This is a genomic window from Halomonas bluephagenesis (assembly GCF_054790765.1).
The window spans coordinates 1,556,015-1,613,685 of sequence record NZ_CP133631.1; the positions used below are offsets into that span (position 1 = coordinate 1,556,015).

Annotated in this window: 50 protein-coding genes and 2 riboswitches (1 of these 52 cut by a window edge); of the genes, 25 read left to right on the top strand and 25 right to left on the bottom strand. The window is 54.1% G+C overall.

What is annotated here, in order from left to right; translation table 11 throughout:
* Positions 1-48: 48 nt before the first annotated feature.
* Positions 49-729: a phosphatidylcholine synthase gene (pcsA, locus tag REH51_RS06850; RefSeq protein ID WP_409559425.1), complete on the top strand. Its 681-nt coding sequence runs from the start codon at positions 49-51 to the stop codon at positions 727-729.
* Between the two features lie 21 nt (positions 730-750).
* On the opposite strand, the gene REH51_RS06855 is transcribed toward pcsA, so the two are convergent.
* Entirely contained in the window at positions 751-2,196 is a 1,446-nt protein-coding gene (locus REH51_RS06855; RefSeq protein ID WP_498937310.1) for an aminotransferase-like domain-containing protein, read from the bottom strand.
* A 203-nt stretch (positions 2,197-2,399) separates the two neighbouring features.
* Between REH51_RS06855 and REH51_RS06860 the strand changes: the two genes are divergently transcribed.
* Together REH51_RS06860 and REH51_RS06865 are read left to right on the top strand one after the other, a co-directional pair.
* A complete protein-coding gene (locus REH51_RS06860) occupies positions 2,400-2,600 on the top strand; it encodes a DUF1127 domain-containing protein (protein ID WP_009722897.1) in 201 nt (66 codons plus the stop codon).
* Complete coding sequence (locus tag REH51_RS06865; RefSeq protein WP_009722898.1) at positions 2,587-3,459, top strand: PhzF family phenazine biosynthesis protein; 873 nt, start codon at positions 2,587-2,589, stop codon at positions 3,457-3,459. The genes REH51_RS06860 and REH51_RS06865 overlap by 14 nt, the downstream gene beginning before the upstream one ends.
* Here the strand turns inward: REH51_RS06865 and REH51_RS06870 are convergent.
* A complete protein-coding gene (locus REH51_RS06870; RefSeq protein WP_498937311.1) occupies positions 3,447-4,415 on the bottom strand; it encodes a hypothetical protein in 969 nt (322 codons plus the stop codon). The genes REH51_RS06865 and REH51_RS06870 overlap by 13 nt on opposite strands.
* A gap of 127 nt (positions 4,416-4,542) precedes the next feature.
* On the opposite strand from REH51_RS06870, the gene REH51_RS06875 reads away from it, so the two are divergent.
* Positions 4,543-5,001, top strand: coding sequence for an Lrp/AsnC family transcriptional regulator (locus tag REH51_RS06875; RefSeq protein ID WP_009722900.1), 459 nt, complete (start codon positions 4,543-4,545; stop codon positions 4,999-5,001).
* Positions 5,002-5,008: 7 nt separating this feature from the next.
* On the opposite strand, the gene REH51_RS06880 is transcribed toward REH51_RS06875, so the two are convergent.
* The 3 genes from REH51_RS06880 to aptA form a co-directional block, all read right to left on the bottom strand.
* Positions 5,009-5,629 carry a TetR/AcrR family transcriptional regulator gene (locus REH51_RS06880; protein ID WP_009722901.1) on the bottom strand — a complete coding sequence of 207 codons (621 nt, stop codon included), beginning with the start codon at positions 5,627-5,629 and terminating at the stop codon, positions 5,009-5,011.
* Between the two features lie 93 nt (positions 5,630-5,722).
* Positions 5,723-7,219 (bottom strand): CoA-acylating methylmalonate-semialdehyde dehydrogenase, encoded by a 1,497-nt coding sequence (locus REH51_RS06885; protein WP_009722902.1) that lies wholly within the window; start codon positions 7,217-7,219, stop codon positions 5,723-5,725.
* Positions 7,220-7,250: 31 nt separating this feature from the next.
* On the bottom strand, positions 7,251-8,618 hold the full coding sequence (gene aptA, locus REH51_RS06890; protein ID WP_009722903.1) for an omega-aminotransferase AptA: 1,368 nt from the start codon (positions 8,616-8,618) through the stop codon (positions 7,251-7,253).
* Positions 8,619-8,815: 197 nt separating this feature from the next.
* Between aptA and REH51_RS06895 the strand changes: the two genes are divergently transcribed.
* The gene (locus REH51_RS06895) at positions 8,816-10,081 is read left to right on the top strand and encodes a Zn-dependent hydrolase (protein ID WP_498937313.1); all 1,266 of its coding nucleotides are present in this window, start codon (positions 8,816-8,818) and stop codon (positions 10,079-10,081) included.
* 47 nt (positions 10,082-10,128) lie between these two features.
* Here REH51_RS06895 and hmuQ read toward each other — a convergent pair whose 3' ends face one another.
* Positions 10,129-10,431, bottom strand: a complete 303-nt coding sequence (gene hmuQ / locus REH51_RS06900) for a heme-degrading protein HmuQ (protein WP_009722905.1) — start codon at positions 10,429-10,431, stop codon at positions 10,129-10,131.
* Between the two features lie 186 nt (positions 10,432-10,617).
* On the opposite strand from hmuQ, the gene REH51_RS06905 reads away from it, so the two are divergent.
* Complete coding sequence (locus tag REH51_RS06905; protein WP_009722906.1) at positions 10,618-12,198, top strand: cryptochrome/deoxyribodipyrimidine photo-lyase family protein; 1,581 nt, start codon at positions 10,618-10,620, stop codon at positions 12,196-12,198.
* Positions 12,199-12,207: 9 nt separating this feature from the next.
* On the opposite strand, the gene gabT is transcribed toward REH51_RS06905, so the two are convergent.
* Entirely contained in the window at positions 12,208-13,479 is a 1,272-nt protein-coding gene (gene gabT, locus REH51_RS06910) for a 4-aminobutyrate--2-oxoglutarate transaminase (RefSeq protein WP_498937725.1), read from the bottom strand.
* Between the two features lie 11 nt (positions 13,480-13,490).
* Positions 13,491-14,942 carry an NAD-dependent succinate-semialdehyde dehydrogenase gene (locus tag REH51_RS06915; RefSeq protein ID WP_009722908.1) on the bottom strand — a complete coding sequence of 484 codons (1,452 nt, stop codon included), beginning with the start codon at positions 14,940-14,942 and terminating at the stop codon, positions 13,491-13,493.
* A 140-nt stretch (positions 14,943-15,082) separates the two neighbouring features.
* Here REH51_RS06915 and REH51_RS06920 point away from each other — a divergent pair, with 140 nt between their 5' ends.
* Positions 15,083-16,501, top strand: a complete 1,419-nt coding sequence (locus REH51_RS06920) for an aminotransferase-like domain-containing protein (RefSeq protein ID WP_009722909.1) — start codon at positions 15,083-15,085, stop codon at positions 16,499-16,501.
* A 127-nt stretch (positions 16,502-16,628) separates the two neighbouring features.
* Positions 16,629-17,294 (top strand): transglycosylase SLT domain-containing protein, encoded by a 666-nt coding sequence (locus tag REH51_RS06925; RefSeq protein ID WP_498937315.1) that lies wholly within the window; start codon positions 16,629-16,631, stop codon positions 17,292-17,294.
* Positions 17,295-17,412: 118 nt separating this feature from the next.
* Here REH51_RS06925 and REH51_RS06930 read toward each other — a convergent pair whose 3' ends face one another.
* From REH51_RS06930 to REH51_RS06950, 5 genes are all read right to left on the bottom strand, one after another.
* The gene (locus tag REH51_RS06930; RefSeq protein ID WP_009722911.1) at positions 17,413-17,964 is read right to left on the bottom strand and encodes a cupin domain-containing protein; all 552 of its coding nucleotides are present in this window, start codon (positions 17,962-17,964) and stop codon (positions 17,413-17,415) included.
* Between the two features lie 164 nt (positions 17,965-18,128).
* Complete coding sequence (gene nhaC / locus REH51_RS06935; protein ID WP_009722912.1) at positions 18,129-19,583, bottom strand: Na+/H+ antiporter NhaC; 1,455 nt, start codon at positions 19,581-19,583, stop codon at positions 18,129-18,131.
* A gap of 248 nt (positions 19,584-19,831) precedes the next feature.
* Positions 19,832-21,331 (bottom strand): aldehyde dehydrogenase, encoded by a 1,500-nt coding sequence (locus REH51_RS06940; RefSeq protein WP_498937317.1) that lies wholly within the window; start codon positions 21,329-21,331, stop codon positions 19,832-19,834.
* On the bottom strand, positions 21,331-22,707 hold the full coding sequence (locus REH51_RS06945; protein ID WP_498937319.1) for an aspartate aminotransferase family protein: 1,377 nt from the start codon (positions 22,705-22,707) through the stop codon (positions 21,331-21,333). The genes REH51_RS06940 and REH51_RS06945 overlap by 1 nt, the downstream gene beginning before the upstream one ends.
* Positions 22,708-22,742: 35 nt before the next feature.
* Positions 22,743-23,549 (bottom strand): gamma-glutamyl-gamma-aminobutyrate hydrolase family protein, encoded by an 807-nt coding sequence (locus REH51_RS06950; protein WP_009722916.1) that lies wholly within the window; start codon positions 23,547-23,549, stop codon positions 22,743-22,745.
* A gap of 266 nt (positions 23,550-23,815) precedes the next feature.
* Between REH51_RS06950 and REH51_RS06955 the strand changes: the two genes are divergently transcribed.
* Complete coding sequence (locus REH51_RS06955; RefSeq protein ID WP_498937321.1) at positions 23,816-25,204, top strand: glutamine synthetase family protein; 1,389 nt, start codon at positions 23,816-23,818, stop codon at positions 25,202-25,204.
* Positions 25,205-25,401: 197 nt separating this feature from the next.
* Here the strand turns inward: REH51_RS06955 and REH51_RS06960 are convergent, their stop codons facing one another.
* On the bottom strand, positions 25,402-26,694 hold the full coding sequence (locus REH51_RS06960; protein ID WP_498937323.1) for an NAD(P)/FAD-dependent oxidoreductase: 1,293 nt from the start codon (positions 26,692-26,694) through the stop codon (positions 25,402-25,404).
* 356 nt (positions 26,695-27,050) lie between these two features.
* On the opposite strand from REH51_RS06960, the gene REH51_RS06965 reads away from it, so the two are divergent.
* The 3 genes from REH51_RS06965 (at position 27,051) to REH51_RS06975 (ending at position 30,028) form a co-directional block, all read left to right on the top strand.
* Entirely contained in the window at positions 27,051-28,241 is a 1,191-nt protein-coding gene (locus REH51_RS06965) for a M24 family metallopeptidase (RefSeq protein ID WP_498937326.1), read from the top strand.
* 136 nt (positions 28,242-28,377) lie between these two features.
* The gene (locus tag REH51_RS06970; RefSeq protein ID WP_009722920.1) at positions 28,378-28,755 is read left to right on the top strand and encodes a hypothetical protein; all 378 of its coding nucleotides are present in this window, start codon (positions 28,378-28,380) and stop codon (positions 28,753-28,755) included.
* 154 nt (positions 28,756-28,909) lie between these two features.
* Positions 28,910-30,028, top strand: a complete 1,119-nt coding sequence (locus tag REH51_RS06975; RefSeq protein ID WP_009722921.1) for an alkene reductase — start codon at positions 28,910-28,912, stop codon at positions 30,026-30,028.
* 42 nt (positions 30,029-30,070) lie between these two features.
* On the opposite strand, the gene aguA is transcribed toward REH51_RS06975, so the two are convergent.
* From aguA to REH51_RS06990, 3 genes are all read right to left on the bottom strand, one after another.
* Positions 30,071-31,201: an agmatine deiminase gene (gene aguA, locus REH51_RS06980; protein ID WP_498937328.1), complete on the bottom strand. Its 1,131-nt coding sequence runs from the start codon at positions 31,199-31,201 to the stop codon at positions 30,071-30,073.
* Complete coding sequence (locus REH51_RS06985; protein ID WP_009722923.1) at positions 31,198-32,544, bottom strand: Na+/H+ antiporter NhaC family protein; 1,347 nt, start codon at positions 32,542-32,544, stop codon at positions 31,198-31,200. The genes aguA and REH51_RS06985 overlap by 4 nt, the downstream gene beginning before the upstream one ends.
* Before the next feature lie 70 nt (positions 32,545-32,614).
* Complete coding sequence (locus REH51_RS06990; RefSeq protein WP_498937330.1) at positions 32,615-34,018, bottom strand: aminotransferase; 1,404 nt, start codon at positions 34,016-34,018, stop codon at positions 32,615-32,617.
* A gap of 163 nt (positions 34,019-34,181) precedes the next feature.
* On the opposite strand from REH51_RS06990, the gene REH51_RS06995 reads away from it, so the two are divergent.
* Complete coding sequence (locus REH51_RS06995; protein ID WP_009722925.1) at positions 34,182-35,429, top strand: M20 family metallo-hydrolase; 1,248 nt, start codon at positions 34,182-34,184, stop codon at positions 35,427-35,429.
* Positions 35,426-36,955: an aldehyde dehydrogenase gene (locus REH51_RS07000; RefSeq protein ID WP_498937332.1), complete on the top strand. Its 1,530-nt coding sequence runs from the start codon at positions 35,426-35,428 to the stop codon at positions 36,953-36,955. Before REH51_RS06995 ends, REH51_RS07000 begins: the two co-directional genes overlap by 4 nt.
* A 12-nt stretch (positions 36,956-36,967) precedes the next feature.
* Here REH51_RS07000 and REH51_RS07005 read toward each other — a convergent pair whose 3' ends face one another.
* Positions 36,968-37,813 carry a helix-turn-helix transcriptional regulator gene (locus REH51_RS07005; RefSeq protein WP_009722927.1) on the bottom strand — a complete coding sequence of 282 codons (846 nt, stop codon included), beginning with the start codon at positions 37,811-37,813 and terminating at the stop codon, positions 36,968-36,970.
* 171 nt (positions 37,814-37,984) lie between these two features.
* Here REH51_RS07005 and REH51_RS07010 point away from each other — a divergent pair, with 171 nt between their 5' ends.
* The gene (locus tag REH51_RS07010; RefSeq protein WP_498937334.1) at positions 37,985-38,455 is read left to right on the top strand and encodes a TspO/MBR family protein; all 471 of its coding nucleotides are present in this window, start codon (positions 37,985-37,987) and stop codon (positions 38,453-38,455) included.
* A gap of 25 nt (positions 38,456-38,480) precedes the next feature.
* A complete protein-coding gene (locus REH51_RS07015) occupies positions 38,481-39,074 on the top strand; it encodes a cell division protein ZipA C-terminal FtsZ-binding domain-containing protein (RefSeq protein ID WP_498937336.1) in 594 nt (197 codons plus the stop codon).
* A gap of 10 nt (positions 39,075-39,084) precedes the next feature.
* Here REH51_RS07015 and REH51_RS07020 read toward each other — a convergent pair whose 3' ends face one another.
* Together REH51_RS07020 and REH51_RS07025 are read right to left on the bottom strand one after the other, a co-directional pair.
* Entirely contained in the window at positions 39,085-40,674 is a 1,590-nt protein-coding gene (locus REH51_RS07020; RefSeq protein WP_009722930.1) for an ABC-F family ATPase, read from the bottom strand.
* An 83-nt stretch (positions 40,675-40,757) separates the two neighbouring features.
* Positions 40,758-41,624 carry a sirohydrochlorin chelatase gene (locus REH51_RS07025; RefSeq protein ID WP_009722931.1) on the bottom strand — a complete coding sequence of 289 codons (867 nt, stop codon included), beginning with the start codon at positions 41,622-41,624 and terminating at the stop codon, positions 40,758-40,760.
* 94 nt (positions 41,625-41,718) lie between these two features.
* On the opposite strand from REH51_RS07025, the gene REH51_RS07030 reads away from it, so the two are divergent.
* A complete protein-coding gene (locus tag REH51_RS07030) occupies positions 41,719-42,300 on the top strand; it encodes a gamma-glutamylcyclotransferase (protein ID WP_009722932.1) in 582 nt (193 codons plus the stop codon).
* 27 nt (positions 42,301-42,327) lie between these two features.
* Here REH51_RS07030 and REH51_RS07035 read toward each other — a convergent pair whose 3' ends face one another.
* On the bottom strand, positions 42,328-42,855 hold the full coding sequence (locus REH51_RS07035) for an HPP family protein (protein WP_009722933.1): 528 nt from the start codon (positions 42,853-42,855) through the stop codon (positions 42,328-42,330).
* 169 nt (positions 42,856-43,024) lie between these two features.
* Here REH51_RS07035 and REH51_RS07040 point away from each other — a divergent pair, with 169 nt between their 5' ends.
* Entirely contained in the window at positions 43,025-43,939 is a 915-nt protein-coding gene (locus REH51_RS07040) for a DMT family transporter (RefSeq protein WP_498937338.1), read from the top strand.
* On the opposite strand, the gene REH51_RS07045 is transcribed toward REH51_RS07040, so the two are convergent.
* Positions 43,914-44,207 (bottom strand): hypothetical protein, encoded by a 294-nt coding sequence (locus tag REH51_RS07045; protein WP_498937340.1) that lies wholly within the window; start codon positions 44,205-44,207, stop codon positions 43,914-43,916. The two genes, REH51_RS07040 and REH51_RS07045, sit on opposite strands and share 26 nt — an antisense overlap.
* Before the next feature lie 152 nt (positions 44,208-44,359).
* A riboswitch (glycine riboswitch) is annotated at positions 44,360-44,450 on the top strand.
* Between the two features lie 23 nt (positions 44,451-44,473).
* Positions 44,474-44,581, top strand: a riboswitch (glycine riboswitch).
* Between the two features lie 57 nt (positions 44,582-44,638).
* On the opposite strand from REH51_RS07045, the gene REH51_RS07050 reads away from it, so the two are divergent.
* Positions 44,639-45,880, top strand: coding sequence for a D-amino acid dehydrogenase (locus REH51_RS07050; RefSeq protein ID WP_498937342.1), 1,242 nt, complete (start codon positions 44,639-44,641; stop codon positions 45,878-45,880).
* A gap of 19 nt (positions 45,881-45,899) precedes the next feature.
* On the opposite strand, the gene REH51_RS07055 is transcribed toward REH51_RS07050, so the two are convergent.
* Positions 45,900-48,962 (bottom strand): efflux RND transporter permease subunit, encoded by a 3,063-nt coding sequence (locus REH51_RS07055; protein ID WP_498937344.1) that lies wholly within the window; start codon positions 48,960-48,962, stop codon positions 45,900-45,902.
* The gene (locus REH51_RS07060; protein WP_498937346.1) at positions 48,949-50,109 is read right to left on the bottom strand and encodes an efflux RND transporter periplasmic adaptor subunit; all 1,161 of its coding nucleotides are present in this window, start codon (positions 50,107-50,109) and stop codon (positions 48,949-48,951) included. Before REH51_RS07060 ends, REH51_RS07055 begins: the two co-directional genes overlap by 14 nt.
* A 101-nt stretch (positions 50,110-50,210) precedes the next feature.
* Between REH51_RS07060 and REH51_RS07065 the strand changes: the two genes are divergently transcribed.
* Positions 50,211-50,861 carry a TetR/AcrR family transcriptional regulator gene (locus tag REH51_RS07065; RefSeq protein WP_009722939.1) on the top strand — a complete coding sequence of 217 codons (651 nt, stop codon included), beginning with the start codon at positions 50,211-50,213 and terminating at the stop codon, positions 50,859-50,861.
* A gap of 65 nt (positions 50,862-50,926) precedes the next feature.
* Here REH51_RS07065 and REH51_RS07070 read toward each other — a convergent pair whose 3' ends face one another.
* Entirely contained in the window at positions 50,927-53,059 is a 2,133-nt protein-coding gene (locus REH51_RS07070; protein WP_498937348.1) for a PhoX family protein, read from the bottom strand.
* A 254-nt stretch (positions 53,060-53,313) separates the two neighbouring features.
* Here REH51_RS07070 and hemP point away from each other — a divergent pair, with 254 nt between their 5' ends.
* The 5 genes from hemP to REH51_RS07095 all read left to right on the top strand — a co-directional run.
* On the top strand, positions 53,314-53,481 hold the full coding sequence (gene hemP / locus REH51_RS07075) for a hemin uptake protein HemP (protein ID WP_009722942.1): 168 nt from the start codon (positions 53,314-53,316) through the stop codon (positions 53,479-53,481).
* A gap of 111 nt (positions 53,482-53,592) precedes the next feature.
* The gene (locus REH51_RS07080; protein ID WP_009722943.1) at positions 53,593-55,566 is read left to right on the top strand and encodes a TonB-dependent receptor domain-containing protein; all 1,974 of its coding nucleotides are present in this window, start codon (positions 53,593-53,595) and stop codon (positions 55,564-55,566) included.
* Between the two features lie 31 nt (positions 55,567-55,597).
* Positions 55,598-56,686: a ChuX/HutX family heme-like substrate-binding protein gene (locus REH51_RS07085; RefSeq protein WP_498937350.1), complete on the top strand. Its 1,089-nt coding sequence runs from the start codon at positions 55,598-55,600 to the stop codon at positions 56,684-56,686.
* On the top strand, positions 56,683-57,552 hold the full coding sequence (locus REH51_RS07090) for a heme/hemin ABC transporter substrate-binding protein (RefSeq protein ID WP_234668004.1): 870 nt from the start codon (positions 56,683-56,685) through the stop codon (positions 57,550-57,552). Before REH51_RS07085 ends, REH51_RS07090 begins: the two co-directional genes overlap by 4 nt.
* Positions 57,549-57,671, top strand: partial view of a FecCD family ABC transporter permease gene (locus tag REH51_RS07095; RefSeq protein WP_498937351.1) — the start only. 918 nt of this gene lie beyond the right edge of the window; only the first 123 of its 1,041 coding nucleotides appear in the window; it begins with the start codon at positions 57,549-57,551; the stop codon falls past the right edge of the window. The genes REH51_RS07090 and REH51_RS07095 overlap by 4 nt, the downstream gene beginning before the upstream one ends.

The window sequence follows — 57,671 nt, forward strand, 5'->3', positions numbered from 1 at the left end:
GTCAACGTGGTTCAATCGCTCTCTTCGCACACAGAATCCCGCGCTTCGATATACAAGGCATGGAGCGTGCACGTCTTTACGGCCAGTGGCGTACTGCTCGGCACGATGGCGCTGCTCTCACTGATCGACAACAACCCAGTTGCCTGCCTCCTTTGGCTAGGTGCTGCGATGATGGTCGATGGTTTCGATGGCACCCTGGCGCGCAAGTATGAAGTAAAAACTATCCTGCCCCACTTTGATGGCTCGACGCTTGATATGGTCATCGATTATCTAACCTGGGCGTTTATTCCCGCTCTGTTTATCTACTTCTTTATTGAGTTGCCGCCCAATTTCGAACTTCTGTCAGTATTTATTATTCTGCTGTCATCGATGTTCTGTTTCTGCAATGTCGATATGAAAAGCCAGGATAATTATTTCGTTGGCTTCCCTGCCGCTTGGAACATCGCTGCCGCCTATTTCTATATCCTCAACCTCCCGCCTTTTGTCACCTTTGCCGCTATCGTTTTTCTAGCTTTTCTCACCGTGTCTAAGATGAAATTCCTTCACCCGTTTCGTGTACGTCAGTTCATGCCACTCAACATCGCCGTCACGCTGGTATGGTGTGCATGTGCAACGTCACTGATACTTTCCAGTCCCGAGCACGCAGCCTGGGCACTATGGGGGTGGAGCATTGCATCCGTTTACTTCGTCGGCATGTGCGTTTGGCGCACCGCTCAGGAAGCGTTTTAACTCGGCTTTAGCAAACAATGCTCACTTTAGCGCTACTTCATCAGACCGCTGGGCTTCTTCCATCATCTCGGTGGCAAGCTCTCCCACGGTACGCACGGCATCTTCAATGGCCGGTGTTAGCGTAAATGCGTAGTTAAGTCGCAAACACTGACGAAACTTGCCCGAGGCTGAAAATAGCGAGCCAGGAGCCACATGGATGGCGCACTTGGCTAAGCGTTCATTAAGACGTACGCAGTCCACGGCGGCAGGTAATTCCACCCATAGCAAAAAACTGCCTTGTGGATAACTGATGCCCGCACCTTCTGGAAAATAGCGCTGCACCCAGTTGATCATGATGTCCCGTTGGCGCTGATACTGGCGAGTAACATAGCGCAGGTGACGCTCGTAGTGGCCTTTGGCAACAACCTCCGCCACCGCCAACTGCGGCAATGTGGCCGAGGCACCGGTAGAGACATACTTCATATGCAGCGCCTTGTCTCGGTAACACCCCGGCGCCAGCCAGCCCACCCGCAGCCCAGGCCCCACCGTTTTGGAAAAACCGCTGCACAACAACACCCGCCCATCGTCATCGAAGGATTTGATCGTGCGCGGCCTCGGCAGAGTAAAGGCCAAGTCACCGTAGATATCGTCTTCAATAATGGCCACGTCGAAGCGTTGGGCGAGTTGAAACAGCGCCTTTTTGCGCGCCTCGCTCATGGTGTAGCCCAGCGGATTGTTATACGTCGGAGTGACCTGTATAGCACGGATCGACCACTGCTCCAGCGCCATTTCCAACGCTTCCAAACTAATGCCCGTTTGCGGATCAGTGGGAATTTCCAACGCTTTTAGGCCGTTGGCTTTTAGGATCTGCATGGTGCCGTAAAAGCTGGGCGAGTCTACGGCCACCACGTCGCCAGGTTGAGTGAGGGTGCGCAGCGCTATCGATAACGCTTCCTGACAGCCGGTGGTGATCATGATGTCGTCCGGGTGCAGCAAACAACCGGACGCAATGGCCAACCGCGCTACCTGCTGACGTAACTCGGGGCTACCGTTTAGCTTGTCATAGTTAAAACCATTCAGATCATTCTTTCGATGCACCCCCGCCAGTATTTTCGACAGCGGCTTAAGCGTTTCGTAGGCTAAGTTCGGCACACCACGCCCGAGCAGAAGCCGACTATCGTCACGCTGTGTAGCGACCAGCTCTAATACCTGATCCCATTGGGATACATCTAGTGGGCATTGCGCAGGACGAGAGACAGAAGGCAGCACCGAAGGCACCCGGCTTGGAAGTACGAAGTAGCCCGATTTCGGCCGTGATTCGATCAGCGCTACATCCATTAGTTGCCGGTAGGCTTCCTGAGCGGTCGAAATACTAACATCAAGCTCCTGACATACCGCTCGAATAGAAGGCAGGCGATCACCCACACGGTAAATACCGTGCTCAATTCGCTCCCGTAAAATGCAAGCAACCTCCTCATAGCGAGTCATACTACTGCCTCCTGTTTTTTTAAACACAGTCTCCAATACAGTTTTAAATATTATCTTTCAAGCAATACAGATCCCTGCATTAACAAGCATACAGAGGTATAACATACACCATCTGTATCTTAAAAATAGAAAATCCTATATCTGTATTGCTTAGGCACGGCTGCGTAATCTGGTTGAGCACATCGCCATCAAGGAGAACCGCTATGCCACACTTCAGTCTCGCCCAAATTCGCTGTCAGTTACGTCAACTCCAACAGCGCCGTCGCAGCCGCCGCCAGTTACTAACCCTCGATGACCGACTGCTGGAAGATGTTGGAATCACTCGCACCCAGGCGCAAAAAGAAGGATGTAAACCATTTTGGCAGCACTCATCATTCAAAAGGGGGCCATATGAAAGCCGCTGAGTACTATTTGCTAGATGTGTTTACCGATAAACCTTTTTCAGGCAACCAGCTGGCGGTATTTTTAAATGCCGATGGGCTGCAAACCAGTACCATGCAGGTAATTGCCAATGAACTTAACTTGGCTGAAACGGTATTTTTAGGCGCGGCGACGAAGACGAATCACTACCCTATGCGGATTTTCACACCGACGGCTGAGCTGCCGTTTGCCGGCCACCCCACGGTAGGTACCGCGCATCTACTAGCGGAGTTAAACCTCGTCAACCGCGAGCAAGGCATTGTGCTACAGCCACCTGTCGGCGAGTTAACAGTTAATTATGAAAAAGGGGGAGCAACGTTTAAGACCGCCCAGCCCGTCATGGTCTCAGGCAGCACTATTGATCGACTCACTGCCGTTGAGCTTCTGGGGCTGGACATCCACCAAGTCATTGGCGATCCCATCATTGCCTCTTTCGGTCTGCCCTTTCATCTTATTGAGCTAGCCGACCTAGCGGCTCTAGAGCACATACAAATCGCCGGTGCAGTATGGGCAGATGCCGTTACACGCAGCGGCACTGAGCAGATATACCTTTATGTGATGGAACAACGAGCCAGCGAAGAGACGATTGTACGGAGCCGTATGTTCTCCATGCACGCCAGTATTTGCGAAGACCCCGCCACTGGCAGCGCTGCAGCAGCCTTAACCGGTTATTTAGCGTCACTCAAGCCAGAGCCCCTACACTGCAAAATTCACCAAGGTGTTGAAATGGGGCGACCCAGCGTTATCTACACCGCCGCCAATGGTGAAATTAAGTCTGGCTATGTCAACGTGGGCGGTAAGGCAGTCATCGTGGGTAAGGGTGAATTTAATCACCTGGGTTGATGATGAGATGATTTATTCTTCACCGTGGCTTTGGGCCAACGGGCAATCATCGCGGTGACAATAATGGCAAAGAAGAGCCGTGCCCATAAGATGCCCGTTATATCCGCCCCGAGCATTAAGGTCAGCAGTGTATCTTCTATAACGCTATGACAGAGGCCGAGAAAACAAAGTGCTAACGTGCTGTCGCGCTTGCTTAGCACTCCATTTTGCACGTCACGAATCAGCAGCCCTGCGCCATAGCTTAGCCCCAACGTAAACCCAATCACCGTCACATTCGCTGCCGAGCGTCCAATGCCTAATAGCCTGAGTAACGGTAGCAAGCCAAGGTGAATCCAGCGCTCTAGACCAAGCCTTTTTAAAATTTTCAGAAGCACAATCAACGCTAAGATAATCACAAAAATAAGCGCTAACGTTTCAAGCTGTGCCACCGCCCAACCGCTTAGCGTTGGTGCTGATAAAAAACTTGGCTGCCATACCAATTCAAAAGGTGCTTGTAACAAACCAAAATACGAATAGAAGCAGTGTAAAAGCCAAGCAAGCAGTAAAGCCCCACCCACACGCAGAACCAGCGTGCCCCACCAAGGTACGCCAGCACGCTTGGCAACCGCTCCCTCAACGGGAAGCGAATGCCCTACCAGCATCAATGCTCCTAGTACCGTTACCTGCTCAACACTCAAAGGCGTTTCACCGACGACTTGGAAAAACACCGCAATAGCGGTGTACAAATTGGTGAAAAGCGCCGCTGCCCACACAACACCCATTTGTTCGGGTAAACCGAGTATGTTCATTAAAGGGGCTAACACCGCCCCCAACCATTCGATCATACCGAGCAGCTCTAACCCTTTGACGATGAGCAAAGCAGGTATCAGGATTTTGAGTAACGTCACATACACGCGCAGCGCGTCTTGCAATACGCAACTTACCCCAGCTAACCATTGGTAGGTTTTCGTCGGCATTAGAGCCCTCCATTGCCATCGTTTGAACAAACGCTATGATAATGGGAGCACCGCAGAACCTTCTTTCCAATACAGCCCTAACAATCACTATTCGTTCTTTATAAGCACAGAAAGAGCATTTTATTTCATGGACGCCATTGATCGACGAATTCTTGACCAGCTTCAGCGTGACTCCAGCCTGACCAATCAAGCATTAGCAGATGAGATAGGGCTTTCACCCTCTGCCTGTTTAAAGCGAGTTAATCGATTGCGCGATGCTGGAATCATTGCGCGCGAGGTGGCTGTGCTCAACCCTGACGCCCTAGGCCAGTGCCTTCACATGGTGGTGGAAGTCACCATGGAGCGGGATAACAAGTTGCTCTACCAGCGGTTCTTGACGTCAGCGGTCAACGCCCCTGAAGTGAAGCAGTGCTATCAAGTAACTGGCGAGTGTGATTTTGTGTTGATCGTGACAGTCGCTGATTTAGATGAGTACGACCGCTTTTGCGACAGCGTGCTCTATGCCGACGACAACCTACGCAAGTTCCGCACATTACTGTCGAGAAAACGCCATAAGTTTGATACGTCCGTACAGCTCAGCCGTTGAGTACTACTCACGCCGTCAATCCAATCCCCCGCAAAATCACCGAGGTTACCGACTGTACGGCTTTTTCGAATTGCAGATCGTCTAAGGGTTTATCGTCGTTAAGCAGATAGATTTGGTAGTCGAAGTCAGCGTAGTGCTGGGTCGATGCCCAAATCATATAAAGCAGATAAGAGGGTTCAACGGGGTTAATTTGGCCGGACTCGACCCATTCGCGAATTTTCGACTCTTTCAATTTGGCCCATTCGTATAAGTTATCGCGCAGGCGCTCTTTTAGAATGGGTGCGCCCTGCATCACTTCCGCCGCCCAGATTTTCGAGCCGTGAGCACGGTAGCGGGAATGGGTCATTTTGGCGCGAATGTAGGTAGAAAGCACCACTCGCGGGTCGTCGTAAAGCTCAAAGCACAGCGCGTCCTGTTTCCAGATTTCCAGCAGCGCTAGCAGCACTTCCTGGTAAAGCGCCTTTTTAGTGGAAAAATAGTAGTGCACGTTGGATTTTGGCAGATCAGCCAGCTGGGCAATTTCCCCCATCGACGCTCCGGCATAGCCTTTTTCAGCAAACAATTGCTCAGCCGCCAGAAGAATCTTTTTTACGTTGGTTTGCCGAATTTCGTCCTGTGTTCTCGCCACGCTGCTCGTCCCTTTACGACTAAGATACGCACACAAAAAATGCACCACCGCTAAGCAGTGGTGCAGAGAAGATGGCGTAGTTAGCCTACGGCGTCAACGTTGGTTAGTGGGAAACGAAAACTCGGCACGAGTGGCTTCGCTCACCGAAGGCCAGCGCTGGGAAACCGCTTTTCGGCGGGTATAGAAGCGCACAGAGTCAGGGCCATAGGCGTGAAGGTCGCCAAACAATGAGCGCTTCCAGCCGCCAAAGCTGTGGTAGGCCACCGGCACGGGAAGCGGCACGTTAACACCCACCATGCCCACTTCGATGCCATCGGTAAAGCGTCGAGCAGCCTCGCCATCGCGAGTAAACAGGCAGGTGCCATTGCCGTATTCATGGTCGTTAATCAATTGCATAGCGTCATCTAGGCTGCCGACCCGTACCACGCACAGCACTGGCCCGAAAATCTCTTCCTGGTAAATGCACATCTCAGCAGTGACGTTATCGAACAGGCAACCGCCGACGAAATAGCCGTCTTCATGACCCGCGATTTTCAGCTCACGGCCATCGGCCACTAGCGACGCGCCTGCCTTTACGCCGTCTTCGATATAGCCCAATACCTTGTCACGGTGCTCTGCCGTCACCAGCGGGCCCATATCCAAGCCTTTATCGGTTCCCGGCCCCACCTTGAGCTCAGCAATTTTAGGCAGCAGCGTTTCAACTAGACGATCTGCCGTCTCGTCACCCACGCACACCGCCACCGAAATCGCCATGCAGCGCTCACCACAACTTCCGTAAGCCGCCCCCATCAGTGTATTGGCGGCGTTTTCCAAATCGGCGTCTGGAAGCACCACGGCATGGTTCTTCGCCCCCCCCAGAGCCTGAACGCGTTTGCCAGCGGCCGAACCACGGGAGTAGATAGCTTCCGCTACCGGCGTTGAGCCAACAAATGAAATAGCTTTAACGGCCTTAGCATCCAGCAGCGTTTCCACCGCTTCGCGACTACCGTGCACCACATTCATCACGCCTTTTGGCAACCCTGCTTCTTGCAACAGCTCGGCTACCGCCATCGCCGCCGAAGGATCTTTTTCCGAAGGCTTGAGAATAAAGGTGTTGCCGCAAGCAATCGCCATCGGATACATCCACAGCGGCACCATGGCAGGAAAGTTAAACGGCGTAATGCCCGCCACTACGCCCAAGGGCTGGAAATTCGACCATGCATCAATGCCCGGCCCGACGTTGTGGGAATACTCACCTTTTAGTAGCTCAGGCACACCGCAGGCATACTCGACATTTTCGATTCCGCGCTTCAGTTCACCCATCGCATCTTCAGGGGTTTTACCGTGCTCTTCACTGACCAGTTGCACCAAGCGGTCGGCGTGTTCCTCAAGCAATTGCTTGAAGCGGTACATCACTTGGGCGCGCTTAGCTGGTGGCGTATCTCGCCAAGCGGGAAACGCAGCTTGGGCGGCGGCAATAGCCCGCTCTACGTCGGCGGCGCTGGCGTCCGCCACTTGGCGAATCACTTTACCCGTTGAGGGATTGGTCACGTCCAGCGTGCGCTGGCTGTCGATTAATTCACCGTTAATTAGATGGGAAACAACACTCATATTTAAACTCTCTGAAATTTAGGTCAGTCGGTTATGCCAACGAATCCAGGGTGGTGGCAACGGCATCAAACAGCCGCTCTAACTCAGCGTCTGTGGAGCCAAACGGAGGGCCGAACTGCAGCGTGTCGCCGCCATAGCGCACGTAAAACCCAGCTTCCCACAAGGCTAAATGGGCATCCCTAGGGCGAATGGTGGGGTCGCCATCTCGGGGCGCCAATTGAAGTGCACCCGCTAAGCCATAGTTACGAATATCAACAATGTGATTGCGGCCTTTTAGAGCGTGCAGCTTTTGCTCAAAAGCGGGCGCGATAGCACTTACCTGAGCGGGGAAGTTGTCACGCTCCATCATTTCGAGTGCCGCTAAGCCAGCCGCACAAGCGACAGGGTGGGCGCTGTAGGTGTAACCGTGAGGAAACTCAATAGCGTGTTGGGCGCCGCCAGCGTGCATAAAAGTGTCGAAAATTTCACTGGAAGCAATCACCGCGCCCATAGGAATAGCGCCGTTGGTGATCTGCTTGGCAACGTTCATGATATCCGGCGTAACACCAAACGCTTCTGCGCCGGTGGTTGCGCCACTGCGACCAAAAGCAGTGATTACCTCATCGAATATCAGCAAAATATCGTGGGCGGTACAGATTTCGCGCAGCCGATCCAGATAGCCTTTGGGCGGCACAATCACCCCAGCAGAGCCAGACATCGGCTCAACGATCACCGCCGCAATGGTGGATGCATCGTGCAGGGCGATTTGATCAAGCAGCGCATCAGCAAGTTCAGCGCCGGTTTCGGCTTGACCACGGGTGAAGGTGTGACCTGCCTGCAGCGTGTGCGGCAGATGCGTTACGTCCATCAATTGGCCGTAGTGTTTACGATTGCCACCGATACCACCCAGGCTGGTGCCACCAATGTTCACCCCGTGATAGCCCTTGGCACGGCCAATCATGCGTGTCTTCTCGGGCTTACCTTTTAGCCGCCAGTAGGCCTTGGCCATTTTGACAGAGGTATCAGCGGCTTCTGAACCAGAGTTAGTGAAAAACACATGATCCAAGCCAGCAGGTGTAAGGCTCGCCACTTTTTCCGCCAGTTTGAACGCCAGCGGATGGCCAATTTGAAAGCCTGGCGCAAAGTCGAGGGTACCCAACTGCGCCGCCACCGCTTTTTGAATTTCTTCACGATTGTGGCCCGCGCCGCAGGTCCATAAGCCAGAGAGTGAATCAAACAGCTTACGGCCCTGGTCATCGATGTAATAGCGCCCTTCCGCGCCAGTAATCATGCGCGGGTTGGCACGGAAATCACGGTTAGCGCTAAACGGCATCCAAAAGTGCTGATTAAGCACGCTGGGAGAAGCGTTTTCTTCGTCAATAAACGCCTGAGGGGTCGTGTTGTTTTGTAGGCCAAACATGGTGTCCAGCTCCATCGCTATGAGACATAGCCTCAGCATGCGCCACTGAACATGTTTATAAAATTACGCTTTTCTTGTGTTCACGTTAGAGAATTTATACGTAACAAGCAGACGTTTATCTCTACGCTGGCAGATAACAAATTAATAAAAACGGTCAGCCGCCAGCTTTATATGTGCTAACTCATAAAGGAATGCTCATGAACTCGCTTGTAGAACCGAATACTGTGCTAGCCACTTTACGCACCGACAGTGACCGTCTTTGGCAATCGTTGATGGAAATGGCAACGCTGGGCGCGACGGCTAAGGGCGGCGTTAATCGTCAGGCGCTGACGGACCTTGACCGACAGGGACGTGATCTATTTATCCAGTGGTGTCGTGCTGAAGGCTGCACCATTCGAATTGATAATATCGGTAATATTTTTGCCCGCCGGGAAGGAAGCAATCCAACAGCCAAAACCGTCAGGGCGGGCAGCCACTTGGATAGCCAGCCCACTGGAGGCAAATACGACGGCTGTTTTGGGGTGCTTTCCGGTCTAGAAGTGATCCGAACGCTTAATGAACACAACATCACTACAAAATCGCCCATTGAAGTCGTTGCGTGGACTAACGAAGAGGGTTGTCGCTTCCCTCCCTGCATGATGGGTTCTGGGGTGTTTACTGGCGTGCTTGAATTTGACGCCATGATGGCGCGCACCGACGCCGATGGCGTCACAGTGAGTGATGCACTGGATGCCATTCACTATCGTGGTAGCGATGAGGTCTCGCCAAGTGAGATTAAAGCTTACTTTGAACCGCACATCGAACAGGGGCCGATTTTAGAAGATACCGACACCACCATCGGCGTGGTTATCGGTGGGCTTGGTCAAAAGTGGTTTGATTTAACCCTAACCGGACTTGAAGCCCATGCTGGGCCCACGCCAATGAACCTGCGTCGCGACGCCATGATGGGCGCGGCGGAAGTCACCCAAGCCCTTAACCGAATTGCCTTTGATCATCAGCCCCACGGGCGCGGTACTGTCGGCTGTATGACGCTTCATCCTGGTTCGCGTAACGTCATTCCTGGGCAGGTGAAAATGACGTTGGATATGCGCCACTGGGAGCCAGAAGCTCTCGTCGCGATGGGTCAATCCTTAGCGACGGCCGTCGAAGAAATTTGCCAACGTCATGGGCTGGAATATGAATTAACGCCCACCGCAGATTTTGCCCCTGAGCACTTTAATAAAGCCTGTGTTGATGCAGTGCGCGAAGGGGCGGAGCAACTCAACCTATCGCACATGGATATCATTAGCGGTGCTGGTCACGATGCCATGTTCGTCGGTCGTGTCGCCCCCGCTGCAATGATCTTTGTTCCCTGCAAGGACGGCATTAGCCACAACGAGATTGAAAGCGCCACTCCAGAGCATGTGCACGCTGGCTGTAACGTGCTGCTGCACGCAATGCTCAATGCCGCTGAGTTTTCCTAAATGGCTTTGCGCTACCGCACGGGGTTAAACGTGCGGTAGCCCTCTCTTTATAGCACGACGTCGTACCCTTCAAATTTAGGCGGACCAAGGTAGATACCTTCCGGTGCTTTGGCGTTAGCATGAGCCTTGCGGAACGCTTCTGACTTGGTCCAGGCGCGGAAGGCTTCTTCCGATTCCCATACACTGTGGGAGATAAACACGGTGTGATCTTCCTGACTTTCACCCTGCAGCATTTGGAATTGTTTAAAGCCCGGCACTTCATCCAGGTGAGAATCGCGGTTGCGCCATACCTCTAAAAAATCCTCTTCGCGGCCCGGGGCAATCCGAAAACGGTTCATGGCGATATACATGCACTCTCTCCTATTGAGTTTGTCTAACACGCTAGCGTAGCGGCCTGCCGCTTACGACGTCTATCCCTTGATGGTAACGTCATGGTTTTATGACGAATAAGCGGTATGAAAAATAAGTTCTATGGCAAATAAGCTCTATGGGAAATAGGCGTTATGCCGAGCAAACCCCAACCACCAGGATACGGCATGGCTAAGGCACCCATCCAGGTCGTTTGGTTCAAACGCGATATGCGCATTCATGATCATGCGCCGCTTTCCAGTGCATCGGCGGCTGGCCCTGTGCTGCCTGTTTTTGCGATTGAACCTGGCCAGTGGCAAACACCTGATAGCGCCCTGCGCCACTGGCAGTTTGCCGCTGACGCTCTAATCGACCTTTCCAACGCACTGGAGGCCATTGGCCTACCGCTATGTATTTGGCAAGGTGATATTGTCGATTTGCTGAACGCCCTAAAAGCTCACTACGGCCACATTGCCCTTCACTCTCATCAGGAAACGGGCAACGCCTGGAGCTTTGAGCGGGATAAACAGGTGCATGCTTGGTGCCAAACCAACGGTGTAGCTTGGCGGGAAGCCCGCCAGCACGGTGTAGTACGAGGACTTAGCAGCCGCTCTGGGCACCAAACCCGTTGGGAGAGCCACTGGGAAACGCTGATGTCTGCCCCGACCTGCCACGCGCCGCAAAGCGCCCAAGCAGCCCCAGGCTGGGAAGCCTTTCACCACCTTAACGTTGAGCAGCTTCCTACCTTAACGCTGGGATTTGATACCACACTTTGCCCCCAGCGCCAGCGGGGCGGGCGCAACGAAGGCCGCGCACTGTGGCGTAGTTTTGTGCAAGCACGCGGGCGGCGTTATCGCGGCTCGCTGTCTAAGCCGCTGTTAGCGTGGGAGTTTGGCTCACGGATTTCACCGCATTTGGCCTGGGGCACGCTTTCCATGCGCGAAGTTGTCCAGTCGTTACGCCGTCAGCGGCAGAAGCATGCCGACGATACCGCCTGGGCCCGCTCACTACGCGCCTTCACCTCGCGACTTTACTGGCACTGCCACTTTATTCAGAAGTTGGAAAGTGAGCCAAGTATCGAGCATCAAACGCTGCACCCGGCGCTGCGCGGCCTGCGGGAGCGCGATCCCAACCACCCTAACCTCATCGCTTGGAAGCGTGGCCAAACCGGGGTGCCGCTGGTCGATGCCTGCATGCGCAGTCTTATCGCTACCGGCTGGCTTAACTTTCGCATGCGCGCCATGTTGCTCTCCCACGCCACCTTCGGCCTAGGGCTGCACTGGCATGAACCCGCGCTGCACTTGGCACGTCTGTTTACCGACTTCGAACCGGGCATTCACTACCCCCAGGTGCAGATGCAAGCAGGCGCCACAGGCACTAACGCGCTGCGGGTATATAACCCGATCAAGCAAGCGGAAGATAACGACCCCACAGGCGAGTTCGTCGCCCGCTGGGTGCCAGAACTAGCGCCCCTGCCCTTGGAATGGCGCGCTAAGCCCTGGGCACTACCCGAAAGCCTACGCCAGCGGTTCGGCTTTCAACCGGGCGTCGACTACCCCATCCCCAACGATTTTGAAGCCGAAGCGCGGTACTGGAAAAAGATGCTATACGAACTAAGACGCACGCCAGAGGCCAGGGAATCCAGCCAAGCCATTGTGGATAAGCTCGCCAGTCAGCGACGACCTCCCGCTAAGCGCGCTAAAAAAGCAAAACCCGCCAATCACCAACAGCTTTCACTGTTTGGCGATGACGGGTTGGGTGATACCTAGAAGGACGGTTTAGCTAAGCGCTTCCAGAGACTCCTCGATAATACTCAGCCCCTCTTCCAATACTGCAGAAGAGACGGTTAACGGCACCAGAATGCGGATGCTGTTGCCGTAGAAACCACAGGAGAGCAGGATCAGGCCTTTCTCGCGGGCTTTGGCACACAGCGCACCGGTGAGTGCTGTATCGGGCTTGCCTTCGCTGTTGAGCAGTTCAAAGGCAGCCATGGCGCCTAACTGGCGGCCGTGGGCAACGGCGGGGAAGCGCGCTTCCCACACCGCAAAACGCTCGGCCAGCATTTTGCCCATCTGTTCGCTGCGCGCCAAGATATCTTCTTCTTCGATCACCTCGATACCCGCCAGCGCCGCTGCGCAGGAGAGCGGGTTGCCGCTGTAGGTGCCACCCAGGGAGTTGGGGCCAGAGGCGTCCATCACTTTGGCACTACCCACAACCGCCGATAGCGGCATGCCGTTCGCCAGGCTCTTGGCGGTGGTGAGGATGTCCGCTTCAATACCGCTATGTTCGAGTGCAAACAGCTTGCCGGTACGGGCAAAGCCAGACTGCACTTCGTCGGCGATCAGCAGAATACCGTGCTCGTCACACAGCGCACGTAGCGCTTTCAGGTAATCCGGTGAGGCGATGTAGAAACCGCCTTCGCCCTGTACCGGCTCAATCACGATGGCCGCCGTGCGATGCGGGGCAATATCGGTTTTGAACAGCGTGCGAATAGCGTCTAGCGATGCTTCTTCGCTAATGCCGTGCAGCGGGTTGGGGAACGGCGCGCGGAACACATCACCCGGCATGGGGCCGAAGTCGTTCTTATAGGGCAGTACCTTGCCAGTCATGGCCAGCGTCATCATGGTACGGCCGTGGAAAGCACCATCGAACGTAATAATGCCTGTACGGCCAGTGGCGGCGCGGGCGATTTTCACGGCGTTTTCCAGCGCTTCAGCACCGGTATTAACCAGCATTGCTTTACGCTCGGGGCCACGCACCGGCGTCAGTTCACAAAGTTTTTGGCACAGCTGCACGTAAGGGGCGTAGGAGATCACCGCCGCGCTGGTGTGCATGACTTTTTTAAGCTGCGCTTCTACGGCCGCGACAATTTTTGGATGGCGATGGCCCAGGTTCAGAACACCAATCCCCCCCGCAAAATCGATCCAGCGGTTGCCATCGGCATCCCACAACTCGGCGTTTTCAGCGCGCTCGGCAAACTGGGTTGTCGGCGTGGCGGCACCGTTGGCCACGTAGCGGTTTTTCAGTTCGTTCAATTCTTGGTTATTCATCATCGTTTTCCTTATAGACCGCCAACGCAGACGTACTTCAGTTCAGTAAATTCATCTAAGCCGTGATGGGAACCTTCACGCCCCAATCCAGACTCTTTCACGCCGCCAAACGGCGCCAGTTCGGTAGAAATCAGCCCTTCATTAACGCCAACCATGCCGTATTCCAACTGCTCCATGGTGTGCCAGATACGGCGGTAACCCGTGGCGTAGAAGTAGGCCGCCAAGCCAAACGGTGTATCGTTGGCCATGGCAATCGCTTCTTCATCACGATGGAAACGAAACACTGGCGCGACGGGCCCGAAGGTTTCTTCATCGGCCACCGCCATCTGGGTGGTTACGTCAGCAAGCACCGTGGGTGTGAAGAAGCGCTCGCCTGCGGCGTGGGGCTTGCCACCGCAGAGCAGTCGCGCACCATGATTCACCGCGTCGTCAACGTGACGCTGCACTTTTTCCACCGCCGCTTGATTAATCAGCGGGCCTATAGTGCTGCCTTCTGTTAAACCATCGCCGACCTTCAGCGCGCTAACACGCTCGGTCAGTTTGCTGACGAACGCGTCGTAAACACCGTCCTGTACCAGGAAGCGGTTGGTACACACGCAGGTTTGCCCGGCGTTACGGAATTTTGAGGCAATCGCCCCTTCTACGGCGGCGTCCACATCAGCGTCATCAAAGACGATAAACGGCGCGTTGCCGCCCAGCTCCATAGCGGTTTTCTTCACTGTGCTAGCGCACTGAGCGAGCAGGTGTTTACCCACCGGGGTCGAGCCAGTAAACGAGACTTTACGCACCCGAGAGTCGGTGGTGAGCACTTCCCCCACCGCTGCCGGTTTTGAGGCGGTAATCACGTTAATGGTGCCGGCTGGCAGGCCTGCTTCAAGCGCCAAGTAAGCTGTTGCCAACGCGGTTAACGGCGTAGCTTCGGCGGGCTTAATCACCACGGTGCAGCCCGCGGCCAAGGCCGGGGCGCACTTGCGGGTAATCATCGCCAGCGGGAAGTTCCACGGCGTAATCGCTGCCACCACACCGACCGGCTCGCGCAGCACCAGTAGACGCTTATCCGCGCCGTGACTGGGTAGGGTCTCCCCGGCCATACGCTTGGCTTCTTCAGCGAAAAACTCAATAAATGAGGCGCCGTAAGTCACTTCGCCCTTGGCTTCCGCTAGCGGCTTGCCCTGCTCCAGGGTCATCAAGCGGGCTAAGTCATCGGCGTGTTCATTGATCAGATCAAACCAGCGGCGCAGCAATGCCGAGCGCTGTTTCACTGGCGTTGCTCGCCAGGCTGGCCCAGCGGCATATGCCGCGGCCACTGCGTCGCGGGCATCATCAGCGCCTAAATCGGCAACCCGGGCAATCGTTTCGCCGGTAGCGGGGTTATCAACGGCAAAGGTCTGTTGACCCTTGCGCCACTCGCCACCCACCAGGGTGGGTACTGCATCGTGTAACCACTTTTCGATAAAGCTCATCATCTTCTCCTGGTTTACAACATGACATGCACGCTAGCAGTAATGTGTTGGCAGGCGAATGCACCCCTTTTTCGTTCAACCAGACCACTTTTCTGTTTTACTAGCTAAACGGGGAGCATCGTGACGGTAAGAGGATACGAATGGATTGCCAGGACGTGTTACAACAGCTTGTAAAACGCTATGCGCAGCAACCTGAGCGTTTGAGTAAGCAAGTGCGGTTAGAGCAAGCCTTGAGGCAGGCGGTCACCCAGGCGTGGCCGAACCAAACTCGCCTGCCATCACACCGCCAGTTGGCATTAACGTTGGGCGTTGCTCGACACACACTGTCCCGTGCCATTGCGTCGCTTATTGAAGAAGGCCTACTGACGACGTTTCATGGCAAGGGCACTTGGAGTTGTAAGAAAGAGGCGTCTGTCGCGATCACATCAACCAGCGTTCAACTTTCAAAACGCGCTCAACAAGTGTTGCGTTGGCCAGGGGCGAGTACTGTGCAAAGCGGCGCCTTTGTGCCTGGCATACCGGATATCGCCCAGTTTCCAATGCGCAAGTGGCGTCAGCTCTATGCCAGTGTCACCGTGCCGCAAAATGCTTTGTTGCTGTCTTATTCCACCGGCGGGTATGGGCCGCTTAAGCGCGCAATCCGTGAATTTCTGGCGCGCTGGCGCAACATTAATTGTGATATTGAGCAGATCATCATCACCGATGGTACCCATAACGGCATTGAGCTATGTGCCATGGCGCTCGCCGATGTGGGTGACACAGTGGCGATGGAGTCGCCCTGCTATTGGGGGGCACGCAATGTGTTTACCGCAGCGGGCTTAACGATTGAGATGGTGCCTTGGTTTCCTGACAAGGGGCACACCTTACCGAAGGTGACTGGTAACATTTCCCTCGCTTATTTGACCGGCTCTCATCACTACCCGCTCAGCGTGCCCACCCGCGCTGCTCATAAGCAGCAGTTTTGCGATGCGTTGTCGCCCACCTACATCGTTGAAGACGATTACGAATTCACCCGCGACGATCACACTAACCTGCTGTTTGACCCACACTCGGAACGCCATTTACTGGTAGGCTCATTCTCTAAGATGATGTTTCCCGGCCTGCGGCTTGGCTATTTGGTGGTGCCACGTCATTTGGCAGGCCCAATGAACCGCCTGCGCAGCGAGTTATTTCGCGAAGGCCGTATGCTTGATCAAGCGGTATTGGCGCAGTTTATTTTTGATGGCGACTTAGACGCCTGGTGTCGCCGCATCCAGCGCGACTATTTAGGGCGGCAACAGGTGCTGCACGACCAGCTTAGCTCACTGCCCAAGGTACAGAGTGTGTCACCCCCAACTAGCGCGATCAGCTTGTGCGTTGAGTTTGTATCCGGGGTTAATGATGTGGCACTTGCCCAAGCGTTGCTCAAAGAACACCTGATTGTTCGTCCGCTCAGCCCCGTGTGCGCTGAAACGGACCCTCGGACGGGATTAGTAATGGGCGTGGGCATGCTGTCGGGAGAGACTTTAGTGCGTGAAGTTCAGCGCCTGCGCCGCTGCTTGGAGTTACTACTGCGCTAGGCGGGATAGGCAAGAGTGCTGAGCGTCACGCTCAGGCATAGTTATAAAAGCGCACTCGCAAGAGCGTATTCTCAAGAACTCATTTATAAGAACTCATTTATAAGAACTTATTCACAAGGATTTTGCCATGTGTCGTCCTGTTGATAATTCGGTGCCCCTAGCGACGCTTCGCTTATTGATAGCGCTGTGTGCCGTACTGGTTGTTTCTGGCTGCGCTACCTTTGCTCCCACCCCGCCGGAAGATCAGAGCAATATCTGTGAAATCTTTCGTGAACAGCCGAGCTGGTATGACTATGCCCGTGAATCAGAGGAGAAATGGGGTACCCCTATCGCCACGCAGATGTCGTTTATCCAGCAGGAGTCCTCGTTTCGCAGCCATGTGCGTCCCGACCGCAAATACTACTTGGGCTTTATTCCCGGCCCTCGCCCATCGTCCGCAAGAGGCTATGCCCAAGCCCAAGACCCTGTATGGGGAGAGTACCGTGACCAAGCAGGCAGCTTGATGGCACGGCGTACTCACATGAAGCACGCCACTGATTTTATCGGCTGGTATAACCACCGCTCACAGCAACAGGCAGGGATCTCGTTGAGCAATCCCGAACATCTTTACTATGCCTACCATGAAGGCGCAGGTGGCTATCAGCGAGGCTCCTACCGTAGCAAATCTCACGTACTACGTGCAGCCAGCCAAGTGGCAGCCCGCTCTAACCGTTATCAAGCCCAGCTCAACGCTTGCGAAGCAGAATTTCAGTGCCGCAAGTTTTATCAAGTCTGGCCGTTTTGTCGTAGTTAAGGCCCCCTTCCATGGCGCTAATAAGTGGCGTGGCCTTAGTTAGTGTTGTGTTTTTAACATCGATGCTTTCTGGCGTGTTTGGCATGGTCAAACAATAACGGTAGCCATGCCAATGGTGTCAGAACGCCTTACCGGGCGTAGCGCAGCTGATTATTTTACAGGGGGCATCCCCAATATTTCGGAAACGATGCGGAACGCTTGTCTTAAAATAATAAGACTCCCCCGGCCCTAAGCGTCTAGCAGTGCTCCCAACAATGATTTCGATCTCGCCTTCTACGACAAAGCCAGCCTCTTCACCGTAGTGAGTAATCATGGCTTGCCCAGTGTCAGCACCCGGTAAATATCGCTCAACCATAAACGCCAGCGCACGGTTAGGCCGATTTGCCCCGACAAGCTTGAAGGAAATATCGCCGGATGCGATATCAACCAAGTCATCCGCCGAATAGAAAATCTGCTCCTGACTATCAAGATCCATCGTAAAAAAATCACCGACGCTCATAGAGAATGCGTTTAGGATTTTCTTCAGGGAACTGACTGATGGGCTAACTTTTCCTTGCTCTATTAGCGAAAGACTTGAGTGGGTGACCCCACACAACTTTGCCAGTTCACGCTGCGAAATCCCTCGCTGCTTGCGCAAGGAGCGCAAGCTCGCACCCACGTCATCCGACATGCTTTTTTCACTCCCTATCAATAAGTGAATTAAATTACGTTGACGGTCTATTGACGGGCACATAATAGCGCAAAAAAAACCCCACGGCTGTGGGGTAAACTCTCAATTAACGTGGCGTTTTGAAAAAATAATCGTTTTAATCAGCCTCAGCTATCATGTTCCATTCAGGCGCTACGGGCACCTGCTAGCCCTGTGTCGCCATCCACTGTTTGCGGCTCGTCTTCATAGGCGATACGGAAGCCAGTAAAGCCATAAAGAAGGGCAAACATTGGGCTCAGCAGCGCCAGAAAGGCATAAGGTGCATAGCTAAAGGCGCTGACCCCAAGGGTGGCAAACATAAAAGCACCACACGTATTCCAAGGTACTAGCGGTGATGTCATGGTGCCAGCATCCTCTACTGTACGAGACAGGTTTTTCAGTTTGAGCGAACGACGTTTGTACTCGCTGGCATACATGCGGGCAGGCAGAATAATACTGAGATACTGGTCACAACCTACTACGTTAGCGGCCATCGATGTTGCCACTGTAGTAGCAATCAGGCTGCCAGTGGTCTTGGCCAGTTTGAGCAGACTTTCCACGATGGTGCGAAAGAACCCCGCCGACTCAAGAATCCCGCCAAAGCTCATCGCGATAATGATCAACGAAACCGTCCACATCATGGCGCTAACCCCGCCATTGGTCAGCAGATCGTCCACCGTGACGTTTCCGGTGTCTACCGCGTACCCTTCCACAAAAATAGTAAAGCTATCGCCTAGTGGGACACCCTGAACCAAAGTCGCACAGACAATCCCCATCAGCGAACCAACAGAAAGCGCAGGGATGGCGGGTACCTTCTTGATCATCATCACGATGACGGCCGCTGGCACCAGTAGCAGCCAGGGGCTGATGATAAACAGCTCATTGAGGCTCTGCTGCAACTCGGCTACTTGTGCAGCGCCATCGCCGGAAGGCGCCATGTTCAGGCCGATAATGGTGTAAAGCACCAGAGCAACCGCTAGCGCAGGAACCGTGGTGTAGAGCATATAGCGAATGTGTTCAAACAGATCAACACCAACCACACCGGGTGCCATATTGGTGGTTTCGGAAAGCGGAGAAATTTTGTCGCCAAAATACACGCCGGAGATCACGGCTCCCGCGACCATTGCGGGGTTAAGGCCTAGTCCTTCACCGACGCCCATTAAAGCGATACCAATAGTACCCGCCGCTGTCCAGGCATTGCCGCCAGCCAACGACACCAAACAGCAGATTAAGCACGCCGCGACCAAAAAGTAATCCGGTGCCAGAATACTCAGGCCGTAATAGATCATCGTGGGCACAATCCCACCGGCAATCCAGTAGCCAATAATGGTGCCGATAATGATCAGAATGACAATCGCCTGAGTCGTCAGGCCAATAGAGCGCATGATACCCGCTTCAAGTTGTTTCCAGCGGCTACCCGTCGCAATGGCCACCGCCGTCGCCACAATCGCACTTAAAAACAGCGGCAAGTGCGGATCCGTTTCGAAGTAACCAATAAAAACCCCTAATGACGCCACCATGAATAAAATCGGTATCATGGTCGCTTTCAAACTTGGCCGCGGTGTTTCCTGATCTTCCTTTGCATTGGTGTTGGTCGACATAATGTCCTCACTCAGCATTTGCTTGTTGTTGGTGTTGATAGTGATGTAACCGTGTTAGAAACCGTTGTGCTGATCGTCGCTGAGACCATCGCGGAGATTGTTATTACGTTTCTGATACGGTGTTCAGGCACAGAGGAGCCCTTACCAGATGCCACCGTTTATACGGCGGCGCCTAGTACTGTGGATAACTCAAATTAATACGCGGTGATGTTATTAATTGCGGCTCGCTCGTCACGAACCGCTATGTTTTAGGGGCTAAGCGACATCCACACCGTTTTCACTTCACAGTATTTCTCCTGCGCGTGAAGCGATTTATCGCGCCCGTTGCCGGATTGCTTGACGCCACCAAAAGGTACCGTCTGATCAACACCGGCCCAGTTGTTCACAAACACCTGACCGGATTGCAGCCGCCGCGAGACCCGCATGATGCGGTCGATATCCTGGCTCCATATCCCAGCAGCAAGGCCATAGTCACTGTCATTGGCCAGTGCAAGCGCCTGTTCTTCCGTATCGAAGCCAAACACACTCAGCACCGGTCCAAAGATCTCCTCACGGCCAATGGACATCTCGGGAGTCACATCATCGAAGACCGTAGGCGGCAGGAAATACCCTTTGGAATTGCTGGCTTCGCCGCCCAGCTTCAGGGTGGCACCTTCGCTTTCACCTTGGCGAATATACGCCAGTACTCGCTGATACTGAGCTTCATCCACCATGGCGCCCATGAAACTATCCGGATCAAGCGGGTCTCCAGGCTGCATATGCTCGGCAGCTTTCACCACCCGGGCCACAAAATCCTTGCGAATACTGTTTTCCACCAGCAGGCGCGAACCGGCAATACAGACTTCGCCTTGGTTGTGGAAAATAGCTTCCGCCGCGCTTTGGGCGACAGCATCAAGGTGCTGGCAGTCGGCGAAAACGATGTTGGGGCTTTTGCCACCGCACTCTAGGAACACGCGTTTCAGGTTGGATTGTCCCGCGTACTGCATCAGCTGTTTACCCACGCCGGTGGAGCCGGTAAACGCCAAACCATCGACCTGCATGGAAAGCGCTAAGGCTTTGCCCACCGTATGGCCGTATCCTGGCAGCACCTGAAAGACACCATCGGGAATACCCGCTTCCTGGGCAAGGTGTGCCAAGCGCAGCGCTGACAAAGGTGATTTTTCAGACGGTTTGAGAATGACGCTGTTGCCCGCCGCCAGTGCCGGGGCAATCTTCCACGACGTCATCATCAGTGGAAAATTCCACGGCACAATGGCAGCGATAACGCCCATTGGTTCGCGCAATACCAGTCCCAACGCACGATCGCCAGTGGGTGCCACTTCACCGTAAAGCTTGTCGATACATTCTGCCTGATAGCGCAGGCAAGCCACTGTGCCTGCCAAATCACCTAGCGAGCTAGAAATCGGCTTGCCCATATCCAACGTATCTAACAGCGCCAATTCATTGCGGTGTGTCTCAACTAACTCGGCTAGACGCAGCAGCACCCGCTTGCGCTTACTAGGGTGACAGCGCGACCAAACACCACTTTCAAAGGTTGCACGGGCTGCTTGCGTCGCGCGCTCAGCATCTGGCGTATCACAGCTGGCCACCTCGGCAATCACATCTCCGGTGGCAGGGTTAATGCTGGTTAGCGTGCTGCCATCTGCGGCAGCAACAAACTCGCCATTAATGAAAGCGCGCGTTTCAAAGCTCAGTGATGCGGCTTTTGATTGCCAGTCGGCTAGGTTTTTCGGTGTATCTGCCGCCATTATGCACTCTCCATGGGGTGTGTTATCGCCAGCTTTTCAGCGGTTTTATCCAGCGCCAAACGTGCCTTGCTGACCAATTCATCAATTTCATCGCGGGTGATAATTAGCGGCGGAGACATCACCATGGTGTCGCCAACCGAGCGCATCACCAAGCCACTTTCAAAGCACAAATCACGACATAAATTGCCAGCGGAAAGAGACTTATCGAAGCGTTCACCGGTGTTCTTGTCGGCGACGAGTTCTAGTGCCCCAATTAAGCCCAACGAACGGGCTTCACCCACCAGCGGATGCTCAGCAAGTTCCTGCCAACGCTTAGCCAGATAGGGCCCCAGTTCATCGCGGACTTTCTCGACCACCTGTTCACTTTCCAGCAATTCGAGGTTTTTAAGCGCACCAGCCGCACAGACCGGGTGACCGGAATAAGTAAAGCCGTGGAAGAACTCACCGCCGTCTTCGATCAGCGTATCGGCCACGCGATCTCCCACCAGCACCGCGCCAATGGGCAGATAGCCCGACGACAGGCCCTTGGCAATCGGCATCAGGTCAGGTTTTAACCCATAGTGATTACTGCCAAACCACTCGCCTAAACGCCCAAAGCCGCAAATGACTTCATCGGCAATCAGCAGAATGTCGTACTTAGCCAGCACTTCTTTCACCGCGGGCCAATAGCTGTCCGGCGGAATGATCGCCCCGCCTGCGCCCTGCACCGGTTCAGCAATAAAGGCAGCCACCTTATCTTCACCCAACGCCAGAATTTTCTCTTCTAACGCTTGGGCACACTGCTTGCCAAAGGCTTCCTGGCTCATGTCGCGGCCTTCACCAAACCAGTAAGGCTGGCCAATATGGGTAATCCCCGGCACACACGGGCCACCTTGATCATGCATCGGCGCCATACCGCCAAGGCTCATGCCCGCAACAGTAGAGCCGTGATAACCATTTTCACGCGAGATAATCCATTGCTTTTCCGGCTTGCCTTTGATCGCCCAATAGCGTCGCACCATGCGCAGCACGGTATCGTTGGCTTCGGAACCCGAGCCGGTGAAGAACACATGATTGACATGCTCGGGCGCCAGCTCACTCAGCTTGGCGGCCAGCTTCACTGCCGGCGGGTGGGTGGTTTTAAAGAAGTTGTTGTAATACGGCAGCTGCTGCATCTGCTCGGTGGCGGCATCAACCAACTCCTGTCGCCCGTAACCGAGATTGACGCACCAAAGACCCGCCATACCATCAAGAATACGATTGCCCTGGCTGTCGTAAATGTATACCCCATCAGCGTGGGTAATGATGCGGCTACCCTCTTCGCCGAGCGATTTAAAATCAGTGAATGGATGAAGGTGATGCTGGCGGTCTAACGCTTGGTAATCCTGGGTCTGCATAGGTCGTCTCCTGATCAATTCGTTGCAACAAGCGTTCAGCAGGCAGAAAGCTGGGCGGCGCGTTGGGTACGATGCTGACGGCAGGCCGTTGCAAACCCCTGAAACAGTGCGTCATAAAAAGGATGCTCTTTAGGGCGCCACTCCGGATGCCACTGAACAGCCAGTGCGAACGCAGCAGCGTCGCGCACGGAAATTGCTTCAACTAAGCCATCAGGCGCCCAAGCTTCTGCATCCAGACCCGGTGCAAGCTGATCAATCCCCTGCTGGTGCAGTGAATTTACCTCAGCATGCTCGCTGCTATAGAGCGCCGCCAGGGCACCATCCGGGCGGATCTTTACCGTATGAGAGGGTGCATAATGGCCCGCCATATCGTCAGCGGGCGGCTCACGGTGATCAAGCATACCTGGCAGCGTTTGTACTGCCTGGTGAAGCGTGCCCCCAAAGGCGACGTTCATCTCCTGAAAGCCGCGGCAAATGCCAAATAAGGGCAACGCCTGACGTAACGCTTCATGCACCCAGCAAAGCGCCGCTTCATCTCGCCGTGCGTCATCGCGGGTATTCTCTGGTGCGCGTTCGGCACCATAACGGTCAGGAGCGACGTTGGTGTAACTGCCGGTTAGCATCAAGCCATCCAGGCTGCCCAACAGAGCGACGGCCTGCTCGGCACGTTGCTCAGGCGTCAACATATCGGCGGCTAATACAGGAAGAATCACCGGCGTGATGCCGTAGTGGTAAAGCGCCTGCAGGAATTTATCGGTCACTATCTGAGCGGGGTGGCCTTCCACTTCTCGGCAGCAGGCGATGACACCCACCAGTGGGCGAGGAGAATGAGTTGCTTGCATAGTCAAACCACTTTGTCGGTTGTTATGTTTTACTCAACAGTCACTCCAACATAGCTTGGCTTGTTTTATTTTCCAAGAGCAAAATAGGCTTTTTACAAAAAAATATACTAACTAATTGATAAATAAATACTTAATAAATAAAACCATCATCACACAAAAATAATATCACCATTTTTGTTATTAAATATTTGACACGAACGGCCACCGACGCAAGGATACTGTTAGCAGAAACACAACTAAAACGGCATAAAAATAAGGTACAACGTATGTCCTCTGCCAATAACACAGACGTTCAAAACGTAGCCTCGGACTTTCTTGACAGTCACCCTGATATCACCAGCATTGACCTGCTGATCAGCGATCTTAACGGCGTCATCCGTGGTAAACGCATTCCTAGCGACAACCTTGGCAAAGTGTTTGAAAAAGGCATCTATTTGCCCGCTTCGGTATTTGCGTTGGACATCAATGGCAACACTGTTGAAGAGACCGGGCTTGGGCTTTCCAGCGGCGACGGCGACCGGGTGTGTCGCGCCATTCCCGGCACGCTCAATCCGGTCACCTGGATGAATAACAGCCAGTATGGCCAGCTATTGATGACCATGGAGGAGATGGATGGCTCGCCATTTTTTGCCGACCCTCGCCAGATTCTGCGGCGCATTCTTGAGCAGTTCTCCGACCGTGGCTTAACCCCCGTTGTCGCCCTTGAACTAGAGTTTTATCTGGTTGATCGTTTACGCGACGAAGAAAACTTGATTCAGCCACCGCAATCGCCTTGCAGCGGTGAGCGCGCCACTCAAAGCCAGCTGTATTCGGTGCTGGAGCTAGACGAGTACGCTGAGTTTATCAATGACTTGCAGAGTGCCGCCCAGGCGCAAGGCTTGCCGCTGGATACGGTATTGAAAGAGTGCGCACCCGGCCAGTTTGAAGCCAATCTGATTCACACAGATGATGCGTTAAGCGCCTGCGACCACTCGGTACTGCTCAAGCGACTGATCAAGGGGGTTGCATTAAAGCACGGCTTTGAAGCTACCTTTATGGCCAAGCCTTACGGCCTAGAAGCCGGTAGCGGCACCCATGTTCACGTCAGCTTGGTAGATAGCAACGGACATAATATCTTTGCCGAAAACGGCGACGACCCGCTGGAGAGCGCCGCACTGCAACACGCCGTAGGAGGACTGCTGGAACTAATGCCAGACTCCATGGCACTGCTAGCCCCCAACCTCAATTCGTTCCGCCGTTTTCAGGAAGGACTCTATGTGCCCATGGCACCTACCTGGGGATACGACAACCGCTCTGTGGCAATACGCGTCCCCGCCGGGCCGAAAGAAGCGCGGCGCATAGAGCACCGAGTGGCGGGGGCCGATGTTACCCCCTACCTGTTACTGGCCACCGTGCTGGCCTCTATTCACCATGGCCTAACTCAACAGATTGCACCCGCTGAGCCAATCGTCGGCAACGCCTATGATCAAATCGCACCTCAGTTGACTAACAGCTGGACCCAAGCGCTGCACCTATTGAACAACAATCGCGTACTTGGCGAACAACTTGGCGAAGACTTTATTGAAGTGTTCATTGCCAACCGCCAAGCAGAGCGCGCCGAAACTATGCGCGAAGTCAGCGCCATGGAGTATGACTGGTACCTGCGGCACGTATAAGTTGATAAACCACCAATAGAACAGAGAGAGGCGCTGCTCGGCGTCTCTCTTATTACTTCTGCCTGTCTTACGCTGCTACTCCCGTCCTTCTATTAGATTTTTATTCCGTGTTATCCGTGAGCATCCGTGGCAAATAAAGACGGGCTGACGAACGTATTCGCCAGCCCGCTTCCAAGCAATCACCAAACTAATCAGCGCTAAACAGCCAGCCGGTCACGCATGGCGTAGAACCACGCTCCCATCGCGGAAAGCGGAACGCGTAACAACCGCCCGCCAGGCATTGGCAGGGGAGAAATCTGCGCAAAGGCTTCAAAACGTGTTTCTTCACCGCTAATCGTTTCTGCCACTAACTTACCGGCCAGATGAGAGCACGTTACCCCGTGGCCAGAGTACCCTTGCGCGTAGTAAACGTTACTATTAATGCGGCCGAACTGCGGCAGGCGGTTGAGTGTCAGCAAAAAATTACCGCTCCAGGCGTAATCAACGCGGACATCGCCAAGCTCCGGAAAGGTAGACAGCATTTTCGGCCGAATAGCCGCCTCAATACTGGCGGATGCCTGCCCGCCGTAGTTCACTCCGCCGCCATATAGCAAGCGGTTATCAGCGGTCAGGCGATAGTAATCCAATAGATAATTACAATCCTCTACCGCTTTATCGTTAGGCAGTAATCGCGCGGCTAACTCTGCAGGTAGTGGCTCAGTAGTAATGATCTGGGTGCCGCACGGCATCGCTTTACTTTCCAGCTTGGGTAACAAACCTTGCAAATAGGCATTGCCAGCCATGACGACCCGTTGAGCGGTCACGCGACCCTTGGGCGTATGCAGCGTCACCGGCTCACCGTGCTCCACGCGTGTCACGGGGGAGTGCTCAAAAATTTTGCCACCCAACGACTCTAACGCCGCTGCCTGCCCCAGCACCAAATTGAGAGGATGCAGATGCCCACCGGAGTGATCCACCAATGCGCCTACATAGCGCTCGCTACCTATCTCTCGCTTGACCTCTTTGCCTTCCAGAAGCTCCAGCTGCTGATGGCCGTAGCGCTCCCACAAAGCCTTTTGCTCCTTTAGGCCTTCCCACTGTTTCTTGTTACAGGCGGCAAACAAATTGCCTTCTTTTAGGTCGCAGTTGATCTGATACTTTTCAATGCGCTGACGGATAATCTGGTTACCCTCAAATGCCATCGCACCCAGCGCCCGGGCGGTTTCAGCGCCGTTTTGTTTCTCGATAACATCCATATCACGGCTATAGCTATTAACGATCTGCCCACCGTTGCGCCCAGACGCACCAAAGCCAATCGCCACGCTTTCCAGCACCACCACACGGTGGCCACGCTCCGCCAAATGTAGTGCTGCAGAGATACCCGTAAACCCAGCCCCAACGACGCAGACATCACACTCAACATCCCCAGCCAGCATGGGCCTTTCTGACGTGGAGTTTGACGATGCCGCGTAGTAAGACGCCACATGACCAGAAGAAGCTTGAGGTTGCATTTGCCACCTTCCTTTTGTTGATTATTTTAACCAATCTGATCATATAGACCGACGTACGAATGCGCAAGCAACAGCACCCAATGGGCTTATAGGGGCGAATAACATTTTTCCTCATAAAATAAATGTTATTAAAAAAGCAACACCCACGTATACAACACACGACTATTACACTGGAAATAGCCACCACCCGTTTTTATTCACCGCCCTCATAGAAGACACGTTTTTGTGCTAACCGGCTGCGTCATATTACCGAGCACGATTGAGGCGTAACTCGCTCCTATTGCTAGCGTTGATAATGGCAGCGGCGTAACGCTAGCAGCTGCCTATACTCACCATAGCCCCCACCGGAGAACGCTATGGATTATCAACACTACCGCACCGCCCTTGCCGAGACGCTCGCCCAAAGTGAGCTGCCCTTTGCACCTGCCGAATACCAAATGCGCCTAGACAAAGTGCGCCATGCAATGACACAGCGCGGGCTGGATGCATTGCTGCTCACGGCCCCTGCCGATATTAACTACCTGACCGGCTATCACACCTTTGAGGTATCGGTACACGCCTGCTTAGTGTGCACACCTACACAGTTGGTGTTACAGGTGGCATCCATTGAAACGGGGGCGGCAGTAGTCACTGCCCGGGTGGATGAGATCATCGGTTACCGGTGGGAAAACCTGGATGAAATCATCACGCCGCTAGCGGACTTACTCACCGCTTGCGAGCAAATTGGCATCGATGGTTGGAGCAGCGGTTTGCGAGTGGGCGTGATGGACGCGCTGACCACTTCAGTGGGCAAAAAACGCTTCTGCGAAGCAGGTGGCCTACTAGATACGATTCGTATTATTAAAAGTAGCGCCGAACTTGAAATGCTCAGCGAAAGTGCACGAATCACTGCTGCCGGTTTAGAGGCTGCGATGGCCGCTATTCGCCCAGGCATGACTGATAACGATATTGCCGCCATAGGTGCTAAAGCACTGCTAGAAAACGGCAGTGAGTTTATGAGTTTGCAGCCTATCGTGACCAGCGGGCACCGCATCGGGGTGATTCACGTTAACCATAAGCGCCGCGTCATACAGCCCAATGAACCGATATTTTTAGAATTCGGTGCCGCTTACCAGCGCTATACCGCCCCGATGATGCGCACTGCCGTGACTGGAAAACCTAGTGCTGAATTAACCGCCACCCGCGACCTGTGCCGTTCGCTGTTCGAGTCGCTATGCAGTTATATGAAACCGGGCAACACTTTTGATGATGCTGCTAAGGCGGCGGATACACTGCTGTCACCCACCCGCGATAAACTCTTCTTCTCGGGAGTGTTTGGCTACGCCGTGGGAGCGCAGTTCCCCCCTAGCTGGGTTGAAGGCACCGGCTATATTGCCCAAGGCCTGCATCGTCCCTTCGAAGAAAACATGGTCTTTCACCTTCCGCTTTGCCTGCGCGTTCCTGGCCAGTGGGGCGTAGGTCTAAGCGATACCGTAGTGGTTACCCAACACGGCGCGGAGCCACTCACCAACAACGATTGGCAGCTCTATCAGGCTACGGATAAGTAGCTAATAGATAACTGCGCTAATAGCCTAAGATTGACAGTGCGATTAACCAGCGCTATCGTCACCAAAGATGCAAATGAGAAACACTATCTTTTCTCATTTATCTGAGTTAGCCATTATTTGAGGTCGGGTAAGCACGATGACTAGTGAGCAGCGCCAGCTTCGCCAAACGTTGATATTTTTGCGCACGTCTTTCGAAGCGGTGCAGCACTCGATTGCCGGTCGGCTTGATGACCCGCTACCCTGCTGGCTAGACACCAGCATGCTCACCCTGCTGTCACGGGAACTGACCCGCGGCAGCCAGCAAGCGAAGCCGCTCTTCGCTCCTCCCGTCACTGAGCAAATATTCATCGCCTCTCAGCAGTGCGACTTACTCCTCAAGCAGTGTCCTGGCGTGCTAAGTAGCGCTGTTTGCCACCGCCAGCTGAGCGCCATCATGCTGGCGCTGACCAATGCTATTGAGCAAATCGACACGCCAGCCAAACGGCGCTGGCCTTGGCAGAGAGCCTTTACCTAAACCCAGGCTTATTTCGTTGGTGTTTTTTCCCTTCAAAAACCTCATTCCATGGCGGCGTCGTAATGGTCAACTCTTACTTGGTTAGCATTTACTAGTAAACTGGTCTATTCTATTCACCGCAATGTAATTGACCGTTTCCAAAAGGAGTTTGTCCATGGCGTATGAAACGCTTTTCAGCCCTCTGCAGCTGGGTAGTTTATCGATCCCGAACCGAGTCATCATGGCGCCCCTGACACGTTCGCGCACTCCAGACAGCGTGCCGGGCACCCTGCAGGAAGCCTATTACGGCCAGCGGGCAGGCGCAGGTCTGATTATTAGTGAAGCAACCAATATCTCCCCCACTGCCAAGGGTTATGTGTATACGCCAGGCATTTGGACGGATGAGCAAGAATCGGGTTGGAAAGGCGTTGTCGGTGCAGTGCATGCCAAAGGCGGCCGTATCGCGCTGCAGCTATGGCACGTTGGGCGCGTGTCACATGAAATGGTGCAGCCAGATGGTCAACAGCCTGTTGCACCTAGCGCGTTAAAAGGGGAAGGCGCTCAGTGCTTCGTTGAGTTTGAAGATGGCACGGCTGGCCAGCACCCTACCAGCACGCCCCGCGCACTGGAAACCGATGAGATCCCCGGCATCGTCAATGACTACCGCCAAGCGGCGGTTCGCGCCAAACGCGCAGGCTTCGATATGGTGGAAGTTCACGCGGCCAACGCTTACCTGCTAAACCAGTTCCTGGCGACCGGCACCAACCAGCGCACTGATCAGTATGGCGGCTCGTTGGAAAACCGCGCCCGCTTCCCGTTGGAGGTGGTCGACGCGGTGGTTGAGGTATTCGGTGCAGAGCGTGTGGGCATTCGCTTGACGCCCTTTATCGAACTGTTTGGCCTAACGGATGATGAGCCTGAAGCCATGGCCTTCTATCTGGCAGATCAGCTGTCCAAACGCGGCTTGGCCTACCTGCATTTAAACGAGCCTAACTGGATCGGTGGCGACATCACCTTCCCTGACGGCTTTCGTGAGCAAATGCGTGAGCGCTTTAACGGCAGCTTGATTTACTGCGGCAACTACGACGCAGAACGCGCGGAAACGCGCATTAACCAAAATACCGCGGATGCCGTGGCCTTTGGCCGCCCTTATATCGCCAACCCCGATTTGCCGGAACGCTTCCGAGTGAATGCGCCACTCACCGAGCCGAACCATGAAACGTTCTACGGCGGTGATGAAAAGGGCTACACCGACTACCCGTTTATGGATAACGGTTACGATCGTATTGGCTAACGGATTTGTGCTCCCCCCCAGCTGATTAGCTGGGGGGAATAGCTATACGCGGGGCTGCTGCTGGGTAATACAGTGTATGTTGCCTCCGCCAAGCAGTATTTCGCGGGCAGGTACCCCGATGACTCGCTTAGTAGGAAAGAGTGTCGAGAGTATGTCTTCCGCTTCGCCATCATGACGGGGGTCTAACAACGGCATCACCACCACAGAGTTGCCTATATAAAAGTTCACATAAGCCCCCGCCATACGGTCTCCCGGTAGCCTGGGGTGTGAACTGTTGAGGCGATCTAAACCACTGGCTTCATCCTCGGCAATATAGAGTGGGCCGGGTATCGGCAGCTTATGAACCGTTAGCTTTCGGCCTTTGGCGTCCGTTGCATTTTCCAGCACGCTTAATGCCTCTCTCGAAATAATCCCTTGGGGATCCTTTTCATCCTCACACCACGTCAACGCTACTTGTCCAGGTGCGACGAAGCAGCAGAGGTTATCCACGTGACCATCAGTTTCATCTAAGTGGCACCCCCGTGGAAGCCAAATAACCTTACTGATCCCTAAATACTCCTGAAGCCAGCGCTCAATGGTTTCTCGGTTCATATCAGGGTTGCGGTTGGGATTCAGCAAACACTCTTCTGTCGTGATCAGTGTTCCTTCACCATCGACATGTATTGCCCCCCCTTCCAAGACAAGAGGGGCTTCAAAACGCTGGATACCCAGCATTTCACTGATCTTACAACGGATACGCCGATCCTTATCCCAGGGAAAATATAGCCCTTCTTTCAAGCCGCCCCAGGCATTAAACTCCCAGTCAATCAGGGCAAGATGCCCATCAGGGTGAGTCACAAAGGTAGGCCCTACATCACGCATCCAGGCATCGTTACTGGACAACTCGACGACCCGAATATGCGCAGGAAGCTGGTTACGGGCATTTTCATACTGCTCATCGTTGACACCCACGAAGACTGTTTCACTTTCGGCAATCGCAATAGCCACGTCAGCAAACGCTTGCTGCGCAGGCTTTGCGCCATAGCGCCATGTGTCAGGGCGTTGCGGCCACAGCATCCAGCACGCTTCATGGGGCGCAAACTCAGCAGGCATTGAGTAACCAAGGGATGCTGGCGTTACCAGCCCACTGTTTTGAGAGGGAGCCCCTTTGGAGGCTAAGGTTGTCTGTTTCATAGGTGACCTACCAACATAAAAATGCCTGCAGCAATAGAAGCTGCAATCAACACATAGGGAAGCTGAGTCAGCGCATGGGCCATTGGCGAGCAACCAGCCCCCTGGGCAGAAAGCACCGTAGAGTCGCCATAGAAGCAAGCATGGCTTCCAAAAGCGCTAGCAGATATTAAAGCACCCACAACGAGGGGCATATGGGCATCCATACCACTGGCTAGCGGTAGCACGATGGGCATTGCAATAATAAATATTCCCCAAAAGGAGCCGGTAGCAAAAGCCAGAAACGCCATGGTGACAAATACGACAGCCGGTAACATACTGGCTGTCATTAATGGCTGTACTGTGGCAATTACAAAACCTGTTAACCCAAGCAAGTCATTCACTTCTTTCAAAACGAAACCCGCCACTAAGGTACCCAGTGGCATAATCATCGCTTTAAAGCCATCGAGAGCAGTATCGAACGTATCGTTAAAGCTTAAGAGCTTCTGAATTGCTATTAATACCAAGGTGACGACAAGCGCTACAATAACGCCTCGTAAAATATCGATTTCAAAATACCAAGTAAAGAAAATCAGCGTCGCTATGGGGAGTAAAAAGTTAATTAAGTGAGGATGCTTGGTGCATTCATTACCAACTTCAAGCGCATTCTCTTCTACCCCATCTGGCTGGGGCTGACCACCCGCTGCTCTGGCCTCGGCAGCGCGCATCGGCCCCAGGTTGGGAATCCAGCCCATTGCAACCAGGGGCACCAGCGCAGCTGCCACCCAGGCGTAGAACATAAATGGTATTGCCTCGATATACAGACCCATCCCATTACCCGCAGCATTATTGTCTTCAAGTAAACCCGCAAAGAAAACAGCCCAGGTTGAAAAAGGTACAAGAATACAGATTGGCGCTGCAGTAGAGTCGACGATATACGCCAGTTTTTCCCGCGATACATTAAAACGATCGGTTACCTTTTTCATAGAGGCACTGATAGTTAATGCATTAAGATAATCATCAACAAAGATGATCAAGCCTAATACCCAAGTTGCTAAAAGACTCTGGCGCTGAGTATGAATGCGCTTCGTAATCGCATTACCAAAGCTTAAAACGCCCCCCATTTTAACTAGCAGTGCAATTAAACTACCAAAAAGCCCGCACACTAGAATAATCCAGGTAACTGTTTCATTGCCAAGCACATCCAATAGGATATCCGAGCCTTGAGTGACAATATCGAAAGGCTGATACATCAATAGCCCGACGATCGCACCCGCAAGGAGTGACTCGATAGTACGCCTAGTAACAATCGCCATTACCAAGACAACCAGGGTAGGTATTAGGCTTAAAATTCCATAATCTTCCATTGGTCGCGTCTCTTTATCGTTGTATTAAGACTCGAAGCGGGCACAATCGTCCCCGCCTTGATACCTGTCGTTACAAGTAACCATCCGCTTTAAGAGAGAGCGTGGTAGCGGCAAAGGACTCATCTAAAATGGCCACCACATCGTCAACTATTTGGCGAGTCCAAATTAATGGGGGCGAAATAATATTGAGATGTCCCACTGGCCGGATTATCAAACCACGCTTCTGTGCCTCAGCAGCCACGCGATCACCCACCCGCGCTTCAACAGGCAACAGCTCTTTGGTGGCTTTATCGGCGACGTTTTCAATCGCCATCATGAAATGACTGCCACGAATGTCGCCAATTGTCTCGTGAGCCACTAGGGTTTTGAGTTTGCGCTCAAGGTAAGGCCCTATGTCACGCACATTTTCACACAGGCCTTCACGCTCAATAATTTCAATATTTTTAAGCGCTGCCGCACAGCTGACCGGATGACCTGAATAAGTAAAGCCGGTACTCAGTACCCCGCCAGGGCCTTGAGGGGTGCTGAGTACAGCATATAGCTCATCAGATATCAGCGTGGCACCGAGTGGGGCGTAACCGGAAGAGAGACCTTTCGCTACGTTAATAATATCGGGCTGGGTATCAAACACCGCCTCAGAGGCAAAAAAGTGCCCTAAACGACCAAAGCCGGTGACCACTTCGTCGGCAATATAGAGGATATGGTTAGCACGGCATACCGCCTGCATACGCGCATGATCCCCCTGAGGAGCCATCAGTACGCCGCCAGCCCCCATAATGGGTTCTGCGATAAACGCTGCAATATTGTCTGCACCAATTCGTTCAATCGCACTTTCCAGCTCATCAACGAGATGATCACAGTAGTCGGCTTCCGTCATGTCTTCAGGTTGACGATAGCAGTTAGCCTCACTGAGGTGAGTTACCATATGATCAAGGGTGTCGAATTCCCAGTTATTACTCTCAATACCGGTGAGGCTCGCCGCCATATAGGTGGTGCCATGATAGGCATTGGTACGTGAAAGAATTTGCTTTTTCTTTGGCTTACCCAGGCGGTTGAAATAGTAATGCACCAATCGGATGGTGGCGTCATTCGCCGCAGACCCACCGCAACTATAAAACACATGATTCAAGTGTGAAGGCGCAAGCTCAGCTAGCTTGGCGGCCAGCTCAGTGGCAGGCGCATTGGAGAGATTATTAAAGGTTGAGAAGTAAGCCATGCGGGTCGCTTGATCAGCCATCGCCTGCCCTATTTCAGCGCGACCATGTCCTACATTGACGCACCACAATCCAGCGATGCCATCGATAAAACGATTCCCACGGATATCCTCTACATAGATGCCCTCGCTGTCGGTAATTAAGTCACAGCCTTTTTCGTTGAAGAGGCTGAAGTCTGTAAAGGGGTGGATAAAGTGATCTTTATCCTTCTGCCACAGATCTTGCGAGTCGTAAGCATGCGCAGGCCTGGTCTTGGTCATCGTCTAGCCCTCTTTTTATAGGAAGCCGTTGTTGAGGCGAGTTCACAGGCTAGCGGGGTAGGCAATGCCAAGAATATATCCCCATTGGGGTATATCGACTTATCGACTAGGCACCTAAGGTGAAAGTCTCTAAATCACCCTATAAGCATAAGAAGAGGCTTCCATGCAGATTGCTATTGATGGTCAGCGACTTTGGTCAAGTTTAATGGCGATGGCAGAGATCGGCGCCACGCCCAACGGCGGAAGTAACCGCTTGGCGCTTACCCAGGAGGATGCTGCCGGTAGGCATCTATTGATTAAGTGGTGTGAAGAGATTGGCTGCCAAGTTCGTGTTGATGGCGTAGGCAATCTTTTTATCCGCCGACCTGGTAAGCGTAACGACCTTAAACCTGTGGCGACAGGCAGCCATCTGGACACCCAGCCCAAAGGCGGACGCTTCGATGGCGTTCTGGGAGTACTCGCCGGATTAGAAGTGTTTCGTTCCCTGCACGATCACAATGTAGTGACCGAACGTCCGCTTGAACTTATCGTCTGGACCAACGAGGAAGGCAGCCGCTTTGCACCAGCCATGGTAGCGTCTGGTACCTATGCAGGAGTTTTCGCAGTTGAGGAAACCCTAGCTCGACAGGATGCCAAGGGCGTTACCTTTGGACAAGCGCTTGAAGAGACGGGCTTCAAAGGCAACCTGCCTATTGGGGAGCCGCAGCTAGCCAGCTTTTTTGAGCTGCATATTGAGCAAGGCCCAGTGCTTGAAGAAGAGGAGCTGGCAATTGGCGTTGTCACTGGCGTGCAGGGAATGCGCTGGTTTGACCTGACGATTCAAGGGAATGCGGCCCATGCGGGCACCACTCCAATGTCTTATCGCCAGGATGCATTAGCGGCAGCCGCAAGATTAATTGACCGCCTATACACCCATGCGGCGTACGACACCAGCGGTGATACCAAGGTAACCTTTGGATGCCTGGAAATTGATACGCCGTCTCGCAATGTCATCCCTGCTAACGTCAGCCTGACCGTCGACCTTCGACATGTAGTGGAAGAGCAACTAGACATACTTGAAGAGCGATTTCGTAGCGAGTTAGCAGACATTACCGGCACGTTTGGCGTAGTAGCAGACCTTGAGCGCACCTGGGCCTCTCCCGTGGTTGAGTTTGACGAACAATGCGTTGCCGCGCTTGAAAGAGCAGCCAAATGTCACAGTATTCCCTACCGCCGGATGATGAGCGGCGCTGGTCACGATGCTGTTTACGTTTCACGAGTGGCCCCCACTGCGATGCTATTCATTCCCTGTCGCGATGGTATTAGCCACAACGAAGCGGAGTATTCCTCACCGGAACACTGCGCCCTCGGCGCTCAAACGCTCTGTGACGCCCTTATCGAAAACGCCAACAGCCTGGAAATTAACGCATGAACACCCCAACCACTGTCTCAACAATTATTTCAACCACGGCCCCAACCAACCAGACCGAGTGGCAAGCGTTAGCGGAAAAGCTCGATTTCGAAACCCGTGCGTATATCAATGACCGCTTTGTGGATGCACAGAGTGGTAACACGCTTACTACGATTAACCCTGCTACCGGCAGCGTGTTAGCCGAGGGCGCAAGCTGTGACGACGCTGACGCTGCACTCGCGGTTAAAGCCGCCCAAGAAGCTTTCCAACGGGGCGATTGGGCGCGGCGCTCACCGACACAGCGTAAAGTCACCCTCCTTAAGCTTGCTGACTTAATGCAGGATCATAAGCATGAATTGGCACTGCTTGATACGCTCGATATGGGCAAGCCTATTTCAAGCGCTTTGGGTGATATCGACGGAGCCATCAGCTGTTTGCGCTATACCGCGGAAAGCATCGACAAACTTTATGGTGAAGTTGCCCCCACGGGTGATAACAATTTAGGGCTTATCGTTCGTGAACCCTTAGGTGTCGTTGCGGCAATCGTACCGTGGAACTTCCCGCTGATGATGACCGCTTGGAAAATCGCCCCTGCCTTAGCAGCAGGGAATAGCGTCATCCTTAAACCATCAGAAAAATCACCGCTGTCAGCGCTGCGCCTTGCTAGTTTATCCAAGCAAGCGGGCCTGCCCATGGGCGTTTTTCAGGTTCTGCCTGGCTATGGCCATACGGTAGGTAAAGCGCTGGCGCTATCAATGCAGGTCGACTGCCTTGCTTTTACCGGCTCAACACAGGTCGGTAAACAGCTGATGCAATACGCTGGGCAGTCGAACCTTAAGCGCGTCTATTTAGAGTGCGGAGGCAAAAGCCCCAACATCATCTTTGCGGACTGCCAGAATCTCGACAAAGCTGCCCAGCATGCCGCAACGGCTATCTTCCACAATCAGGGCGAGGTCTGTATTGCAGGCTCTCGTTTGTTGGTAGAAAACAGTATCCGTGAAGACTTTGTAGCCCGCGTGGTAAAAGCCGCCGAGCAAATGCAGCCAGGAGATCCACTAGACCCAGAAAGCTTCATGGGTGCCATGGTGGACGAGACCCAATACCGCCGAGTGCTCGACTATATACAACAGGGCCAGGAAGAGGGGGCCACACTAAGAGCCGGTGGAGAACCGCTTAACGGCCCTGGGCTATTTATCCCACCCACGATTTTTGATGACGTTACGCCTAAGATGGCAGTAGGTCGCGAGGAAATTTTCGGCCCAGTGCTAGCGGTATTTGGCTTCGATAACGAAGACGAAGCGCTTGCGCTCGCTAACGATAGTGACTTCGGCTTGGCGGCAGGGGTCTGGAGTCAGAATATTGATCGTGTGATGCGTGTTTCACGCAAGCTCCAGTCTGGGCAAGTGTACGTAAACAACTGGGCAGGCCCGGACATGACAGTACCGTTCGGTGGTGTTAAGCAATCAGGCAACGGGCGGGATAAATCGCTTCATTCGCTTGACGAGTATACCGAGATAAAAACCATCTGGATGTCGTTACAGCCATAGTGGGCTGCCTAGCTAGCTTCTCAATTGTCGGGAAATTAACGCCACATGCTCAAGAAACAGCTGAAAAAGCTGCGATTGACTGGAAATATCCAAACGCTGATAAATATGTTTGCGATGTACCTTTACGGTTCCATCGCTGATATCAAGCTCGCGAGCCGCTGACTTAGTGGAGTGCCCGGCTAACAGAAGACGCACTATTTCCTGTTCACGTGCCGTTAATAACTGCTGGCCAAAGCTCGCGAAAGCGGCTTCCACAGGGGCATGTTTTTCCAGTGTTTGCTGAAAAAGCATGCCCTGCCACTTCCAGAACTCCATCAGCAGAGTCTCGATCAGCGGTGCCACATTTTTCAAGACTTGCAGGGAGCGGCGCTTCAGAGGGGCGTCTTTCTGAAACCCTAATGACACCACCATCAAGACATCTTCTCCAACACAGGCAAATAGCCCAACCTCATCGGCTAACCCTAACGACCGGTAGTAATGCGCATAATAGTCGCTAGATTCAAAACGGTCTGGTGCAAGTTCCCGCAGTCGATAGACCCCACTGTCCAGCCCGCCATCAATAGCAGTAAAAAAAGGATCCAACAAATAGGCACCACTGAGATAGCGGTCTATCGCCTGTTGACGATTTTCAGACGGGTAGTCGTCGTGAATCAGTAGCGGCCGACGACGCCCCTTGTAGGTATTAATCAGAATCGTATCAAAGCCTGCTATAGCTCGCAGCACCATCTCCAGCCGCGCCGGAAAGTCCCGATTCCCCGCAGAGCGCACCAAACTGGCAAGCTGCTTATGCCAAGCAGCACTGCCTACATTAGCCAGAAAATCACAGTCGATATCACCTATTGGCGAACAGTATTTCATAATTAGCGCTTCATTTAGGCTTTATCCAGAACGATACTGCGTTGAGAGAACACGGTAAACTCTGGTGACGCATATCGGTAATTCACATACCACGCTGGGCGGTACACCATAGGCTCAGTGAGTATTCACTGCTAGGCTATTGATTCTTCCGTTTTCACATACAGGTGAGTCATGCTCGGTTCGCTGTTCGCTCTGCTGGTGTCACTCCTGCTTGTTGGCATTACTGCCACCAGGGGGGGGCGTTTCCGCCCTGATAGCTGGTACCGTCAACTGCAGAAACCTAGCTGGACACCACCTGATATTGCTTTCCCTATCGCCTGGGGCATCCTTTATTTATTGATGGCCATTGCGGCGTGGCGTATTTATATGGCTGATGACTCCCCGTTACGCACCGCCAGCTTGGTCGTATATGGCTTTCAATTACTGGCCAATGCAGCTTGGTCATGGTTGTTCTTTGGGCGCAAGCAAATTACCGCAGCGCTGGCGGATATCGTGCTCCTGTTGGGGTTAATTACGCTAGCCATTGCGCTATTCGCTAATGTGAGCGCGTTGGCTGCTTGGCTAATGGTGCCTTACTGGCTTTGGGTGGCGCTTGCGTTAACACTTAATGCAGCTATTTTACGATTAAATAATAGGGCCTAAGCGCCGACAGATAGGACTCAATGAAATGGATATCACTTCGCTTCCTTTTTTACTCGCCATCGCTTCATTAGTGCTGGGGATAGTGGCCGCCGCTATTTTCGTCTATGTGGTTGTTCCCAAGCAACGAAGAGCCAAAGCAAAAGCCTCCGCGCCGCCGCCAACACCCAAAGCACAACCCCAGCCGCCCTCACCCGAACCAGAAACCCCTGCGCCTGCTGCGCGTACAGAAAAAGTAAAGCAGTATTCTCTGTTTGTGATTTTTGCCCACCCCGATGCCACCACGGACGAGCGCCTAGCCGAGTGGCTACGAGGAAAAGAAGCCAGCTATGATGCAGTCAAAAAGGGTTACTTAATCAGCGGCAAGCAACCCTCTAACCCGGTAACGATCGCTAACGCCTTTCCACCTGGAGAAATGCCTGATCTACTAAAAGGGGAAACCCACGAACCCATTCGTGGGATTAGCTTGCTGGTTAAGCCACCGCTGCATAAACGTCGCAATCAGCAGATGTACGTTTATGTAGAGCTCGCCAAAGAGTTAAACGACACCTTTAGCGGCAACTTGCTCGATGCCGATAGGCAACCCGCCTCCGAGTCGACCTACGCACAAATTATTGGCTAATCTAGAGCGATCAGACAACGCCTTGGCTACGCAGGTAGTCGTCGTAGCTACCGCTAAAGTCGACAAGACCATCAGGCTGCATATCGATAATGCGCGTAGCCAGCGAGGAAACAAACTCGCGGTCGTGACTGACAAATATCAGCGTGCCGGGGTAGTTTTCCAGCGCTAAGTTCAGCGCTTCTATCGATTCCATATCCAGGTGGTTAGTCGGCTCATCCATTAACAGCACGTTGGGGTTGGTGAGCGTTAGCTTGCCAAACAGCATGCGCCCCTGCTCACCACCTGAGATCACTCTGACAGACTTGTTAATGTCGTCGCTGGAAAACAGCATCCGGCCCAACGCACCGCGCACCACCTGCTCGCCGCCTTTGGTCCACTGGCTCATCCACTCAAAAAGCGTGGCATCGACAGGAAAGTCGTCGGTGTGGTCTTGACCAAACATGCCAACCTCAGCGGCGTCGGTCCACTTCACTTCACCAGCATCAGGGTGTAAATCACCCGCCAGGGTTTTCAGCAGAGTAGTTTTACCAATGCCGTTGGGGCCGATAATGGCAATCCGCTCACCCGCTTCTACGGTCATCGAGAAACGCTCGAAGAGCGGCTTATCATCGTCGTAGCCTTTGGTAATCGCATCAACATTCACTGCATTGCGGTGAATCTTTTTATTCTGCTCAAAGCGGATAAACGGGCTAACTCGGCTGGACGGCTTGATATCTTCCAGCTTAATTTTGTCGATCTGGCGCGCCCGTGAAGTAGCCTGTTTGGCTTTGGAGGCGTTGGCCGAGAAGCGGCTAACAAACTGTTGAAGCTCGGCAATTTGGGCTTTTTTCTTGGCATTATCTGAATGCTGGCGCTCGCGAGCAGCGGTGGCCGCGGTCATGTAGTCATCGTAGTTGCCTGGGAACAGGGTAATTTCCCCGTAATCCAGATCCGCCATGTGCGTGCACACGCTATTCAGGAAGTGACGATCGTGAGAAATAATCACCATGGTACTACTGCGCGCTTTGAGAATATCTTCCAGCCAGCGGATAGTATTGATATCCAAATGGTTAGTCGGTTCATCGAGCAGCAGTACATCTGGGTCGGAAAACAGTGCCTGGGCCAGCAACACACGCAGTTTCCAGCCGGGAGCAACTTCGCTCATCGGGCCGGTATGCTGTTCAATGGGAATACCTAGCCCCAGCAGTAGCTCCCCAGCGCGAGACTCGGCGGTATAACCGTCGAGTTCAGCAAAGCGCACTTCCAGGTCAGCCACTGCCATTCCGTCGGCTTCACTCATTTCTGCCAGGGAGTAGATCCGCTCGCGTTCGGCGGCCACTTTCCACAGCTCAGCATTACCCATGATAACGGTGTCGATGACCCGCTCGTTCTCATAGGCAAACTGATCCTGGCGCAGCTTCCCCAGCCGCGTGCTGCTATCCAGCATGACCTGCCCGGAAGAAGGCTCAAGCTCCCCACCCAAAATCTTCATAAAGGTGGACTTACCGCAACCATTGGCGCCAATCAAACCGTAGCGATTGCCGTTATTAAATTTGACGGAAACATTTTCAAACAGGGGCTTTGCCCCAAACTGCATGGTGATATTGGCGGTTGCGATCAAGATGTGAGCCCTGGTTAACAGTGTAATTGCGCATTCAAAGGCTCGCGATTCTACGCGCCTTTGAGCAGCGTTACACCTCCCCCCTAGCGCGCATTGTCTAGTGTAGCCGGAAGTTCGAGTAGAAAACGTTCACCATCAAGCGCTTGGCTCAACCGAGCATGTAGTATCTCAACAATGTCAGGATGCTCGCCAACAAGCGCGGTGGTCGTCACGCTCAAACCTGGGTTGCGCTGTTCCGCGGCGGCACAAATCTCGGCGATATCGCCGCCTTCCCCTGCATGACGCCCAGGCGAGAGAAACAGCATCGCTAAGATGACCGAGCCTGATTGGAACTCTGGCGTATCCAACAAATGCTCCAACAGCGGCTCGTTAAAGCGATATTCGTCGCCTTCACGGCGCTCCATGGATGCCGCTGCGACGCAGCTAACCTCATCTGCCAGTAGCACGCTTAACTGCCCGGCTAAGCGATTGCGCACGGCTGTCACTTCAGGAATCGGGCTACCGTGATCCACCAGGGCTACGTGTGGCGTCGTTCCCGTTTGGTGCTTGTCGCGCACGTTGTCGGCCAGCAGCTTGGCTAAACGCAGGTCGTTATTGCCCCGTTCATCCACCAGCGGTTGGGCCACACGAACGCTCACCCGGGGAAAACGCGCCTGCAGTGCTGCCATGCGCTCTGGCAGGTAGCCGGTCAGTGCCTTGCTTGGCCCAAAGAAGAACGGCAGCACAATGATCTCTGTCGCCCCCAGCTCGACACTGCGTTCAGCGGCCGGACCTAGGGTAATCGCGGGGATCCCGTCGATCTCTTCAGGAGGAATTTTATTAGAGTGCAGCAAGGAAGCCGCTTGCACGGTTTCTCCTAGCTGCTGGCTGAGCGCAAACGCTACACGGCGCAGGTTGTGGGTTGCCTGGGGCCGTAATGAGCCGTTATCGACGAGAAAAATAGCGCGCATGTCGGTCTCCGGAGGTGGTCAAGTAAGTCATCAATAAAGGCATGATAAGATAAGCACCTTAACCCATACGCCGTGCTCATGATGCTTAATAGCGATGTTTGATACTACCGACCTGAACCAGCAAAGAAACTTCTTCGATGGCCATACCGATATCTGGCTTTTTGGTTATGGCTCACTGATATGGAAAGCTGACTTTGCCTACCTAGAACGTCAGCCCGCCTACATTACCGGCTGGGCGCGGCGTTTTTGGCAAGGCTCTCACGATCATCGCGGCACGCCTGACGCACCGGGTCGCGTCGCGACGCTGATTCGCGCCCAAGGTGCCGTGTGTCACGGCATGGCGTACCGCATTACACCTGATGTGCTGGCACCGCTGGATGTACGCGAAAAGAACGGCTACCTGCGTGAAAAAGTGCCCCTCACTTTTCTAGGGCAATGTGGCGATAAACAGTCGGCAATGGCAACAACAGAAGGGCTAATTTACTTAGCTACCGAAGATAATCCTGCCTTTCTGGGCGAGGCACCATTGGATGATATTGCACACCAAATTGCTCATTCCCACGGCCCAAGCGGCTCGAATAAAGCTTATTTGCTGAACTTAGCCCAGGCGTTACGCGAATTAGGCACAGACGATGCTCACGTTTTTGCCATTGAGGAGCAGCTACGTCGTTATTGAACCAGGAAACGCTTTTGAAGCAAGTGGCTACCAATAGCGTGGGTAACGACGGTGGCGCGCTAAATTATTCACCAAAATGGCCACTACCAGCATGACCACGCACCCAGCACCAATGGGGATCAGCGGATACCACCAACCTAACTTGTGGACACTCGCCCCACCGGCTACCGCGATCAGCGCAGCGGCGGCTCCCGGCGGATGTACGGTGTGTGTCAGTTGCATAACCAGTATAGAAAGCGACACCGCTAGTGCCATCGAGATAGGCGTCGCGCCCAGCAATTGATAGCAACCCACCCCTACCAACGCCGACAAGACACTGCCAAACAGCACATGGCTTGGCTGGGCGAACGGGCTTTCAGGCGCTGCATAAATCAATACCGACGTTGCCCCAAAGGAGCCCACGATTAATAACTGCTGCGAGAGCCAAGCAGAGCTTAGCCAGCATATAACGGCCATGCCAGTAAAAGCGCCCAGCCACGACCAGCAGGCATCTTTCCAGCCGACGCGGGGGCGCGGCGTTGGTTCTCCTCGCATCTTGCCAAGATAGGCTTTCATTGCACTCTCTCTGCACAAAAAGAGTGCAGATGATGGCAAAATGCACCAGATAAGCAAATGACAATCCGTCATACGCTGATGAAGCACTTTCAAGAACGCGTTAAAAAACGTCCCTAAACGCACTTTCAAATACATTCTCAAACACACTTCCAGGATGATTAAGCAGCTAATGTCTAACGCCAGCAGTACCCCGTTAAACGTCACCCCTTCTAGTTTATTGCTTGCCGTGGTGGCAGCTGTCGGCATGGCAACCATCGGCGTTATTTCGCGCATTACCGGGCTAAATGCCGAAAGCATTACGTTTTATCGTTTAGGCCTTGGGGCGGCGTTTCTGCTGGCGTATTTAGTGCTGACAAAACGCCACACCGCACTCAACGCACTGCCTGGACGGCAGGTAGTCATTAGCGGCGTACTTCTGGCGTCATTTATCCTCTTTTACGTTCAGGCCATGAACTACACCCAGATGGCCAACGCTATTTTGATGATCTACCTAGCACCAATTATCGCCGCCGTGGCAGCTCACTCCCTCTATGGTGAACGCCTTACCACTGAACAAATTGGATTGATTGGCTTTGCGCTATTTGGGTTCGCGATGATGCAAGAGTTTCGTTTGAACCTTGATGATCACCAAGACATTATTGGGATGGGCTATGCCTTAGCCGCCATGTTTGCCTATAGCGGCTTTATGCTCACTAACCGTCGTTTGCCAAGTCATTTAGACGACAGGGTCTGCGCGTTTTGGCAGTTGCTAGTAGGTGCGCTGGTCATATTACCGTTTGCTCTTTGGCAGCCAGAAGGATTAACCGCCGCATCCTGGCAGTGGCCTTGGCTATTATTGGCTGGCTTCTTACCCGGTTTTTTAGCATTGCTGTGTGCCGTGATGGCGATTAACCGACTGCCCACCGCCCTGTATGGAACCCTGGCTTACTGCGAGCCGGTGGCAGTGGTGATCTTTGGCTGGAGCCTATTTGGTGAAGCGTTGTCACCTCTGCAGCTAAGCGGATGCGCACTGATTGTTGTCTGCGGCATCATGCAAGCTTCGACGGGCGGGCGCCAACCTACATCATTAGCCACGACAGGATAAACAGCGCCAGCACAATACGCACGATGGCTCCTAGCAGGGAGCCTCGTAGCAGCGCCCGAAAGCCCCGCCATAACAGCCACAAGCCAATTACCAGCACCAGAATGCTAAAGAACGACGCATTGATACCCAGGGAGCGAGTAAGGCCATCAATAAAGTCATCGAACGCGCCGAAAAAATTGGTGAAAAAGCCCAATAAAACCTCCACCACCACGCGAATAGCATCGCCAATGGCTTCGCCAATACCATCAAAAAATCCGTTTGCCTGCATGCGTCTCGTCCATCGCTAAAAGGTTTTCGATATTGTCAGTTAAAACGACACCATTGCAAAGCATGCCGATAAAGCAGCGTGCTCTTCCCTTTTACGCCCCTTAAGACGTTTACCCTATTTCACTTTTTCGACTGACGCGTTAAAACATTGTCAAAGCAATAGCGGGAGAGACTGGTGCTAGCCACCAGCGCCGAAGGAGCAACGACCCCGGAAACTCTCAGGCCACCGGACCGCTATTGTTATGGTATTTACTAGAACAGTAATTACTAACACTTTCCGAAGAGCGGTTGATGACTGCGTCACTCAGCCCACCGAAGGAGCAAGCGCCTCAATGGATGCGTGAATCTCTCAGGTTCCATGACGGAAGGGGTACACCTAGCCACTTTTTGGCTCAGTGTATCGCCCGACGCTCATACAATCTGGAGAGACTTATGCAACGCATTGCTATTATTGGCGGTGGCATCACCGGCATTACAAGTGCTTATGCCTTGGCGAAGCGCGGGTTTGATGTGACTGTTTTTGAAAAGCACCGCTATGCGGCGATGGAAACATCTTTTGCCAACGGCGGGCAGCTATCGGCCTCGAATGCTGAAGTCTGGAACCACTGGCCGACGGTGCTTAAAGGCCTGCGTTGGATGCTAAAAAACGACGCGCCGCTCTTGGTCAACCCTCGCCCTAGTTGGCACAAACTCAGCTGGTTTGCAGAGTTCATCGCCGCCATTCCCCGTTATGCTGACAACACCACAGAAACCACTCGGTTAGCGATTGCTGCCCGGGAACACTTATTCCAGTGGGCGAAAGACGAGCAGATTGATTTCGACCTCAAACAGCAGGGCATTTTACATATCTACCGCGACAAAGCTGGCTTTGATCACGCAGCACGCGTGTCGCAGTTGCTAGCGAAAGGCGGCCTTGAACGCAGATCAGTAACCCCCGATGAAATGCGCACCATCGAGCCAACGCTGGCAGGTAGTTACTATGGCGGTTTCTATACCGAAAGCGACGCCACTGGCGATATCCACAAATACACCAACGGCCTCGCTAAAGCAGCCGCCAACCGTGGCGTGCAGCTTAATTATGGCCACCACATTGACGATATTGGCGCTGACGAGAATGGGGGTTGGGTAAGCGCCACGGTAGATAACAACAGCATGAGCCAACGCTTTGACAGCGTGGTCGTTTGCGCGGGGACCGGCAGCCGCGCCATTGCCGCCAAATTAGGCGATCGCGTTAATATCTACCCCGTAAAAGGTTACTCCATCACCGTACAGCTAGATGACGAGGCCTCTCAGCAAGCCGCGCCAACCGTCAGCCTGCTAGATGATGAAACCAAGCTGGTGACCAGTCGGTTGGGGCACGACCGCTTCCGCGTGGCTGGTACCGCTGAATTTAACGGCGCGAATCGCGATATACGCAACGACCGTATTCAACCGCTGGTTCGCTGGGTAGAAGAGTGCTTCCCTGGCGTGAGCACACAACGCGTAGTGCCCTGGGCGGGCCTACGCCCGATGCTACCTAACATGCTACCCAAAGTTGGGCCTGGCCGTTTGCCCACTGTTTTCTATAACACCGGCCACGGCCACCTAGGCTGGACACTATCAGCCATTACCGCCGAAATGCTGGCGGACGCGGTAGACACTTCTCACGCAACTTCCCTCGTTGTGGGCCGTTAAATATCCAAGCAAACGGCTGCTATTTGACACAGCCGTTTGCTACCCAAAGCCGATAAAGCGCAGGGGTAAAGAAAAACGACACCAGCGTTGCCAAAAGCAGCCCAAAACCGACGGTTTGCGCGAAAGGTGGCCACAATCCACCTGCCGCCATCATCAATGGAATTAATCCGGCGAAAGTGGTGATCGTCGTTGAGACAATATGACGACTGGTGGGGCCGCTAATGACCGCTAACATGGCATCGATATCGCCTTGGCGTGCAGCCTCATCGTCGTCAAACGCAGCAATGATGATGATAGTGGCATTAATCGCCACGCCCACCAGCCCCATAATGCCAACGATAATCACAAAACCGAAGGCATGGCCGCTTAATAACAGCGCCACAATACCCATGCCCATCGCCTGAGCCCCAGCAATAAACACGATAGCTGCGCGACGAAAGGAATTAAACGCCAGCACGACCGTTGCCACCATGGCAATTACCAGCAGTATCACCGAGGCCAACAGGTTACCCACGGCTTCGTCGCGTTCGGCGGCCTCCCCACCGGGTTCAATGCGATAACCAGAAGGGAGATGAATCTCTCCTGCTGTTAGCGCGTTTTGCAGCGAGTCTTCTAGCTGCGCCATGGAAACCGCAGGCAACGCATCGGCCACCAAGTAGCCTTGCACCAACTGTACCCGTTCAGCATTACGGCGAGTAATCACGCTCCAGGCTGGCGTTAGCGATATCTCCGCTACTGCCGCTAGCGGCAACCCCTCTGCGACGCGATCACTGACTAAGCGCAGCGCGGCAAGCTGTTCCGCATCGGTACGCCATTCACCAACATAACGCACTCGAACGGGTAGCTGCTGAGTATCTTCCAGCAGCATGCCAGCAGACTGGCCCGACAGTGCAGCACCAACCTGTTCCGCTAGGCGTTGTGGCGTTAGGCCTGCATCGTGAAGCGCCGTTTGGTCGATATCCAGCGTTAACCTAGGCAGGTCGCGCTGCATGCCTGCGCGCACATGGGTCACCTGAGGCAACTGGTGCATTAGATTCGCTAGTTCGAGCCCCAGCGATGACAGTATGTCCAAGTCATCACCGTAGACCCGTAGCTCAATCGGGGCTTTAAACGGAGGCCCCTGTTCATACTTACGCACCACGCTTTGCGCCTGCGGAAAGTGCTGATCAAGTCCCTGCTGCAGCATCGGCACCCGCTGATTCGTCACCGCTAACGACTCGGCATCAACAATCAAGTGTAAAAACGCGGGGTTGTTATCCTCATTGGTCAATACGTTGTAGTACATCATGGGTGCACTTTCGCCGATAAATGCCGACACCCGCTTGATTCCCGGCAGCTCTCGGATAAGGGCCTCGGCTTCGTAGGCCAACGCTGCGGTATTGGCCATGCTGCTAGCCGGTGGCAAGCGTACTTCAATGTGGAATTGATCACGGTCTGCCGGTGGAAAAAACGCGACGTCTAACGTTGGCATTAAGGCGATGCCGCCCACAGGCACACATAACGTTATGATCATGGCAGCCACCGGATGACGCAGCGCGCTGCGTACGGTACGGCGAAAACCACGCTTGACCACGTTATCTTTTGACCCTGACGGCTTATTCGCCACATTGGCTAGCAACATCGGAGATAGCGCGGGCACTAGCAACAGCGATACCAGGTAAGAGCTCACCAGCGCCACCATAACGGCCATGGCTAGCGGGCCTACGAACTCTCCGGCGGGCCCCGGCATTAGCACAATTGGCATAAACGCCAAGATTGTCGTCAACGTACTGGCAAGTAGCGGCACGGCTAAATGGCGCAAGGCATCTCGGGTAGCGGCAATCACCGAATCCCCTTGCAATAAGCGCTCGCGAAGGGCATTGGTCATGACGATGGCGTTATCCACCATTAATCCCAGCGCCACAATAATGCCGGTAATGCTCATCTGGTGGATATCAATACCCAGAGGTTTGAAGAACGCCAACGTGAGCAGCGCCGTGGCGGGAATCGCTAGCCCCACGGTGATCGCCGAGCGCCAGCCCATGGTTAAAAATAGAATAGCCACGACCAGTACTAACCCCATCAGCAGGCTGCTAGCGACATCGCTTAAGCGCTGATTGGTATAACTGGCCTGTTCAAATACCTCCTCAACATCAAGGCCCACGGGCAATTCGTCAGCAAACGCCATAAGTTGTTGCTGAGCCCGTTCAACCCAAACATCGATACGCTGGCCGGGGGCCATACGGGCACCAACAAACACCGCTCGTTCGCCGTTAAGCAGTGCCATGGCGGCAGGCGGATCCTGCACGCCACGGCGCAGCTCGGCAATCTCACCTAGTCTAACCGTCTGGCCTTGCCGGATAGCCACGTCGACATCGCGCAATCTGTCCAACGTATCAAACTCACCGCTCAGTCCGACCGTTAGCCGATGGCCATGTGTAACCACTTCGCCTGCCGTGCGGCGGCCATCACTTGCTTCGATAGCAGCGGCCAACTGGCCTACAGAGAGCCCCAACGCATTTAGCTCTAAGGGGTCGACCATGACCTCGACCTGTTCCCCTGCGACACCAAACAGATGCGTGTACTCCGTGCCTGCAATACGCCTAAACTGGTCTTCTAGGCGTTCAGCATAGCGCTCCATCAACTGAGGATTGGGCGGGGTATCTAGCGTCCAACGCAGGGCGGCCACCATGCTAAAGGCGTAACCTCGGTCATCCAGCAGCTCTGGCGTTTGCACACCGGCTGGCAAGGGTGGCGCGATATCGCCTAACTTATCTCGTACCCGGCTCCACACCGGAGTGACATCAACAACCGCGTCTTCTAATTCAAGACTGATAACAGCGATGCCCTGGCGCGACGTAGACTCAAGCACTTGGATTTCTGAAATAGTGCGCAACTCGTTTTCAATGGGCCGCGCTACCAGCGCTTCAACCTGCTCAGGCGTAGCACCAGGAAACGGCGCGAGCACGGTAGCCATACGCGCAATCAAATGAGGGTCTTCTGCTCGAGGAAGCGTTTGAATAGCCGACAGCCCAGCCACAACCAGCAACCCCAAGGTTAATGCCACAAGACGTCGGTTAAACAACCATTCAATGCGCTGCATAAGCCACATCCTCGCTGAGGGTGACCTGCTGCCCTGGGGTGATGCGGTGAATACCGCTAGTTATTAACCTTATTCCTGGTTCGAGGGTTCCGCGCACGAAAGCTTGATCGCCCTCGGTATGCAACAACTCCACACTCGCCCTTGCCACACGAAAACGCCCCTCTTCTAGCGGCTCTGCCACCAGTACGTTCCACAACCCTCGGTCGGCAGCACGCAAAGCATCTAGCGGCACCCAATAGCCACTGGCAGACTCTGAAATTACGTAGCGGAGTTCAGCGAGATCTCCAGGCACAACGTTGCTTGAAGCGTCCAGCGATACCACCAGCGTCTGTGTACGGCTGTCGCTGTCAATGTGGGGTAGCCGAGCGCGCACCTCACCGCCAATAGTATGCTGATTAACATTGAGTGTGACCGTCTCGCCTGGGGTAAACGTCGCCGCTAACCGAGCAGGCAAACCCAGGTGCGCTTCGAGTTGCTCAATATCGATAAGCTCAAACGCGGCGGTGCCGCTAGCCACTAAACTGCCAACACTGACATAACGTTCAATCACGCGTCCGGCGAAGGGCGCTTTTAACGTGCTATCTTCAAGATCTGCGGTAAGGCTGTCTCGTTCCGCCGCCAGTGCCGCAAGGCGGGCTTGAAGTGTTAGCCGATCTGTACGGGCCTGATCCAGCGTTGTGCGGCTAGCAAAGTTACTTTGATTAAGTTGCGCTTCACGCTCTTCTTGGCGCTGGGCAAAAGCAAGGCCAGCGCGGGCTTCTTCGCTGCGTGCAGCTACCTCTGCCAAACGGCTTTCAAGGCGACGGTTATCCAGTGTCGCCAGCACATCGCCCTGTTCAACCGCATTCCCCCTATCAGCCAACACTTCGCTAACACGCCCAGCGGGCTCAAAGGCAAGCGACACAGACTGACGTGCGACCACTCGACCCGTTAAACGCACGTCCCGCTCAAGCTGTTCGGAGTGGGCAAGAGGCTGCGTAGCCACTTGCAACAAAGCGTTATCAGCCCCTTGCTGATCAGCCAGCTGGGCTCGACTGTGCTGGCTACTAAGCGTAACCACCGCGACTGCCGTAATGCTAATCATGATTAAGGCAGCCAGCGTGCCACGACGTCGGTGCCGCCAGGAAGTATTGAAGGGGGTGCCCATAATGGCCTCGAAATGGTTTATTCTTGAACGATACGGTTCACTATAATATGTGTACGCCAGCGTTCAATATTTATTTATTCGATAGGCACGGATTTTACCGAATGACTGACTCGCAACCTTTACCGCCTGACAAAAAACGCAGCGCCGGCCGCCCCAAAGATATGGCGAAGCGCAACGCGATGCTAGACGCGGCGGCCTGCCTATTTTTTCGCTTTGGACTCGAAGGGGTGACCATGGAAGCCGTTGCCCGTGAAGCAGGTGTTTCCAAAGTGACCGTGTACGGCCATTTTGCGACCAAAGAAGCGCTATTCGGCAGCGTCATTCAGCGTGAAACCGCCCTCATTCGTTATGGACTAGAACAGCTTCCCGACACTCACGAAGCCGTGCGTCAATCACTGATTGAAGTCGGCACAGGCCTCGTGCGCTTTTTGTTGGAGCCCCACGTATTAGCCGTTGAGCGTGTTATGAGTACACAGGGAAGTCAGTACCCTGAACTGCTTCTGGCCTTTTTCGAAGCCGGCCCCTGGGCCACTAAAAAGTGGCTGCAGGAAAAGCTTGAGGGGCTAGCCTGCGCGGGGCATTTAACGCTTAACGCACCCACGCTAGCCGCCGACCAACTCTGTAGTATGTGGCAAGGTATGTTAGTTATGGAGGTGCGCATGGGGGTACGCCAGCCCCCAAGTGATGAAGAGCTTCATCATCAGATTAGTCGCGCCGTAGATGTGTTTTTGGCGGCGTATGGAAACCATTGAGCGCACCACCAGTATGCAAAAAAGCCCCGTAATGAACGGGGCTTTCGCAACGCTTAGGTTTTGATTTAAACGCCCACAGGCCCGCCATCACGCTTTTGAATAACCACCGTTGCGGCTCTGGGTCGTACTTGACCGCTGGCCATAGCGGTGGCGTCTTGGGTCAGTGCGCTACCATCCGCGGGCCAGTTGCCGGGGTGCTGAATATTGATAAACAGCGCCGTTTTATCTGGCGTCGCAAAAATCCCAGTCACTTCACAGCCATTCGGCCCAACAGCGAAGCGTTTAAGTTGCTGTTGGTTACTGTTGTTAATCACCGGACCGGTACCCTGAAGCTCGTCTAGGCTGTTAGGCACCACGGCTAATAGCTGATCGTTGGTGTACTCGGTAACGCCTTCATAACCGTTATCGGTCTGAATCCAGAGAATGCCCTGACCGTCATCGCGCTGGTCAAACCACAGACCATCGGGGCTGGCAAACTGGTTCATTTCAGTAAGGCCGGAATGATTGCCTTCATCATTAGTGGCGGCACCAAACACAAACACTTCCCAGCGAAAGGCATTCGGCAGGCGACTTTCACGCCAGCGGATAATATGACCTGCTTCGTTATTAGCGCGTGGGTTAACGGCGTTAGCCGGGGCTGTCTCGTAGCCCACCCCTAGCTGAGCAATGTCATCGCCTTGATTAGTGAAAGTAGCCGCTGCGGCCTCTTCGTTACGTTTAGAGTTATTAGTCAGCGTTAGATACACCTCGCCGGACGAAGGATCTACTGTGGCCCACTCAGGTCGATCCATTGGGGTAGCCCCCATCAGGTCCGCCGCATCACAGGTATTAATAATAACGCCCGCTAGATCGTTCTCTGCCAAGCCCAAAGCCGTTGCCAGCGGACGACCATCGCGTGTTTGGGCGCTAGGTGTTAGCGGCAACCACTCACCGCTACCATCGGCATGGAAACGGGCCACATAGAGGGTGCCGTTATCCATATACTTACTACCAATAGCGAGACGGTCATACGCCTCGCCTGGGCGATTGGCATCGGCAGGGTCCCAAGCAGCGTCAGAAACGTATTTATAGACGTACTCGTTACGTGCATCGTGACCAGAGTAATAAACCACCGGCTGACCGGCCTCTAGCTTGCCTAACCAACACCCTTCATGGCGGAAACGGCCTAGTGCTGTGCGCTTAACCGCGAGGGCATCACTGTAGGGGTCGACTTCTACTTGGTAGCCAAAAGTGCGCGCTTCATTGCGGTAGTCATCTTCGGCACGCTCACCGCGTGGCGTGATATCGAAACGGGCAAACTCATCATTTTCTTCAGAGGCATCCCCCGCCGAGGTATCCCAACCATAGCGGCTTTTGTCAGTGGGGATACCAATCCGCGCGTCGTCCTGGAAGAGCTGACCGTGATTAACGAACACATTGGGCCAGTTCTCTTCGCAAGCGATATAAGTCCCCCAAGGAGTTACTCCGTGACCACAGTTGTTATTGGTACCACGGGTTTGAGTACCCACTGGCGAAAAGCGCGTTTTTACATAGTCGCTGCCCGCCACCGGGCCAGCAAGTTCCATCGGTGTCGCGCTGGTAAAACGGCGGTTATAGGATGATCCAGGCACATGCGACCAGTGACCGTTAGCATCTTTTTCGACTTCGACAATGGTGACGCCGTGAGCGTTGATTTCGGTACGCGACTCCTCCGCTGGACGCTTGCCTCCAGCGTCAGTGGGGCCACCCTGCGGAGCCCAGAGCGCATCTTGTTCGATATATTCGTTGTTGAGGGCTAACACAAAGCGCTGCGAGGCGTTATCGGCATCCAGGGCAAAACCAGCCATTCCATCGTGGTTCATACCCACGCTAGCGGCTTTACGCTCGGCGGTCATTGGCTGGTCGGGCTGCCAGCTGTCACCAGCGCTCAACGGCGTTCCCCACGGCACAAGCACTTGGGCAATATAGCCTTCTGGCACTACGACAGCATCTGTTCGCGACCCTTGAACCGCCTCAAACGCCAGCGTCAACGGCGTTTTTTGCGCCCCGTTTGAAGCCAGCGCTTGGGCGGCGCCGCCAAAGCCAAGCATTGAAGCAGCGGCCAAGCCTAAGCCGCCACGCATTACCGCACGCCGTGAAACATGCTGCGCCAACACATCCGCAAATGGCTGGTTGCTGCTCTGATTAAACAGGCGGTGATCTTCAATTTCCTTGCTCATAACGGTCCCCTTGTCACGGTTAACACGCGCTAGTTTTAAGTTAAGGAGACACTAATCAATTTAGATGACAGGGTAATGACGAGCACTCTACTGTTATATGAACGTTCATTAGCAAGCTTTCACCGACTATTAAACCTTTAGCGAAGCGTCTGCACGTTAGTTGAGAACGATGGTTAAGAGTGATGGTTGTGAGCGAGGGGGAAGTCTGCTAAATTAATGCTAATAGTTATCATTACCACAGGACATAACCTCTCATGCAGCCTAGGAAAAAAGATGTTTCGCCAGAAGGCTCACCTAGCGCATCTCGCGAGGTGACAAGTCAGGCGCTGCTTGATCAAGACGGTCAGTTGGTTATTCACCATGAACAGCGACGCTATGTGCTGCGCCGCACGAAAAGCGGCAAGCTGATCTTAACAGCGTAAGCCTTTTAAAAATAATCACTTACCTACTACTAAAATTTTTAGCCAGCCAGGTAGCCCATCGCCCCCAGCCAGCAACATTATCCATCACTTTCTGCTGGAACTGTCTGGCCCATGAAACCAACTCACACGTTAGGCCTTTGCCTTACCTTACTTCCTCTATTGCCCGCCTACGCCAATGACACGGATTTAGATCCCGTCACGGTAACAGGTACCCGAGCACCGACGGATCTGTCCCGCGCACCGCTGATTATCGACATCATTGACCGCCAAGACGCAACGCTTGCCACTGCGAGCCGCGTTGAAGACGTGCTGAGCCGCCAGCCTGGCCTGCATGTTGCTGGCCAAGGACGCCGTAACGGCCAAACGCTGAGTATGCGTGGCTTCGGGAGAAATGGTGTACTGGTGCGCCTGGATGGCGTTCGCCAAGATATTTCCACCGGACATGTGGGCAACTTTTTTCTAGACCCAGCGCTGATTCAAGAAGTGCAGATTGCCCGTGGCTCGCTTTCCAGTCTGTACGGTAGCAACGCCATGGGCGGCGTTGTTAGCTTTACCAGTGTCGAGGCCAGCGACCTGTTAGCCCCAGGTGAAGATAGCGGGGCACGTCTTTCCCTAGGTGGGGCGACGGCTAACAACGAGCTACGCGGCAGCCTGACCGCGTTTGGCCGCCGCGACACGGCTAATGGGCAAGTGGATGGGCTATTTTCTGTGGGCCGCAGCGAGTCCGGCGATATTCGTCGCGCGGGCGGTGATGAAGCAGTAGAAGATGCCAGCCTCAATAGCCTGCTGCTCAAAGGCGGCTGGATGCCAAATGACGAACAGCGGGTGTTTATTAGCTGGCAGCACTATGACGAGCGCGCCACCCAACCCGCTAATCCGCAGCAGCTATCAACCAGCGCTAGCAACCCATTACGCGACCGTGATGTTGAGAGCAATAACGTACAGCTTGGCCACCGCTGGCAACCGAGTGGTGCCACCGAAATCACCTCACAGCTCACTTTTAGCCAACAAGATATCGACGAGCCACAGGCTAGCCGTACCCTTGAACGAGTTGGCCTGCAGAGCGACGGCTATCACAGCATCGATCACGGCTGGCTTTCACAAACGCTGGTGTTTGGTGCCGAGCTAGAACAGGCCCGTCAGCGGCCTGATGGTGAAGCGAATGGTTTCCCCAAGGCAGATATTGATACCCAAGCGGCATATTTAGACACGACCCTCACTGCCGGTAGCTACTTGGCTGAAGGCGGCGCGGGGCAGTTTGACGTTGGCATAGGCGCTCGCTACGACCGCTATGACGCCAGCGGTCAAAACGATGCCGACAGCGTGCACGACCAAGTGTCGCCGCGCTTCCGCCTTGCCTGGCGACCCGACGACTCCTTGATGCTTTTCTCAGGCTACGCCGAAGCCTTCCGCGCGCCCAGCCTTTCCGAGCTTTACGCTAACGAGCGCCACTTTGCTGGGTTCTGTGCAGGGCCATTTTTCTGTACGCCCGACAACTACTGGATTCCCAACCCTAGCCTTTCCCCCGAAACCAGCCGCACATGGGAAAGCGGTGTGGTGTGGCACCAAGGCGACTGGCAGGTGCGCGCCAGCTACTTCGACACCCGTGCAGACGACTTCATCGACACTCAGGTCGATATCATGGCGGGCACAACTCAAGCCGTAAACGTGCAGCGTGCTCAGCTATGGGGCTATGACGCCCGACTTACTTGGCAACCTAACGCATTCCCGCTGCTGACCAGCTTTGTAGGTCTTTCAGAGGTATCTGGAAAGGATCGCGACAGCGGTGAGGCTCTGGGTAGCCAAACGCCCCTGGAAATGACACTGGGCAGTGACGTCGCGCTTTATAACAGCGCTGTACGGGTCGGCTGGCAAGGCCGTTTTGCTCAGGCGTTCGACAAACAGGGCGACGATGAACGCCTGCCAGGCTATGGGCTGCACGATATACACCTTGCCTGGCAAATCACCCCCGCTATTGATACCGCACTGCGCCTCGCCAACCTCGGCGACAAAGTGTGGTATCGACCTGATGGCAGCCTGGGCGACGGGCGCAGCCTGTTCGCCACCCTCAACTGGCAGTGGTAACCCGCTGCAATGTTAAGTCTAGAGGTGACGTATGATTGAGTCTCAGCAGATCGCAATTCTTGAAGCCTTTGACGCAGCTCGAGCAGCGCAGCATCGCCTGCCAGCGATTGATATTGCCGAGCGCTTATCAATCAGTGAAGGCGAACTTCAGGCAGCGCGCTTAGGCCGTGACGTGTGGACGCTGCCCCTTGCGCCGAAAGACCTTGCGGCTCGCCTCCCCCTGTTAGGCCGAGTCAAAGCGCTCACCCGCTCTCGTTTAGCCGTGCTCGAGCAAACCGGTGATTACCCTGACCTGGACGGCGGGCCGCAAACCGGCTTGCTGCTTGACCCAGGCGGCCTAGATTTACGGTTACTGTATTCCCATTGGCACTGGGCCTGCCTGATCCGCGACCCTATCCATGACCCTATCCATGACCCTGTCCGTGACTCCCTGCCAACAGAGAATGAACAAGGCAAGTGGCGTTGGAGTCTGCAAGTTTTTAACCAGCATGGCTGTGCCATTCACAAAAGCTTTGCGCTGGAAAATCCGCTGCCTCGCCCATGGGGCGCATTAGCCGCCCTAGGCACCATGGACGCCCCGGCGTTTACCCAGTGCATACCCCGTTTAAAGCGTGCCCTCCCGGAAGCACCTATGCTAGCCAGCGAATGGGGATCAATGCGCGATGTGCACCAATTCTTCGCCTTGCTTCAGCGCCACCATCTAGAGCGCATTGAAGCCAACCAGCTAATGGAAGGCCGTTATACTCGCGCGTTGCCCGTCGATGCTCTGGAAAATCTGTTAACCAAAGCAAGTCAGCGCGCACTGCCACTGATGCTGTTCGTGGCAAGCCCCGGCTGTGTACAAATTCGCACTGGCACGCTACCTGAACCTCAGCGCGCCCGCGGATGGCTGAACCTGTTTGGCGAGCAGTTCACGCTGCACCTTAATGACACCGCCATTGAGCAAGTGTGGCAGGGCAGCAAGCCTAACCGTGACGGTGGCGTCACCAGTGTAGAAGCCTTTGATGCAGAGGGGTCTTTGGTGCTGCAAATTTACGCTGAGCGCCAGGAAGGTCGCGTGGAGCGTCCCGAGTGGCGGCAGTTGCTGAATGAACTCGGCAGCCAAGAGGCCGTGGCATGAATGTCACACGCTTCGCATGCCAGTCGTTTGCCGCGCTACTGATTGGCTGGTTAACCACTGGCGGGGCGCTAGCCAATGAACGCTGGGTCATTCTGGGCGGCGATATCGCTGAAACTATCGCCGCGCTTGGCGCGGATATCGAGGTCGTTGCCCGCGACGATACGGTGTTCCACCCGCCAGAAATGGCCGCACTGCCTTCCGTAGGCTATCTGCGCCAGCTGTCGGCAGAAAGCGTACTCTCAGTGGCGCCGGATCGTGTGTTAGCAGCGGGACATTCCGGCCCAAAAGAGGTGTTGGAACAGCTAGAGGCCGTGGGTGTAACGGTTGATGTGATTGATGCCCCTGCTGACCTTTCCTCGATTGCCGAGAAAGTCCGCACAGTAGCTCAGCACACGCAACGCCAACAAAGGGGTGACGAGTTGGCAGCCTCACTCACCGCAACGCTTGAGCGCTTGGCGGCTCTTCCCCCGCTGCCTGATACGCGTGCGATGTTTATTCTTCACCATAGTGGGCTAACACCGCGAGTCGCCGGCAGCGATACCGCCGCTCATATAGCCTTGGATGCCGTTGGCCTCGACAATGCCTTTGGCGATATGACTGGCTATCAAAGTGTCGCGGCAGAGGCGCTGGCAAAAGAAGCACCCGCGCTGGTGATTATGTCCCAGCGGGGGTTAGACGCGTTGGGCGGTGAAAGCGCGCTATGGCAGTTACCGGGGATGCGCTTAACGCCCGCAGGGCGCGAACAGCGGCTTATTGTGATTGATGATCAGGCGCTACTCGGCTTTGGCCCCCGCACGCCTGACCAGCTATTTACCCTACGCCAAAACATTGAAGCGCTACTTGGCACAGAGCAGGCTAGCCGATGATTACCAGCGCTTCCCATGATCGTTATCGGCCCTCACTCCCGCTTAACCGAGCCACACGTGTGTTGAGTGGCCTGACACTGGCACTATTAATTGCCCTGGGCTGGGGTGCGGCTTCAGGC

Bases quoted from the DNA above. Each gene is read 5' to 3' on its own strand.
- REH51_RS06855 (WP_498937310.1), bottom strand. From the start codon at position 2,196: ATGACTCGCTATGAGGAGGTTGCTTGCATTTTACGGGAGCGAATTGAG.
- REH51_RS06860 (WP_009722897.1), top strand. From the start codon at position 2,400: ATGCCACACTTCAGTCTCGCCCAAATTCGCTGTCAGTTACGTCAACTC.
- REH51_RS06865 (WP_009722898.1), top strand. From the start codon at position 2,587: ATGAAAGCCGCTGAGTACTATTTGCTAGATGTGTTTACCGATAAACCT.
- REH51_RS06870 (WP_498937311.1), bottom strand. From the start codon at position 4,415: ATGCCGACGAAAACCTACCAATGGTTAGCTGGGGTAAGTTGCGTATTG.
- REH51_RS06875 (WP_009722900.1), top strand. From the start codon at position 4,543: ATGGACGCCATTGATCGACGAATTCTTGACCAGCTTCAGCGTGACTCC.
- REH51_RS06885 (WP_009722902.1), bottom strand. From the start codon at position 7,219: ATGAGTGTTGTTTCCCATCTAATTAACGGTGAATTAATCGACAGCCAG.
- aptA (WP_009722903.1), bottom strand. From the start codon at position 8,618: ATGTTTGGCCTACAAAACAACACGACCCCTCAGGCGTTTATTGACGAA.
- REH51_RS06895 (WP_498937313.1), top strand. From the start codon at position 8,816: ATGAACTCGCTTGTAGAACCGAATACTGTGCTAGCCACTTTACGCACC.
- hmuQ (WP_009722905.1), bottom strand. From the start codon at position 10,431: ATGTATATCGCCATGAACCGTTTTCGGATTGCCCCGGGCCGCGAAGAG.
- REH51_RS06905 (WP_009722906.1), top strand. From the start codon at position 10,618: ATGGCTAAGGCACCCATCCAGGTCGTTTGGTTCAAACGCGATATGCGC.
- gabT (WP_498937725.1), bottom strand. From the start codon at position 13,479: ATGAATAACCAAGAATTGAACGAACTGAAAAACCGCTACGTGGCCAAC.
- REH51_RS06915 (WP_009722908.1), bottom strand. From the start codon at position 14,942: ATGAGCTTTATCGAAAAGTGGTTACACGATGCAGTACCCACCCTGGTG.
- REH51_RS06920 (WP_009722909.1), top strand. From the start codon at position 15,083: ATGGATTGCCAGGACGTGTTACAACAGCTTGTAAAACGCTATGCGCAG.
- REH51_RS06925 (WP_498937315.1), top strand. From the start codon at position 16,629: ATGTGTCGTCCTGTTGATAATTCGGTGCCCCTAGCGACGCTTCGCTTA.
- REH51_RS06930 (WP_009722911.1), bottom strand. From the start codon at position 17,964: ATGTCGGATGACGTGGGTGCGAGCTTGCGCTCCTTGCGCAAGCAGCGA.
- nhaC (WP_009722912.1), bottom strand. From the start codon at position 19,583: ATGTCGACCAACACCAATGCAAAGGAAGATCAGGAAACACCGCGGCCA.
- REH51_RS06940 (WP_498937317.1), bottom strand. From the start codon at position 21,331: ATGGCGGCAGATACACCGAAAAACCTAGCCGACTGGCAATCAAAAGCC.
- REH51_RS06945 (WP_498937319.1), bottom strand. From the start codon at position 22,707: ATGCAGACCCAGGATTACCAAGCGTTAGACCGCCAGCATCACCTTCAT.
- REH51_RS06950 (WP_009722916.1), bottom strand. From the start codon at position 23,549: ATGCAAGCAACTCATTCTCCTCGCCCACTGGTGGGTGTCATCGCCTGC.
- REH51_RS06955 (WP_498937321.1), top strand. From the start codon at position 23,816: ATGTCCTCTGCCAATAACACAGACGTTCAAAACGTAGCCTCGGACTTT.
- REH51_RS06960 (WP_498937323.1), bottom strand. From the start codon at position 26,694: ATGCAACCTCAAGCTTCTTCTGGTCATGTGGCGTCTTACTACGCGGCA.
- REH51_RS06965 (WP_498937326.1), top strand. From the start codon at position 27,051: ATGGATTATCAACACTACCGCACCGCCCTTGCCGAGACGCTCGCCCAA.
- REH51_RS06970 (WP_009722920.1), top strand. From the start codon at position 28,378: ATGACTAGTGAGCAGCGCCAGCTTCGCCAAACGTTGATATTTTTGCGC.
- REH51_RS06975 (WP_009722921.1), top strand. From the start codon at position 28,910: ATGGCGTATGAAACGCTTTTCAGCCCTCTGCAGCTGGGTAGTTTATCG.
- aguA (WP_498937328.1), bottom strand. From the start codon at position 31,201: ATGAAACAGACAACCTTAGCCTCCAAAGGGGCTCCCTCTCAAAACAGT.
- REH51_RS06985 (WP_009722923.1), bottom strand. From the start codon at position 32,544: ATGGAAGATTATGGAATTTTAAGCCTAATACCTACCCTGGTTGTCTTG.
- REH51_RS06990 (WP_498937330.1), bottom strand. From the start codon at position 34,018: ATGACCAAGACCAGGCCTGCGCATGCTTACGACTCGCAAGATCTGTGG.
- REH51_RS06995 (WP_009722925.1), top strand. From the start codon at position 34,182: ATGCAGATTGCTATTGATGGTCAGCGACTTTGGTCAAGTTTAATGGCG.
- REH51_RS07000 (WP_498937332.1), top strand. From the start codon at position 35,426: ATGAACACCCCAACCACTGTCTCAACAATTATTTCAACCACGGCCCCA.
- REH51_RS07005 (WP_009722927.1), bottom strand. From the start codon at position 37,813: ATGAAATACTGTTCGCCAATAGGTGATATCGACTGTGATTTTCTGGCT.
- REH51_RS07010 (WP_498937334.1), top strand. From the start codon at position 37,985: ATGCTCGGTTCGCTGTTCGCTCTGCTGGTGTCACTCCTGCTTGTTGGC.
- REH51_RS07015 (WP_498937336.1), top strand. From the start codon at position 38,481: ATGGATATCACTTCGCTTCCTTTTTTACTCGCCATCGCTTCATTAGTG.
- REH51_RS07025 (WP_009722931.1), bottom strand. From the start codon at position 41,624: ATGCGCGCTATTTTTCTCGTCGATAACGGCTCATTACGGCCCCAGGCA.
- REH51_RS07030 (WP_009722932.1), top strand. From the start codon at position 41,719: ATGTTTGATACTACCGACCTGAACCAGCAAAGAAACTTCTTCGATGGC.
- REH51_RS07035 (WP_009722933.1), bottom strand. From the start codon at position 42,855: ATGAAAGCCTATCTTGGCAAGATGCGAGGAGAACCAACGCCGCGCCCC.
- REH51_RS07040 (WP_498937338.1), top strand. From the start codon at position 43,025: ATGTCTAACGCCAGCAGTACCCCGTTAAACGTCACCCCTTCTAGTTTA.
- REH51_RS07045 (WP_498937340.1), bottom strand. From the start codon at position 44,207: ATGCAGGCAAACGGATTTTTTGATGGTATTGGCGAAGCCATTGGCGAT.
- REH51_RS07050 (WP_498937342.1), top strand. From the start codon at position 44,639: ATGCAACGCATTGCTATTATTGGCGGTGGCATCACCGGCATTACAAGT.
- REH51_RS07055 (WP_498937344.1), bottom strand. From the start codon at position 48,962: ATGCAGCGCATTGAATGGTTGTTTAACCGACGTCTTGTGGCATTAACC.
- REH51_RS07060 (WP_498937346.1), bottom strand. From the start codon at position 50,109: ATGGGCACCCCCTTCAATACTTCCTGGCGGCACCGACGTCGTGGCACG.
- REH51_RS07065 (WP_009722939.1), top strand. From the start codon at position 50,211: ATGACTGACTCGCAACCTTTACCGCCTGACAAAAAACGCAGCGCCGGC.
- REH51_RS07070 (WP_498937348.1), bottom strand. From the start codon at position 53,059: ATGAGCAAGGAAATTGAAGATCACCGCCTGTTTAATCAGAGCAGCAAC.
- hemP (WP_009722942.1), top strand. From the start codon at position 53,314: ATGCAGCCTAGGAAAAAAGATGTTTCGCCAGAAGGCTCACCTAGCGCA.
- REH51_RS07080 (WP_009722943.1), top strand. From the start codon at position 53,593: ATGAAACCAACTCACACGTTAGGCCTTTGCCTTACCTTACTTCCTCTA.
- REH51_RS07085 (WP_498937350.1), top strand. From the start codon at position 55,598: ATGATTGAGTCTCAGCAGATCGCAATTCTTGAAGCCTTTGACGCAGCT.
- REH51_RS07090 (WP_234668004.1), top strand. From the start codon at position 56,683: ATGAATGTCACACGCTTCGCATGCCAGTCGTTTGCCGCGCTACTGATT.